The sequence below is a fragment of the Bacteroidetes bacterium GWF2_43_63 genome (assembly GCA_001769275.1).
Lineage (GTDB): Bacteria > Bacteroidota > Bacteroidia > Bacteroidales > DTU049 > GWF2-43-63.
This window is the reverse complement of sequence record MEOQ01000039.1, coordinates 1-57,671: the sequence shown is the minus strand read 5'-3', so window position 1 is coordinate 57,671 and position 57,671 is coordinate 1. Positions and strand designations below refer to the sequence as shown.

Annotated in this window: 42 protein-coding genes and 1 tRNA gene (1 of these 43 running past the window's edge); 24 read left to right on the top strand and 19 right to left on the bottom strand. The window is 43.1% G+C overall.

Features of this window, described 5'->3' with window-relative positions; genetic code table 11:
- Positions 1-6,947: the 5' portion of a hypothetical protein gene (locus tag A2W93_07145; protein ID OFY53785.1), read on the bottom strand. 1,138 nt of this gene lie to the left of the window's left edge; only the first 6,947 of its 8,085 coding nucleotides appear in the window; its start codon is at positions 6,945-6,947; its stop codon lies off the left edge, out of view.
- A gap of 295 nt (positions 6,948-7,242) precedes the next feature.
- Between A2W93_07145 and A2W93_07140 the strand changes: the two genes are divergently transcribed.
- The 9 genes from A2W93_07140 to A2W93_07100 all read left to right on the top strand — a co-directional run bounded on the left by A2W93_07140 (position 7,243) and on the right by A2W93_07100 (position 17,463).
- Positions 7,243-9,492, top strand: a complete 2,250-nt coding sequence (locus A2W93_07140; GenBank protein ID OFY53784.1) for a RelA/SpoT family protein — start codon at positions 7,243-7,245, stop codon at positions 9,490-9,492.
- Positions 9,493-9,578: 86 nt separating this feature from the next.
- Positions 9,579-10,076 carry a transcriptional repressor gene (locus A2W93_07135; GenBank protein ID OFY53783.1) on the top strand — a complete coding sequence of 166 codons (498 nt, stop codon included), beginning with the start codon at positions 9,579-9,581 and terminating at the stop codon, positions 10,074-10,076.
- A gap of 31 nt (positions 10,077-10,107) precedes the next feature.
- The gene (locus tag A2W93_07130) at positions 10,108-11,394 is read left to right on the top strand and encodes an adenylosuccinate synthase (GenBank protein ID OFY53782.1); all 1,287 of its coding nucleotides are present in this window, start codon (positions 10,108-10,110) and stop codon (positions 11,392-11,394) included.
- Positions 11,395-11,399: 5 nt separating this feature from the next.
- Entirely contained in the window at positions 11,400-12,902 is a 1,503-nt protein-coding gene (locus tag A2W93_07125) for a hypothetical protein (GenBank protein ID OFY53781.1), read from the top strand.
- Between the two features lie 50 nt (positions 12,903-12,952).
- Positions 12,953-14,455: a hypothetical protein gene (locus A2W93_07120; GenBank protein ID OFY53780.1), complete on the top strand. Its 1,503-nt coding sequence runs from the start codon at positions 12,953-12,955 to the stop codon at positions 14,453-14,455.
- A 160-nt stretch (positions 14,456-14,615) separates the two neighbouring features.
- Positions 14,616-14,969 (top strand): hypothetical protein, encoded by a 354-nt coding sequence (locus tag A2W93_07115; protein OFY53779.1) that lies wholly within the window; start codon positions 14,616-14,618, stop codon positions 14,967-14,969.
- Between the two features lie 130 nt (positions 14,970-15,099).
- Positions 15,100-15,570, top strand: a complete 471-nt coding sequence (locus A2W93_07110; protein ID OFY53778.1) for a hypothetical protein — start codon at positions 15,100-15,102, stop codon at positions 15,568-15,570.
- A gap of 101 nt (positions 15,571-15,671) precedes the next feature.
- Positions 15,672-16,856, top strand: a complete 1,185-nt coding sequence (locus A2W93_07105; GenBank protein ID OFY53791.1) for a hypothetical protein — start codon at positions 15,672-15,674, stop codon at positions 16,854-16,856.
- Positions 16,843-17,463 carry a ribonuclease H gene (locus tag A2W93_07100; GenBank protein OFY53777.1) on the top strand — a complete coding sequence of 207 codons (621 nt, stop codon included), beginning with the start codon at positions 16,843-16,845 and terminating at the stop codon, positions 17,461-17,463. The genes A2W93_07105 and A2W93_07100 overlap by 14 nt, the downstream gene beginning before the upstream one ends.
- A 1-nt stretch (position 17,464) precedes the next feature.
- Here A2W93_07100 and A2W93_07095 read toward each other — a convergent pair whose 3' ends face one another.
- The 10 genes from A2W93_07095 to A2W93_07050 all read right to left on the bottom strand — a co-directional run bounded on the left by A2W93_07095 (position 17,465) and on the right by A2W93_07050 (position 28,475).
- The gene (locus tag A2W93_07095; protein OFY53776.1) at positions 17,465-17,686 is read right to left on the bottom strand and encodes a hypothetical protein; all 222 of its coding nucleotides are present in this window, start codon (positions 17,684-17,686) and stop codon (positions 17,465-17,467) included.
- Between the two features lie 54 nt (positions 17,687-17,740).
- Positions 17,741-18,385 carry a hypothetical protein gene (locus A2W93_07090; GenBank protein ID OFY53775.1) on the bottom strand — a complete coding sequence of 215 codons (645 nt, stop codon included), beginning with the start codon at positions 18,383-18,385 and terminating at the stop codon, positions 17,741-17,743.
- A 2-nt stretch (positions 18,386-18,387) separates the two neighbouring features.
- A complete protein-coding gene (locus A2W93_07085; protein OFY53774.1) occupies positions 18,388-19,920 on the bottom strand; it encodes a GH3 auxin-responsive promoter in 1,533 nt (510 codons plus the stop codon).
- An 89-nt stretch (positions 19,921-20,009) separates the two neighbouring features.
- Positions 20,010-21,539, bottom strand: a complete 1,530-nt coding sequence (locus tag A2W93_07080) for a glutamate--tRNA ligase (GenBank protein OFY53773.1) — start codon at positions 21,537-21,539, stop codon at positions 20,010-20,012.
- Between the two features lie 86 nt (positions 21,540-21,625).
- Entirely contained in the window at positions 21,626-22,603 is a 978-nt protein-coding gene (locus tag A2W93_07075; protein ID OFY53772.1) for a hypothetical protein, read from the bottom strand.
- A 7-nt stretch (positions 22,604-22,610) separates the two neighbouring features.
- Positions 22,611-23,558 (bottom strand): epimerase, encoded by a 948-nt coding sequence (locus A2W93_07070; GenBank protein OFY53771.1) that lies wholly within the window; start codon positions 23,556-23,558, stop codon positions 22,611-22,613.
- The gene (locus tag A2W93_07065; protein ID OFY53770.1) at positions 23,558-24,421 is read right to left on the bottom strand and encodes a glucose-1-phosphate thymidylyltransferase; all 864 of its coding nucleotides are present in this window, start codon (positions 24,419-24,421) and stop codon (positions 23,558-23,560) included. Before A2W93_07065 ends, A2W93_07070 begins: the two co-directional genes overlap by 1 nt.
- 13 nt (positions 24,422-24,434) lie before the next feature.
- The gene (locus A2W93_07060) at positions 24,435-26,819 is read right to left on the bottom strand and encodes a hypothetical protein (protein OFY53769.1); all 2,385 of its coding nucleotides are present in this window, start codon (positions 26,817-26,819) and stop codon (positions 24,435-24,437) included.
- Positions 26,820-27,099: 280 nt separating this feature from the next.
- Positions 27,100-28,203: a hypothetical protein gene (locus tag A2W93_07055; GenBank protein OFY53768.1), complete on the bottom strand. Its 1,104-nt coding sequence runs from the start codon at positions 28,201-28,203 to the stop codon at positions 27,100-27,102.
- Positions 28,200-28,475, bottom strand: a complete 276-nt coding sequence (locus A2W93_07050) for a hypothetical protein (protein ID OFY53767.1) — start codon at positions 28,473-28,475, stop codon at positions 28,200-28,202. The genes A2W93_07055 and A2W93_07050 overlap by 4 nt, the downstream gene beginning before the upstream one ends.
- 46 nt (positions 28,476-28,521) lie before the next feature.
- Between A2W93_07050 and A2W93_07045 the strand changes: the two genes are divergently transcribed.
- Positions 28,522-29,331 carry a hypothetical protein gene (locus A2W93_07045; protein OFY53766.1) on the top strand — a complete coding sequence of 270 codons (810 nt, stop codon included), beginning with the start codon at positions 28,522-28,524 and terminating at the stop codon, positions 29,329-29,331.
- 67 nt (positions 29,332-29,398) lie between these two features.
- Here the strand turns inward: A2W93_07045 and A2W93_07040 are convergent.
- Positions 29,399-29,475, bottom strand: a tRNA-His gene (locus A2W93_07040).
- Between the two features lie 99 nt (positions 29,476-29,574).
- Complete coding sequence (locus tag A2W93_07035; GenBank protein ID OFY53790.1) at positions 29,575-30,033, bottom strand: hypothetical protein; 459 nt, start codon at positions 30,031-30,033, stop codon at positions 29,575-29,577.
- A 50-nt stretch (positions 30,034-30,083) separates the two neighbouring features.
- On the opposite strand from A2W93_07035, the gene A2W93_07030 reads away from it, so the two are divergent.
- Positions 30,084-30,629 (top strand): hypothetical protein, encoded by a 546-nt coding sequence (locus tag A2W93_07030; protein OFY53765.1) that lies wholly within the window; start codon positions 30,084-30,086, stop codon positions 30,627-30,629.
- Here the strand turns inward: A2W93_07030 and A2W93_07025 are convergent.
- Positions 30,602-32,524, bottom strand: coding sequence for a hypothetical protein (locus A2W93_07025; protein ID OFY53764.1), 1,923 nt, complete (start codon positions 32,522-32,524; stop codon positions 30,602-30,604). The two genes, A2W93_07030 and A2W93_07025, sit on opposite strands and share 28 nt — an antisense overlap.
- Before the next feature lie 513 nt (positions 32,525-33,037).
- On the opposite strand from A2W93_07025, the gene A2W93_07020 reads away from it, so the two are divergent.
- From A2W93_07020 to A2W93_07000, 5 genes are all read left to right on the top strand, one after another.
- Positions 33,038-35,125, top strand: coding sequence for a serine protein kinase (locus A2W93_07020; protein ID OFY53763.1), 2,088 nt, complete (start codon positions 33,038-33,040; stop codon positions 35,123-35,125).
- Between the two features lie 376 nt (positions 35,126-35,501).
- Positions 35,502-36,653, top strand: a complete 1,152-nt coding sequence (locus tag A2W93_07015; GenBank protein OFY53789.1) for a hypothetical protein — start codon at positions 35,502-35,504, stop codon at positions 36,651-36,653.
- 1 nt (position 36,654) lies between these two features.
- Positions 36,655-38,256 (top strand): SpoVR family protein, encoded by a 1,602-nt coding sequence (locus A2W93_07010; GenBank protein ID OFY53762.1) that lies wholly within the window; start codon positions 36,655-36,657, stop codon positions 38,254-38,256.
- A 53-nt stretch (positions 38,257-38,309) separates the two neighbouring features.
- Complete coding sequence (locus tag A2W93_07005; GenBank protein ID OFY53788.1) at positions 38,310-40,553, top strand: hypothetical protein; 2,244 nt, start codon at positions 38,310-38,312, stop codon at positions 40,551-40,553.
- A 292-nt stretch (positions 40,554-40,845) separates the two neighbouring features.
- Positions 40,846-42,162, top strand: a complete 1,317-nt coding sequence (locus A2W93_07000) for a hypothetical protein (GenBank protein OFY53761.1) — start codon at positions 40,846-40,848, stop codon at positions 42,160-42,162.
- A gap of 112 nt (positions 42,163-42,274) precedes the next feature.
- Here the strand turns inward: A2W93_07000 and A2W93_06995 are convergent, their stop codons facing one another.
- A complete protein-coding gene (locus A2W93_06995; GenBank protein ID OFY53760.1) occupies positions 42,275-43,456 on the bottom strand; it encodes a hypothetical protein in 1,182 nt (393 codons plus the stop codon).
- Between the two features lie 428 nt (positions 43,457-43,884).
- Here A2W93_06995 and A2W93_06990 point away from each other — a divergent pair, with 428 nt between their 5' ends.
- Both A2W93_06990 and A2W93_06985 read left to right on the top strand, forming a co-directional pair.
- Positions 43,885-45,411, top strand: a complete 1,527-nt coding sequence (locus A2W93_06990) for a hypothetical protein (protein ID OFY53759.1) — start codon at positions 43,885-43,887, stop codon at positions 45,409-45,411.
- Entirely contained in the window at positions 45,404-46,708 is a 1,305-nt protein-coding gene (locus A2W93_06985) for a hypothetical protein (protein OFY53758.1), read from the top strand. Before A2W93_06990 ends, A2W93_06985 begins: the two co-directional genes overlap by 8 nt.
- A gap of 120 nt (positions 46,709-46,828) precedes the next feature.
- Here A2W93_06985 and A2W93_06980 read toward each other — a convergent pair whose 3' ends face one another.
- Positions 46,829-47,860, bottom strand: coding sequence for a hypothetical protein (locus A2W93_06980; protein ID OFY53757.1), 1,032 nt, complete (start codon positions 47,858-47,860; stop codon positions 46,829-46,831).
- Between the two features lie 327 nt (positions 47,861-48,187).
- On the opposite strand from A2W93_06980, the gene A2W93_06975 reads away from it, so the two are divergent.
- The 4 genes from A2W93_06975 to A2W93_06960 all read left to right on the top strand — a co-directional run bounded on the left by A2W93_06975 (position 48,188) and on the right by A2W93_06960 (position 50,920).
- Positions 48,188-48,901 (top strand): hypothetical protein, encoded by a 714-nt coding sequence (locus tag A2W93_06975; protein ID OFY53787.1) that lies wholly within the window; start codon positions 48,188-48,190, stop codon positions 48,899-48,901.
- Between the two features lie 10 nt (positions 48,902-48,911).
- Positions 48,912-49,409 carry a hypothetical protein gene (locus A2W93_06970; GenBank protein ID OFY53756.1) on the top strand — a complete coding sequence of 166 codons (498 nt, stop codon included), beginning with the start codon at positions 48,912-48,914 and terminating at the stop codon, positions 49,407-49,409.
- The gene (locus A2W93_06965) at positions 49,369-50,046 is read left to right on the top strand and encodes a hypothetical protein (protein OFY53755.1); all 678 of its coding nucleotides are present in this window, start codon (positions 49,369-49,371) and stop codon (positions 50,044-50,046) included. Before A2W93_06970 ends, A2W93_06965 begins: the two co-directional genes overlap by 41 nt.
- Positions 50,047-50,596: 550 nt before the next feature.
- Positions 50,597-50,920 carry a hypothetical protein gene (locus A2W93_06960; GenBank protein OFY53754.1) on the top strand — a complete coding sequence of 108 codons (324 nt, stop codon included), beginning with the start codon at positions 50,597-50,599 and terminating at the stop codon, positions 50,918-50,920.
- A gap of 141 nt (positions 50,921-51,061) precedes the next feature.
- On the opposite strand, the gene A2W93_06955 is transcribed toward A2W93_06960, so the two are convergent.
- Together A2W93_06955 and A2W93_06950 are read right to left on the bottom strand one after the other, a co-directional pair.
- Complete coding sequence (locus tag A2W93_06955) at positions 51,062-51,388, bottom strand: hypothetical protein (protein ID OFY53753.1); 327 nt, start codon at positions 51,386-51,388, stop codon at positions 51,062-51,064.
- A 418-nt stretch (positions 51,389-51,806) separates the two neighbouring features.
- Complete coding sequence (locus tag A2W93_06950; protein ID OFY53752.1) at positions 51,807-54,755, bottom strand: hypothetical protein; 2,949 nt, start codon at positions 54,753-54,755, stop codon at positions 51,807-51,809.
- 172 nt (positions 54,756-54,927) lie between these two features.
- On the opposite strand from A2W93_06950, the gene A2W93_06945 reads away from it, so the two are divergent.
- Positions 54,928-56,517 carry a hypothetical protein gene (locus A2W93_06945; protein OFY53751.1) on the top strand — a complete coding sequence of 530 codons (1,590 nt, stop codon included), beginning with the start codon at positions 54,928-54,930 and terminating at the stop codon, positions 56,515-56,517.
- A 505-nt stretch (positions 56,518-57,022) separates the two neighbouring features.
- Here the strand turns inward: A2W93_06945 and A2W93_06940 are convergent.
- The gene (locus A2W93_06940) at positions 57,023-57,214 is read right to left on the bottom strand and encodes a hypothetical protein (GenBank protein ID OFY53750.1); all 192 of its coding nucleotides are present in this window, start codon (positions 57,212-57,214) and stop codon (positions 57,023-57,025) included.
- Between A2W93_06940 and A2W93_06935 the strand changes: the two genes are divergently transcribed.
- Entirely contained in the window at positions 57,213-57,587 is a 375-nt protein-coding gene (locus A2W93_06935; GenBank protein OFY53749.1) for a hypothetical protein, read from the top strand. The genes A2W93_06940 and A2W93_06935 overlap by 2 nt on opposite strands.
- The last annotated feature ends 84 nt before the right edge of the window (positions 57,588-57,671 follow it).

Below are 57,671 nucleotides of genomic sequence, written 5' to 3'. Positions count from 1 at the left end.
GGAGGCAGGCCAAAGAAATACGCACACGACTGATCATTGAATGTATTCGAATCATTCAGCACCATGGTATAAGCGCAAATGAGGTTGCTGTCTGCGATTACAGTGACATTTGGAAGGGTAATCTGAATAGTATCATCTGGAGCAAGCGAGCCATTCCAGGTGTAAGTGACTGGTGTTCCACTGTTTGCTTCATAAGTAACAGGAATGGATGTCAGTGTGTTGGTCCCGAAGTTCTTGACAGACACTACTACAGGCACAGAGGAAGCTTCTGATTGAATATAGCCTGGTTCATCAATGGAGATTACACCTGCATCAAACGGAATCTGCGGAGCAAGTATCACGAAATAATCTTCGGTTTCGCCATAGCTGTAAGTGCCGCAAGGGACTACAGTTACAGCTGTTCCGCCTTCACGGCAAACAACCCGCATTCCAACTTTTCCGGTAAAGGCAGTTAACGGAATGGTTACATTTCGGGTGATGGTTGTATCCATTGCATCAACATAAGAAGTAGAAAACACAATTTCCTCAGGATCAGAAAAGATAGCGTCGTGATTGAAATCGATATATGCTTCTACGAATCCGTCGTAATAGGATGATGCATCGTCACCAATGGTCACTGACATTGGATATGTGACACCATGAGCCAGAAATGGAGCAGCAACGGTTGTTGTGTAATCGGTGTACATCATGGTGTGCGGTGCAGGCGAAGTATTATTCAACGAACCGATAGTGACGTTGAAAATATCTTCATCGATTGTGCTTGTGGCTGTTGAAGTGCAATAAATCAGCTCACCATTGGTCACTGTTTTGTAAGCTGTGTCATTTGTTGGATAAATGTCTCCGGTAATCGTTGGGTATGCCTTGAATACATAACTTGCAAAAGCAAAAAGATTTGCATCAGTAGTAAAGGTGTACAGCCCTGTGTCGCCAGGGAGAATAGTCCCGGTAAACTGCTCCGTAACCGGAGTCAATGAGTTAATCTGATAGCTTATGTCAAAGTTTACGGCAGGTGCTGTGCCATAGTTCCGAATCTGAACCTGAACAGGTTCATTGGTTGTGAGTTCGATACCTGAAGTGGGTTCAATGATAGAAATAACTCCCAGGTCATTGGCTGGCACGCCGGTAAGAAACACTGTGTCTGGGCTGATCGGTCCCGGACATCCGGATTTGTGTAGCGAAACTTCGTCTATAAACCAGCCGGTATAACCTAAGCTATAATCAGAGGAAAAGACGAATGCAATTTCCAGTTGTAAGCCACCGTTAAGGTTTATTGGCGCACTACTAACAAAATATGTGTTATTGGATCCGCCAAATGTCCCAACTGTTGGACCAGCTACGCATGCACCCAGGATTGGATCTTTATACAGATTATCTAACCCACTATACAAGCCAGTAGTCATTGTTAGGTGTGTCCAAGCCCCGCCATCAATGCGATATGCGACATATCCGCGATCGCAGCAGTTTTCAGTGTCGTATCGGTGTCGGAATGAAAGCTGCACAGTATCTCCTGAAACATTGATGACCGGTGATTTCAGATATGCGCTGGAAGTGTCACTGGGGTTCGGCATATATGCTGCACCTGCTCCGCCATCGCTGCTCCACGACCAGTTATACGAATAAGAACATGGAGAAATTGCTGTCCAGCCCTGCAGATCACTGTCAAAAGTGTAATTAATATCCATTGCACTGGTCGAAGCAACATAATAAATTGTGGTGTCATACAAAACAGGAGTTGTGTACGAAGATCCGGTTGCAAGAAGTGTTGTAAGGGCAGGATCTGCAAACCACTGAATGGTATCGACGCTGGTTGCAGTCAATGTTGCAGCGGTGCCATAAGGGATTGTGTCGCTTGTAAGTGTCACAACAGCAGGTGAGTGCAATGAATTTGCCGAAAAACTGATGCTGTCATTCTGGTGAATGGTATCGCCGAGAAGGGTTACCCATGCATCAAAATTAAATAAGCTGTCGTTACCAAATCCTACATACATGTCAACGGTTGCTGCAAAAGTGAAATCATAGGTTTCCATCGGCAGAAGCGTAGCGGTGATTGCCTCCGTAACAGGTGTTCCGTTATTCACCACATAGGTGGCTGTAAAATTACCATTGATGGTATCACTGCCGTTGTTCTTTACACGGATGATAACGTCTTCAACACCCAATCCGCAACCGCCTAAAGGCGAAATAACCGACAACAGCTGAGCTTCGAATGGTGGAGGTAAAAATTCGTCAGCGCCCATATCCGGTGTTGTCAGACTGCGGAGTTCGTCATCGATGTCTTCAGTAATTCCCAGCGGAGTCGCCAGTCCATTGGTACTGAAGGCCAGGGTATGAAGATCACTGGCACTTATATAACCTGGGGCAACACTTACAGAGTTTGAATCCTTTTGCGTCAATGTTTTCCATGCGGCCAGATCGGCTGCCGCACTACCGTGATAACCAAGTGTTGATCCGGCTGTATAGAGGTTGTTATAATCACTGCTAAATACGGTACCAGCACTACTGTTATAAATTGCGTAGCCCAATCCGGTATTTGTGAGGAAGTTGTTCTTCACATTCAGATTACCGCCATAATAAATGTAAAGTGCACGGCCGGTTGTGGATGTCGAACTGGTATTAAGCGTGTTGTGGTAAATATCAACATAAGTACTGGTGTTGCTGTACAGCGCATATGCCGTCGATGTTCCGCCTACCTGAATCATATTATTCACGATTCGGGAATGCGTTGTTGCATCGGCATCGCAATAATAAAAATAAATACCATAATAGGTTGGGACAACAATATTGTTCTTTTCAATTACAGAATAGTCGTTATAGTTCAAATACATTCCCACTACTGAACCATAGGCCGAATTGGTATTGAGTTCATTGCCTTTGATTACGATACCTTTCTGATAGTAAGTGTACAGTCCGTAATAGTAGAAATTGTTCAGGGTGTTTCCTTCAATTACATTGTTTTTCTCAAGGTTAGTTGATGAAATTCCATACCAGTAGATTCCATAGGAACCGTTGTTTAGAACGTTGTTCCGGATAATATTATTGGTGTCATTGACCGTAATTGAATTATAAATCAAGGCCATGTCGGATGAGGTCAACGTAGTTGCCGGACCTTCGATAATGTTTCCTTCGAACAGGTTATAATGCGAACCACCACCAAGGTTGATCGCTGTTCCATAAGAGGTGCCCTGTGTGAGGAAGGACATATTCTTAAACTGCACACGGCTGGTGCCGTTAAGTTTGACAATAAAATTAGATCCGGATGCAGTCGCATTTTTTCGTAAGGTCACATCAGTATTAACACCGGTGGCCGACTGGAAAATAACACAGGCCGATGGTCCGGCTCCAGGAATGGCGCCGTTGAAGGTAAGCGTTGTGTCATATGTTCCGGGCTCAATATTGAAAACAGTGGTGTCGCTTATCCCGCAGTTTTGAAGTATTGTCAGAACTTCTGCAAAGTACTGAAAGTTAGTTCCACCGGTTGGTGTTACGGGGTCGATGGAATATGTTCCTGAAAGCACTACATCACAAACAGTATATGCTTTGATTGTGGTATCATTCAGGTTGTTTGGATCTGCAACAGCGTTGGGCATCGAAGTCCATGCTTTTATGCTGTGACTGCCTGCAGTTGGGAAAGTCACTGTTCCAATGGTGATGTTGCTTTCTGTAGCTCCGGGTAAAACATTCCCAATCCAGGCAAAAGGAGTTTGAACTGTTCCGTCAACCGACCAGCCTATGCTGGCGGTCTCCAGGGTATCGGTACCAAAGTTCTTTATTTCGACAATAACATTGTACAAATTTCCTGTCACAGGAACCGGAGATGTTGTGGGTTCAAGAATGGCAATTACGCCAGCGTCCTCCGGAGCAGGTGAAAACTCATCAGCGCCCATATCCGGTGTAATAAGACTTCGAGTTTGTCCATCAATATCAGTGGTTATTCCTACTGGGGTACCCAGATCATTCATATTCAAATTGAACGTGTGAAGGTTGGTAGAACTAACAAATCCGGGATTTATACTCACGGAATTTGAATCCTTCAGGGTGGCAGTTGTCCAGGCAGCAAGGTCGGCACGCGCAATGCTGTAATAACCGAGCGAAGTGCCGGTGCTGTAAAGGTTGTTGTAATCTGATGCAAATACAGTTGCGGTTGATGCCACATAATAAGCATATCCACCTCCAGTTGCCGCAAATACATTGTCTTTGACATTCATCGGACCACCATAATATAAATAGAAAGCCCGGGCGGAGGTACCTGATCCGTAGTTATTCACAGTGTTGTGGTAAATATCCACATAGTTGGAATAGTACGGATATAAGCCATAAGAGGTAGATGAACCACCGATCGAAATAAAGTTGTTGGCAATCAAACTTGATTTATTGGCGTCGCCATCACTGTAATAAAAGTAGAGACCATAATAAGCTGGGACACTGATTTTATTTGAGGTAACGGTAGAATAGTCACTATAAGCCAGTTGCATACCGGCCGGCGACGAGTAAACGGTGTTTGATGTTAGAGTGTTGTTGTGAACAAGCAGGTTTTTCTGGTAGTAAGTGTAAATTCCCCGGTAATAGAAGTTGTTGAAAGTGTTTCCTTCTATAATATTCCCACCTTCCAGGCTGCTGCTGACACCATAAAAATAAATACCATAAGATCCGTTGTTGAACACATTATTCCGGATTGTTATGGCCGTATCGTTTAATGCACTGGTGTTGTTGATCAACGCCATATCTGTTAAGGTAGAGGAGTTGGCCGGATTCTCAAAAATATTTCCTTCAAACAAAAGATGATTTGAACCGCCGGAAATGTCAACGCATTTTCCATAAGTAGTTCCAAGCGCTTTGATGGTCATGTTTTTAACTTCAATGTATTTTGCAGCATTGAATTTAAAAACAAAGTTGTCGACTGCTGTAGCTGCATTATAGCGCAAGGTTACATCTGTATTTATTCCACTGGCAGATTGGAAAACAACACTGGCCGTGGGACCATTTCCAGGAATTGTTCCCAATGTCAGCAACGTGTCATAAGTCCCGGCGACAATATTAAAAATGGTAGTGTCCGTAATTCCGCAGTTTTGCAGGGTTGATAATACGTCTGAGAAATACTGAAAATTGGTTCCACCGGTTGGAACAATAGGATTAATTGTATACGTCCCAGCCAGAACCGCCGAACAAGCGAAGTACGTTTTTGAAATGGTATCATTTTGAGGTGCTTCATCTGCGAAACCATCCGGATTGCTCGTCCAGGCCTTGATCACATTGTTTCCAACTAATGAAAATGTAACCGAACCGAGCGTGATGTCCGTCGAAATTTCATCCTGAAGCAACGTGCCGTTCCAGGAATATGGAGTCTGAAGTGTTCCATTCACCGACCAGTTGATGGTTAAGGTGTTTAGTGTATCTGACCCTAAATTTTTGACTTTAATTTTTACATCATAGGGCGTGCCTGTAACGGGCGTTGGTACAGTTAATGGCGATGTCATCTGAACCGGTGCAACATTATGTACAGTGTTGATCACAGTGAATGCCAGTTTTAGATTTGGTCTGCTGTAGGTGGTTGTTCCGGTCGTTGTTGGGAAATTGTCATCAGCATATTTGTACTGAGTCCTGTATACCGGGCTAGTCGAAGTGCAGTTGTATGATGGCCCCCCTGAGACCCAGGCGCCGTCTCGGTTTACCCATATTATATGCAGATTCCCAATCCCGTCGTAGTTAAATGGGGTTGAAAGGACAACCTTATTCCAGCCAACTGAAGTGAATGTATAATTTCCACTATAAACGAGCGTCATTGAGTTTGTGTCAGGCATGGTGCCTGCCGGAATTTCAGAAATTGCCGATGTTGAAATGTAGATTTTCTGATTATAAAAAGTGTATGGAGCAGTCAATGATGCAACATTAAAGAAAATAGAGTCAATTGAACCTGACATTCCTATTTCCGCTGGAGTATAGATCATTTCTGACCAACCAAAATCCCACGTCCCATACGCTGGGGTGTAGCTGCTGGTTGTTGTACCTGTCCCAATAATTACAACCGGTGCCGGTTTTTTTGTATACAGCCAATAATTGGTCGAACTGCCATCGTTCGAAGCCAGAGAAGCATCTGTAGCAATAACATAGTAATCAACGCGCGTGTTGTAGGCCTGAGCCGGGATGCTCACTGAAAATGTATCAACACTCAAAACCGACATATCCAGCGTGTCGGTGGGCCCTGCATTAACGCTGTAAACAAGCTTTACAGAAGCAATGCCAGAGGCGTCCGTTGCTTTTGCCTTAACCTCAAAAGGTCCTGGCGTAAAAACTGTATCCTGATGAATTACAGGTACCAGTGTTATTGTTGGTGGAATAAGCTCTGAAGCAGCAACGGTCACTTTCACATCATCCAGATACCAGCCTGTGCGTTGGCTGGCTCCGTTATTGCTGGCATCATTCAGTTTAAAACGAATTTTCACATTGGCCTGATTGGCACACAGCCCGCTCAGATCAAACTGCTCTGATTTCCACCAGGTGTTTTGTGGAACTGCTGTAGCATTCCCAGCCATCCAGGTAGTAGGGTAGCTGAATTCCGAGAATTTACTCGACGCGAATGATCCGGCACCTAGGTAATAACTTTGGCTTACCAAAGTCCAGGTAGTACCTCCATCGATGGAGTATTCAATTTGTGCGGCATCACTGCTTTCGATTTTACAGATTTGCTTGAATTCCAGAATTACACTCATATTTCCTACTGTCGAAAATGAATTCGATGTCAGATAACTTGTGCTGGATAGACCAATGGTGCAGGAGTCTGAAAAGGCCCCCGCCGCCTGTAACCTTGAATTGATTCCCCAGGCGATCGATCCGCTTGACGTTAAATCATACGGGGCAGATTCGAAATCCTCGTTCACGATTACGGTCTGACTGATTACTGGCATAGCCAAAACCAGCAGAATAGCGCTTAAAAGTGCTAGTGTCTTCATATTAATAATTTGATTGTGTTCAGATAACAGGGCAAATATAATAAAAAATCATAGTGTAATACGGTTTAGTGATGAAATATTTGGCTAAAATATACAACTCCTGAAATTTAACTTTTAATGGTTTAATGTATACTAACATTGTGGTTTAGTCAGGACTTCCTGTTAAATTAATTGAAATGCATACCATCATTCATCCTTTGATTTGCATTCCGGACATATTTGCCGAAAATATTGCGACGATTCTGAATTAATCAAAAGTAAATTCTCATGAAAGCTCCAATTTGCTATTTTTGCAATAAAAAAGATGGAGTTTGGCCTTACCGAGATAGAAAAGAAAGAGTTATTGAAGCGTTACCGCGCTTTGTTGAAGGTGTGCAAGCCCATCACAGATTCAAAAGACAAAAGGCTGATCCGCAAAGCATTTAACCTGGCAGCCGAAGCCCACAAAGGTATGCGCCGCCGCAGTGGCGAACCCTATATTTTTCACCCTATGGAAGTGGCCATCATCTCTGCCGGAGAAATTGGCCTTGGCACAACTTCTATAATCTGTTCTCTGTTGCATGATGTTGTTGAAGACACAGATTATACGCTCGAAGATATCAGTGGTCTCTTTGGACCAAAAGTGGCCTCTATTATTGATGGCTTGACAAAAATTTCCGGAATCGTTGACAACTCAGATTTTGGTCCGTCGATTCAGGCCGAAAATTTTAGAAAAATATTGCTCACTATGGCCGAGGATGTCAGAGTTATTCTGATCAAATTGGCCGACCGGCTGCATAATATGAGAACCCTGGAGCACATGCCTCCGGAAAAACGACTAAAAATTGCCTCGGAAACAGCATTCCTTTTCGCACCGTTGGCTCACAGACTTGGCCTATACATCATCAAAAGCGAAATGGAAGATCTGGTGCTGAAATACACTGAGCCCCAAATTTACGAAACCCTTACCCAAAAGCTTATTGAAACCGAAGAGGACCGGCGTAAATTTATTCATCAGTTCATTAAGCCTGTTGAATCCTTGTTGAAGAAAGAAGACCTGAACTTTAATATCATCGGCAGAACAAAAAGCATCAATTCCATTTGGAAAAAAATGCAGAACAAGAGTATTCCTTTCGAGGAAGTCTACGACATTTTTGCGATCCGTATTATTATTGATGCTGACGATCCTCAGAAAGAAAAGATAGATTGCTGGAAAGCATATTCACTGGTGACGCAGGTGTACACTCCCAACCCGGAAAGACTGCGCGACTGGATATCGGTACCAAAGGCCAATGGTTACGAAGCATTGCACACCACCGTAATGAGCGATGCCGGTAAATGGGTCGAAATCCAGATCCGCTCCTTTCGCATGAATGAGATTGCCGAAAAGGGATATGCCGCTCACTGGAAATATAAGGAAAACAAGGATGGGATGGAGAACTCGCTGGATGACTGGTTAAAGAAAATTCGCGAGCTTCTTCAGCGACCCGAGGCAAATGCACTCGATTTTCTGGACGACTTTAAACTAACACTCTTCGCAGACGAAATATACTTGTTTACCCGGACCGGCGAACTCCGCAATCTGCCTAAGAATTCCACCATTCTCGACTTTGCTTATTCCATCCATACTGATCTGGGAAATAAATGCATCGGCGCAAAAGTCAATCACAAACTTGTTCCCATCAGTCATGTGCTGAATAGCGGCGACCAGGTTGAAGTTCTCACCAGCGACAAGCAATCGCCCAAAGAAGAATGGCTGCAGAGTGCAGTCACCGCAAAAGCGAAGTCACAGATAAAAATGGCGGTTAAGGAAGAGCGTCGTAAATCGATTGATCGCGGTCGCGATATGGTTACCCGCATGTTCGGACAGGTGAAACTGGTTTCTGATGAAGTCGTACTTCTTGAATTTGCCAAATACATTGGAGTCCAGAGTGTCAGCGAAATGTTTTATGAAGCCGCCCGTGGCAAAATAGACATTAAAGTAGTGAAATCGTTTGCTACCGTTCACGATCGTTCGGGTTGGCTGCAGTATCTCAGAATGCCTTTCATGCGAGGTAAAGCCGGGGCTAAGCCAGGGACTGAAAAAACCCGTGGTATTCGCAGAACAAAAGGAGTAGACCTGAATGTTGAGTCCAAAATATCATACACCATTGCCGATTGCTGTAATCCAATTCCCGGCGACGAAGTAGTGGGATTTGTAGTTTCTGAAAATACACTCGAAATTCACCGGGCAAACTGTGCAAATGCTGTGCGGATAAGTGCCAGATATGGCGACCGCATTAAGAAAGTGCAGTGGAATGATTCCAAACTCATCACATTCAAAACAGCCATTCAGGTTTCCGGGATGGATAAAATCGGCATTCTTCGCGATATCAGCAGGCTTTTGTCAGAAGAGAATAACCTCAACATCAGTTCTATTTTCCTGGAAAGCAAAGGAGAAACATTTGAAGGAAGAATCATCCTTTTCGTAAATGATACCGAGCATCTCAAAAACATGATTTCACAACTTAAAAAGGTTGATGGGGTTCAGCGGGTTTTCCGCCTGCGTCTTTCCGAAAATCAATAGCAATCCTTGTTAATTTATCATTGTCAGGTGAAAATCTTATTTATTCTAAATAAAAACAATTTTTATCTTTACTGAAATTTTTCGTGATGGATAAGAATGCCGATCATCAGCATAAGGTGGACAGTTATGACAATGTGAAGCAGATTTTCACTGAGTATCTGAGCCGTACAAAGCATCGGAAGACCCCTGAAAGGTTTACGATTCTGAAAGAAATATACAGTCAAGCCGGACATTTCGATATAGAGTCTCTGTATATCCGAATGAAGAACAACCGGTATCGGGTGAGCCGTGCCACGTTGTACAACACAATGGAGTTGCTGCTCGAAAGCGGATTGGTTGTGAAGCACCAGTTTGGACAAAACAGCGCTCAGTATGAAAAATGTTTTTGCTTTCAACAGCATGATCATGCGATTTGTATGAAATGCAATAAGGTTATTGAATTCTGTGAGCCCCGCGTGGGTGAAATAGAAAAAACGTTGCAAAACTCATTTGGGTTTCACGCTTCAAGCCATTCACTCGTCTTTCATGGAGTTTGTGAAGAATGTGCCAAAGACAGCAAGAAGCGCTTTGAAAAGAAGGATTAATTTGTTAATTTTGTAAATTGAATAAACCTGTATGAAAGTTGACGTGATTTTAGGCCTGCAATGGGGCGATGAGGGTAAAGGAAAAATTGTTGACGCTTTAGCGCCGCAATATGATATTATTGCCAGATTTCAGGGTGGACCCAATGCCGGTCATACCATCATTTTCAATGACCGGAAGTTTGTTTTGCATACTGTCCCCAGTGGAATATTCAGAAGCAATATTCTCAATATCATTGGGAATGGGGTAGTGATTGATCCTTTTATTTTCTTTGATGAAATCGATACTATTCGCGATGCCGGATTTGATCCGGTTTCGAATCTGGTAATCAGCCGCAGCGCTCATCTCATCATGCCTACACACAGGCTACTGGATGCAGTGAACGAAGCAGCTATGGGTGAGAAAAAAATCGGCAGCACGCTGAAAGGAATTGGCCCTACCTATACCGACAAGTATAAGCGCGTTGGACTGCGCGTTGGTGAAATTCTGCACGCTGGGTTCAGAAGTGAATACCAATCACGAAAGGATGCTCACATGCACCTTATCGCCAAATCAGGGGTCGATTATAAAAACATAACGCTTGACGGCCGTTCATTCGATGACTATGAACAGGAATGGCTGAAAGCCGCTGACAAGCTAAAACAGTTCCGTATTGCTGCCACTGAAATTGAAGTGAATAAAGCCATCGCAGCAGGCAAAAGAGTTCTTGCCGAAGGCGCTCAGGGCACTTTGCTTGATGTTGATTTTGGATCTTATCCTTTCGTGACATCTTCAAACACAATGACAGGGGGCGTCTGCACCGGTCTCGGAGTAGCACCTGGCCATATAGGCAAGGTTTTTGGTATCTTCAAAGCTTATTGCACCAGGGTTGGCAACGGGCCTTTCCCAACAGAACTTTTTGATGATATGGGCGAAATGATACGCAAAAACGGCAACGAATTCGGCGCTACTACCGGCAGACCGCGAAGAACGGGCTGGCTTGATTTACCGGCACTTCGTTACTCGGTGATGCTGAACGGGGTTACTGATTTGATTATGACAAAAGCCGATGTGCTTACAGGAATCGAAACCATTAAAGTATGTGACTCGTACAAATGCGAGGGTGTAACCTATGATATGCCTGACATTCCAGCCGGTTTTGAACCTGAAATAATCACTAGAAATCTCAAAGGATGGTCAGCAGATTTAGCAAAAACAGCCGATCCTTCACATTTCCCTGAAGAACTTGCAAGTTATATCAGTTTTGTGGAAAATGCTGCTGGTGTACATCTTTCCCACATCTCTACCGGACCAGGAAGAGATCAAATAATTAAACTTTAGTCACTATGAAAAAAGTACTTCTCGGTTTCATCATGCTATTGTCAATACAATGCATTGCATGGGCGCAGATTCCGGTTAAGGAAAGCGACGTTCCTGAAATAGTGAAAAGCAAACTGCCTAATCTGTTTCCGGGTGCTACCGGTGTGCAGTGGACCAAGCACAACACCGACTTTCATGCAGCATTTAATTATGACGATATTAATGTTGTTGTGAAATTCTCCGAATCCGGCCGGTGGATAAATTCCGAATCCGAGTACAAACTGGTGGATTGCCCAAGATCAATGCAGAAACATGTAACGACTGGCTTTGCAAACACGAAAATTGTAAAAATTATTCTTTCCGAAAACAAGGACGTTTCAGAGTATAGTGTTCAATTAAAGGACACAATTACCAACCAGCTTTTGTTTGCTATATACGACATTTCGGGTGCGTTTGTCCGAAAGAGTGATTCGAAAGGCAGCGAGATCGACTTGCAGCTTCAGGGAGCAAATGAGCGCGGAAAGCTAGCTGTTCATCCAAAAGAGTTGCCATCATCGATAAACTCCTATGTAATCATTAACTACACAGAGTATTCCATTCGGGAAAGCTATATTGTAAACAACGAGAAGTATCAGAATGCTTATTATGTTGTTCTAGGCAAACCCGATGATAAAGCTGCAGTTGAGTTGTGGTTCGATTATCAGGGTACTCCGATTTCCGGCGCCAATAAGCCAATAAATTCCGATGCGGGCCAGAATGACAAAGATTCGAAAAAAGATCAAAAGAAACTGGGCAGAAATCCTTTCCCTCAAAGTAAAGTTCCAGCTGTGGCAGTACAGGCATTTACCAAAAAGGAACCTAAAGCTGAAGAGGTGCGCTGGGACACAATTGCAGGGCAGTATGTCGCTACATATTACAATCCGGTCCGAAGCACCGAAAACCGGATGCATTTTGATTCAAAAGGAGTTTATGTAATGTCAGCAACAGTTCTCAACCCAAAAGATCTTTTACCGATGATACAGAATTATCTGGCAAGTAATTATCCGGATCTTGAAATTGAGTCTGCAGAAAACCTGCTTTATGCCGACAAGAGTAAATTCACTTTGGTAAGACTATTTGGTCCGACATGGATGAATGATCCCATGGTTTTTCATGAAATATTTTTCTCAACCAGCGGTCGTCTTGAAAAAGAAGTCCTTGCCAATTATGTTGATGCGGAAGATGAATATTTGCGTGAGAAAAAAGATAACCAGCATGCCGTTTTCAATGAGGAGACCGAGGAAGACGACCTTTCAATGGAAGAAGGAAATATGATGGATGGTCAAAGTGTTTCTTTTAAAGAACTACCCTCGCAGTCATCAAAATATATTTCAGAAAACTATCCGGATTGGTCATTTACAGACGGGATAATGATTAATGATGAAAACCAGCTTAAATACAGTGTTTTCATTAAAAAGACAGGTTACCGTGAGCGCAAAAGGCTATTGTTCGACATGAAAGGGAAATTTCTAAAAGAAGAAGATCTTTGAGAAGTCTTGGGTGTACTGTAATTCTGGCAATTTTATTTTGCGGATTTTCATTGAACCTTTCCGCTCAGGAAAAGAAAAAGATTCTGCTCAAGTCGGCGAATGTTCTTGAATATAACCGACCGGTCGATCCTGATGTTCAATTTCTCAAAGGGAATGTTGTGTTTCAGCACGAAAATTCGATGCTGTATTGCGATAGCGCATTGCTTTACATCAACAAAAACTCGATGGATGCATACGGCAATGTTCATATCAGAGTGTCGGATGCAACTCAGATTTATGGCGAAAAACTTCACTATGACGGCAATGAAAAAAAGGCGGTCATGGAAGAGGACGTTGAGCTCATTGATAACAACATTGTTCTGCATACCGAGAAGCTGTATTACGATATTGGCACCGGAGTTGGCTATTATCTCGACAGTGCTGAAATTCAGGATCCGCACAACAAATTGGTAAGTAAGCACGGCTATTATTATTCCGGCCGAAAAGAGTTTTTTTTCAGGCATGGCGTTGTTGTTACCGGGAATAATTTCCGACTGACATCGGATAGTCTGATGTACAATACAGCGACAGAGCAGATCGATTTTTATGGGAATTCCCACATCAAGAGCGACAGTACGGATATTTACTGCGAATATGGGTGGTATAACACATTGACCGACCAGACTAAACTTTTTAATCGGGCAAAACTCATCAACGGCACATCAGTGCTCGAAGGCGACACATTGTATTACGATAAAAAGCTCGGTATAGGTAAAGCCAGAAGGAATGTGGTTTTCCGCGATACGCTCGAGAATGTGCTGCTGCTTGCTCATAAAGCTGATTTTACTGAAAAGGACAGCTCTGTACTTGCTACCGACAGTGCTGTTTTTGTCACCTGGGAAAAAACCGATTCGCTCTATTTGCATGGTGATACGCTTTACACAACGAAGGACAGTGCATTGGGCCGCACAATTCAGGCCTATTACGGAGTACGTTTTTACCGGTACGATATGCAGGGTGTTTGTGACTCTCTTTATTATTGCGAAAAAGATTCCCTGATGCGGATGTTTGATAAACCATGTCTGTGGTCAGATTCGACGCAAATGACAGCCGAATATATTCAGTTTGCCATTGACCGCAATGCAATCAAAGAGCTGTTGATGAAAGATAATGCCTTTATAGTCTCGTTTTATGAAGAGCTGGATTTTCAACAGGTAAAAGGATCGCGTATGAACGGCTATTTTATCAACAACGATCTGGACCATATGCTGGTTACAGGAAATGCGGAAGCCGTTTATTTTATCGAGGACGACAATGGAGCCAAAACAGGGATCAACAAATCCGCGTCTTCATCCATGGATTTGTTTTTCGAAAACAGCACTGTAATTGCCATAAACATGGCAGGATCTCCACAGGGAACCATATATCCGAACAAGGAATTATCCGCCGATCAGCGCAAACTGGCCGGATTTGAATGGCGGGCTTCGTTGCGGCCAATGAACAAAAACGACATTTTCCGAAAAGCCGCTCCTGTCAACAGTGGTGGTGTTATTCGGGGAGGCGATAATCCGTGATCTGAAGCCGGATCCCAGAGATCTAATCAAATGCTTTTTTCGACAACAAATGCTTACAAATATTTATAAGCATTTATATCCGTTTATAAACGACAATAAGTAATTAATAACCGGATAATCGGGAGAACCGGTTGCACCTTTGTGACATGAAACTTAAAAAATAAATGTCATGAACAAAGTTGAATTAATCGGGCGCGTTGGCAAGGATCCGGACGTCCGTGAAACAAAAACCGGAAAAAAAATGTTGTTTTTTTCACTTGCAACAAACGAAAGCTACATGAATGCCATGGGAGACACGGTGCAGAATACCATCTGGCATCGGATTGTATTATGGAGCGAAGTAGTTTTGACATGCGAAGACATTGTGAAGAAGGGCCATTGCCTGTATATTGCGGGAAAACTGAATAACCGCAACTGGGTGGACAAAGATGGTCAGAAGCGCATTATTACAGAGATTGTGGGTCAGGTTGTCGAACAGCGGGTGCCCGGTCAGGACATGGGCGTTCTGGGGTAAAACTGTCGCCATTTTGCAGACATTGGGGCGGGCCTGATTAGTGTTTCAGAGCTGCAGGGAGTGCCCGCCCCCTTTTTTTTGAATCCCCTTGTTTCGCAAAAAACCACTACCTTTGCAAAAACTTTTTAGCATGAAAAAGATATTTGCAATAATGGCTTTGGTTGGTCTAGTCATGACGTCTTGTTCTGAAGACGGTGACGGAACACCTGTGATAATCAATCCGAATGCAAAAATGATGTGCAAAATTGATGGTGTCCAGTGGACAGCTTTGACTCGGGTTACAACCAATACCGCCGGCGGTTTTTCCATCAATGGAAGTGCATTGCAGAGCGATGCTCTTGATATTACTATTGTTGGTGAAACAACCGGTACCTACACACTGGGCACAATGCAGTTTAATTTCAGTGCTTCATATAGCCCCGTGGCATCCAATACCGATAGTCTTTATACTGCTATTAATGGCACTGTAGTTCTTTCTGAAGTGGATCAGACAAACAGACGGATTTCAGGAACATTTAATTTCAATGCGATAAATGTCAAAAACGCCGCTTTGAACAAATCGATTACAGAGGGCCTGTTCACCTCACTTTCTTATAATTGATAAAAAACAAAGTGCAAAACTGGTCTGCAATTGGGAATGAATAGTTGCAGACTTTTTTTGTGAAGAAATCACGAATAACAATCTCAGACAGCTTTCACAATATGCCGACTACGATACACCATTACACATTTAAAACACTTGCTGGTCTTGAGCCTTTGCTCGAGAAAGAACTTAACGATGCCGGATGCGCAAACATAGAACCCGTCAAGCGGGGATTCATGTTCGAAGCCGACGAAGCAATGATGTACAGACTGAATTACACTTCGCGTTTCGGCATCAGATTGCTGGTCGAAGTGCTTCGATTTTCGTTCACCGACAAAGAAGAATTCCTCAAGAATATTCGCTCGTTTGAGTGGGATACTTACGTTGGGGCCGACAAAACAATAGCCGTCGATTCAGTGGTCACTTCCAGTCCTGTTTTTAATAATTCGCATTTTGTTGAGTTACTGACAAAGGATGGAGTCGTTGATTTTTTCAGGAATCGCTACGGGCTCAGGCCTTCTGTTGACAAGGACAATCCGGACCTGCTAATAAATATTTACGTCAACAATGACGAATGTGTTGTATCGGTGGATAGTTCCGGAAAATCCCTCCATAAGCGCGGATACAGAGTTGCAGCGCACGTTGCTCCGTTGAATGAGGTTTTGGCAGCCGGTATTATCGGGCTGTCGGGCTGGAAAATGGACTGTGACTTTATTGATCCGATGTGCGGGTCAGGCACAATTCTGATCGAAGCGGCCATGATGGCCAATAATATTCCGGCAGGTTATTATCGCAGTGATTTTGGATTCATGCACTGGCAAACGTTTAAACCAGCAATGTTTGAGCGGATTAAGAAAGAGGCAGATGCACAAACCAAAGAATTTGAATTTCAAATAATTGGAGCAGACCGCGCCGATGAATCGTTGAGGGCCGCCAGTGCAAATATCCGAAAAGCACGTCTGGACAGAGACATAGAACTTGATCGCCAGAATTTCTTTGAAATCGCTCCCGAAAACCCTTCACACATTGTCTTCAATCCACCGTACGATGCACGAATGCCAATAGAAAACAGCATTGAGTACTACAAGAAAATCGGCGATACCATCAAGAATAATTTGCAGGGATCGAAGGTCTGGATGATTGTCGGAAATGAAGAATTGTGGAAGAGCATCGGATTAAAAGCTACCATTAAAATACCGTTGCTGAATGGCATGATTGAAAGTCGGCTGTTGTGCTTCGAAGCTTATCAGGGAAGTCGCCGCCCGGTTTCGGGACTAAACGAAAAGCCGGATGTCGAAGAATAAGAATAACTTTTATGTTGTTTGGGTTGGTCATGCACCAGGCATTTATTCGAATTGGGATAAATGCCGTGCGCAGATCTCCGGGTTTGCGGGTGCAAAATACAAAGGTTTTATCACCAGACAAGAAGCTGAAAAGGCTTATGAATGCGGCTATGAGGAAATCATTAAACCTCGGAAACAAAAAATTATCGATCCATCACTTCGGCCGCAGGAATTGTGTATCTGCGTTGACGCAGCGTGTAGTGGCAATCCTGGAGTTATGGAATATCAGGGTGTCTGGGGCCAGAATGGAGATCTGATTTTCAGGGAAGGTCCGTTTAAGGATGCGACCAATAATATTGGAGAGTTTATCGCCCTTGTTCATGGCCTTTCGTGGCTCAAAAAAAACAATCTGAACATTCCATTGTATTCGGACTCGCGAACAGCCATGGCGTGGTTAAGAAACAAAAAAGCCAAAACAAAACTTGAGAGAACGCCGAACAACAGCAAAGTGTTTCAGTTGCTGCATCGTGCAGAGGCATGGTTGATGGAAAATCCCGTTCACAACGAAGTGAGAAAGTGGGAAACCGATTTGTGGGGTGAGATCCCAGCCGATTTCGGCAGAAAATAACCTATTCGTTTTCAGGAACAGGAACGCCGTACTTGGTCTGTATGGGTTCAGGAGTGTCGGTCGGAACGCCGTATTTAGTTACAGGTTGGTCCTGATAGCTGTCGCTTGGCGGCCCATATTTGGTTTGCTGCTGCCTGTTTTTACAAGAGTTTGAAACCAGGAAAAGCGCTGCTGCTGAAAAGATCAGCAGGAAAAATCGAATCACTTTTGAATAGGATTTCATAGTAGCAGTGTTTTGTCAAAGATAATCAATCTGAGAGATTCAATCAATAGGGATTTACAAAAGTAGTCTGATTATTAGTACAATTCCAAAAACAGCCAGCGATATTCCGACAATTCGGTTGATCAGAAGTTGAATTCGAGGACGCAAATATTTTTTGATTTTGTAGCCTACAAAGCTCTTCAGCACATCCATTAAAAACACTGTAATGATAGTGCCGGACAGAAAAACTGTGGCGGTTTCTTCCAACTTGCCATATTCGGCAATCTGACTGATATATCCGATAATTGTCAGCCAGAACAGGATAATAAAAGGATTTGCGATATTAAGGAAGAAACCCTTTGCGAGAAACGTAATAGGTCTGACTACCCGTGCTGGTCCGGGCGACTTTGATGCTCGTCGTTTCAGAACTTCCGGCTTTTTAAAAAAGGTATAGACTCCATACATAACGAGTATAATCCCTCCGACCAAGCCTGCATAGACCTGATTTTTCCCACTTTCGATAACCGCCGACAAACCCAGATAGGAAATGGTAATAATGAACAGATCGCTAAACGCAACACCAATGGCGATAAGGAATGCAGATCTGAATCCACGGTCGATTGAGGTTTGAATAATGGTAAAAAATGCCGGCCCAAGGGTAATGCTCAGCACCAAACCAAGCAATATACCTTCGATGAATATACCGAGCATTTCTAGCATGCTTATTTATTTATAGTTTTTAGAAATTCGAGCCAGTCCGGAAGGTGTTTTTTCATGACGCGTGGAAATTTGACCTGAGCGCCAACTTTGCCTTTCGACTTCATATAATCGTAGAAAACATCCAGTGGAAGAACCTCTGCTTCCACTTTCCGAATTGCGGCAATTCGTTCAACGCGGTAGTCGTCATTAAGATGCTTCAGATTGTTGTCTATTGCTCTGGCTGCTACTTCCGGATCTATGGTGTCGTTGGTGCCAATCCACCATTTGTGTCTGAACATATTGTCATGAGGCAGCCCTGCAACAGTGAATTCGGCAACCGAAATATTGTAATCATGTTCAAGCATTTCAATGGCTCTGTTCATGTTTTCCTGCGACAAATGCTCACCGCAAACACTCAGATAATGCTTGGTACGCCCAACAATGTGAATCTGGGCTTTTGAGAGGTTGGTGAATTTCACGACATCACCAATCAGATAGCGCCAGGCGCCAGCTACAGAGCTTATCAGTAATGCGTATTCCCGACCTTCTTCGACCTGATCAATGGTAAATGCCTCGGCATTGGGATTAATATTTCCCTCGTTGTCGAAGTTATTATCGTTGAAAGGAACAAATTCAAAGAAAAGGCCGTTGTCGAGAACCAATGCCATTGAGTCGCTTTTAGGATCATCCTGGTAGGCGATGTATCCTTCTGATGCCAGATAGGTTTCAATGTAAATCAGTGGCTTCCCAAGCAGCTTCTCGAAGCTTTTAGCATAAGGTGCAAAGCTGACTCCCCCATGGGTGAAAATGGACAGGTTTGGCCACATTTCGTGAATATTATTCAGATTGTAGCGCTCGATTATTTTGGTCATCAGAATTTGAAACCAGGCGGGAACTCCCACTATGGCCCCAATGTCCCATTCAGGTGCTTTACGCACTATTTCTTCAATTTTTGTTTCCCAGTCACGCTCACGGCTGATGCGTTTTCCGGGTTTGTAGAAGTGCTGAAACCAGAAAGGAATGTTGCCGGTTGTGATTCCGGATAAATCGCCTTCGTAATAAGTACCGTTGTAATGAAGATGTGTGCTGCCGCCCAGCATAAGTATTCCGCGTTTGAAAAAATCGGTTGGAATATCATAGCGGGCCGATGCCACCAATGTCCGGATGCTTGTTTTTTTAATGGCACGCAGCATTTCGGGCGTCACTGGAATGTATTTACTGGTTGCCTCGCTTGTGCCAGAACTCAAGGCAAAATATTTCACACGACCAGGCCAGCTAACATAAGCTTCGCCTGTGAGTGTGCGATACCACCAGTCGTTGTGCATTTTATTGTAATCGTGAATCGGAACAGACTTCTGAAACGCCTTAATTAAATCAGAATCCTTGAGTGTTTCAGAGAAATTGTAATGCTCTCCAAAAGCAGTCAATTGCGCCTTGCGAACGAGCTTCTTAAGTACTTTTTTCTGTTGCGCAATGGCTGAAGGCTTCCGCTTTTCGACGGGCATAATATTCTTCAACTCTATCGCACTTTTGATTAACGTACCAATAATTGGCATGGCAGGTAGTTTTGGCAAAATTAGTGATTTTATAAATACTGTTTCAATTCCTGATAATGGTCGGTTGTTTCAAATATCTCCAGAAGAGATTATTTCAGAAAACCAATCATATTCCTGATTCGGGAAAGTGTTTCGATTTTACCCAAATGAAACAGAATATCAGCCAGATGCGGACCCGAACTGGCGCCAACCATGGCTATGCGGAGTATATTGTAAATCTTGCCGGCAGGCAGTGAACCTTCTTTTACAAAGGAAGCAATGGTTGAATCGATCGATTCATTTGTCCAGTCAGCCGTTTCAAACAATTGCGATAATTCGCTCAGCCAACGTCCGGAATCCCGGCTGCTGTGTTTTTTTAAATCTGCTTCGTTGTATGATTTGGGTGCCTCGAAGAAAAAGCGACCTGCCTCGGGCAGATCTTTTATAAAATCAACTCTTTCGCGGAGCAGCCCGACCATAATCTGCAATGTAGCACTATCAGGGACAAGCAGATTTTGTTGTTTCAGCAATGATTCAAACTCTTTGGCAGTATCTTCGACATTGGCTTTCATAAGATACTGATGGTTAAACCATCGCGCTTTGACCGGGTCAAACTTAGCTCCACTTTTGCTAACATGTTCGAGTGAGAAGGCCTGACTCATTTCATCCATACCCATAATTTCGCGCTCATCGCCTGGGTTCCAGCCCAACAAGGCCAGCATATTTATGAATGCTTCGGGAAAATAGCCGCTTTCGCGATAACCGGAGCTTTTTTCATTGGTTTTTGGATCGGTCCATTGCATTGGGAAAACGGGGAACCCCAGACGGTCACCGTCGCGCTTGCTTAGTTTTCCGTTGCCATCGGGTTTCAGCAATAGTGGAAGGTGCGCGAATTGTGGCCGTTCCCAACCGAGAAAGCGATATAATAATACGTGGAGCGGTGCCGATGGCAGCCATTCCTCGCCACGAACAACATGTGTGATTTCCATCAAGTGGTCGTCAACAATATTCGCCAGATGATAGGTAGGCATGCCGTCGCTTTTGAAAAGAACTTTGTCATCAATATTTTCGCTTTTTACTGAAACATGTCCACGAATGAGATCATCAAATTCAATCACGGTATTTTCGGGCACTTTTAGACGAATGGTAAATGCTGCGCCACTGTCAAGAAGGTTTTTCACTTCGCCTTCAGGCATGGTGAGCGAGTTACGCATACTATTTCGTGTCCGGCAATCGTACTGAAAAGTTTCTTTTTTCGATTCGCATTCTTTGCGAATATTGTCAAGATCTTCAGCAGAATCAAAAGCATAATAGGCATTACCGCTGTCAATCAGCTGCATGGCATACTGATGATAAATGGGTTTGCGGTCGCTCTGCCGGTATGGTCCAAATGGGCCGCCTACATGAGGGCCTTCGTCAAAGTGAATGCCGCTCCAGGTAAGGCTTTCAATGATGTATTTTTCAGCGCCTTCTACAAAGCGGGTCTGATCAGTATCTTCGATGCGGAGGATGAGTTTGCCCTCATTTTTTTTAGCAAAAAAGCAGTTGTAAAGAGCTGTCCTGACACCGCCGATGTGAAGCGGACCTGTGGGACTGGGAGCAAAACGTACACGTACCATAAAATCAATTTTGGAGTGCAAAGGTAAAGAATATTGAACAAGGAATTGTGAAGTTGGAATGAATCGGATCAGGACCGAAAAACAATAAATACATTTACATTGAAAAATCAGAAATCGCGGACCAGCATGGATTCAGCAAATTCCTGAAGAACAGCTTTCTGTTCCGGCTTTAGCCCGGTCTTTGCCAGTGCTTCCATGGCCAGATCATGGTGTTTTTGCATGGTTGATTTGCAGTCAGCAATGACATCGTTTTTAATGAAAGCTTCTTTTACTTTAATGATTTTTTCAACCTCATCCATTGTTTTATCATTGTAGAGCAGCTGGAAAGCTATACGTTCGCTGCCTGACAGCTTTTCCATTGCATTTACATAGAGAAAGGTTTTTTTGCAATCAAGAATATCGCCTCCAATACGTTTTCCGAATGTTTTTTCATTCCCGAAAGTGTCCAGCAGATCATCCTGCAACTGGAATACCATGCCGGTGTGTTCGCCGAACTGATAAATGGCTTCGCATTGTTCATTAGTGGCGTTTCCAAGTATGGCTCCTATTTTCAGACAAGCACCCATCAGTACAGCCGTTTTAAGGAAAATCATCTGCATATACTCATCCATGGTGACTTCAGGCATGATTTCGAAATTCATATCCAGTTGCTGCCCTTCGCATACTTCCATGGCCGTTTTGGTAAACACTTTCAAAACAGCTGGTAATTTATCTTCGCGTGTGAGTGTGACAAATTCATAGGCCTTTGTGAACATAGTATCGCCCGAAAGAATTCCGATGTTGGATCCGTACTTGTTGAACACAGTAGGTCTTCCGCGGCGGATGGGCGCATTATCCATTATATCATCGTGCACCAGCGTGAAGTTGTGAAATGTTTCGATAGCGATGGCCGGATTCATAGCCTCCTCCATATTATTTCCGTAGAAATCGCAAACCATGATTGTCAATACGGGGCGCAACCTTTTGCCACCAGCTTTTAATGCATATTCAATTGGTTCATACAGCTCATGCGGAAATTTTACAAAATTGATACTGTTGAATCGTTCTGTAAAGATTTTCTGATAATACTGTATCGTTTTTTTCATATAGGCTTCAGATTATAAAACGAGTATCGTTCAAAATGTTTTTAATTCCCTCTTCGAGCGGAAGCAAAGGTCTGTTGAGCAGTTTGTGCATTTTGCTGATATCTGGCAAACGTCGGCGCATATCACCTTCCTTTAATGGAGGCATATATTTTAATTCAGACGAAGACCCTGCAACGCGGATGATCAGGGTTGCAACATCATCGATGAATGTTTCATTGTCGTTACCGATATTGTAAACATCGCTGTGCATGGCCGGATTCTGAAGAACCTGATTGAAGCAGTTTACGGTAGCATCAACATTGTCGTCAATATAACAAAACGTGCGTGTTTGTTTTCCGTCGCCGTAAATCGTAAGCGGCTTGTTTTTCAATGCAAGATTTATAAACCGGCTGATTACAAAATCCTTACTTTGCTTGGGTCCGTAGGTGTTGAAAAAACGAAAAATGGTGTAGGGGAGCCCGAATTCAGCATGATATGATTTCAGGAATGCCTCTGATGCATTTTTAACAATGGCATAAGGCAACTTGGAGTTCAGCGGAGTAGTGTTTTCGTTTTGTGGAAATTCAACCGGTTCGCCGTAAACTTCGGAGCTTGAGCTGAAAAAGACGCGTTTTACAGTCGAATTTTTACTCAGGTTAAGGATGTTTTCAATGCTCTTCAAATCCTGCAACACACTCACCGGATTTTCAAGGGTTCGCTTTACGCCAACCATGGCAGAGTAGTGAAAAACATAATCGAAGCGAAATGCATGGAAAACTTCTGAAATATCACGATACTCATTTACGTCGGCCTTGATGAATTTGTATCGGTCAATGTGTTTAACCGGTAATTTATCAATGGATCCTGTCGACAGGTCATCAACAATTACCAGAAATACTTCGGGATTTTCAAGTAGTTTTTCAGCAAGACTGCTGCCAATAAAGCCGGCTCCGCCGGTGAGTAAAACTGAAATCATTATTTCTGCAATAAGGATAATAAATATTGACCATAACCACTTTTCAGCAGTGGCTGAGCGACTTTTTCAAGTTGAGCCTTATCGATAAAACCTTCGGTGTAGGCAATTTCTTCGATACAGCCGATTTTCAATCCCTGTCGGCTTTCGATGACCTCTACAAATTGACTGGCCTGCAACAACGAAGAAAATGTTCCGGTATCGAGCCATGCTGTGCCACGACTTAGTACTTCGACACTCAGTTTCCCGTTTTGTAGGTAATGCTTGTTTACGTCAGTAATTTCGTATTCGCCACGAGCGCTGGGGGCCAGATTTCTGGCTACATCCACCACACTGTTATCGTAGAAATACAAGCCAGGTACTGCAAAGTTTGATTTTGGTTTTTCTGGCTTTTCCTCAATGCTTATGGCCTTCATGCTTGAGTCGAATTCCACAACACCGTATCGTTCGGGATCGCTCACGTGATAGGCGAAAACGATTCCCCCATCCGGTTTTTTCATTCGGCGGAGCTTTTCGTGAAGACCCGAAGAATAAAAAATATTATCGCCCAGGATGAGAGAAACATTGTCGGTGCCGATAAATTGCTCTCCGAGAACGAAAGCTTGCGCCAGACCGTTTGGAACCTGTTGCTCGACATAAGTGAAATTACAGCCGAGTCGGGTGCCATCACCAAGCAGATGCTTAAAATGCGGCAGATCGTGCGGCGTTGAAATGATGAGAATATCGCGTATTCCGGCCATCATGAGCACTGACAGCGGATAGTAAATCATCGGTTTATCATAAATGGGCATCAGCTGCTTGCTCATGGCCATGGTGATTGGATAAAGTCGTGTACCGGATCCCCCGGCGAGAATAATGCCTTTCATAAAGTTTTTTTATTTATAAAATTCTGGAGGAATCACCTTCTTCATCATCTTCGTCAACCTCGAAAAGCGGCTTGCTGGCCTCTTTGTTTTTTATGAGTTTGTCCATATACAAAATTAGCGAAGGCAGAATGATCAGATTGCTGAAAAGTGCAACGAGCAAAGTGAAACCGATCAGATATCCAAGGCTTGCTGTGCCACCGAAGCGGGAGAAAACAAAAACACCAAAACCAAGCACAAGCACAATCCCTGAAAATACCATCCCATTGGTTGTTTCGCGCAATGCATGCAGCACACTTTCTTTGATATTCCAATCCGAAATCTTTAGCTGGTGCCTGTATCTGGACAGGAACTGAATGGCGGCATCGACTGCAATTCCAAGCGCAATGCTGTAAATAATGATTGTTGATGGCTTTAAGTCGATATTCAAAAATCCCATAAGGCCGGCGGTAACAAAAAGCGGAATGAGATTGGTCGCCATGGCTATAAACACCATTTTCACATTGCTAAACAGCAGATAAATCAACCCCGCAATGATAACAACAGCCAATGCAAGGCTGCCATAAAGATTAGAGACCAGATAATTACTACCTTTTTCAAACACTACGGCGGAGCCGGTCACAACGGTTTTATACTTCTCAGCCGGGAATATTCTGGACAGCTTGGTTTCAAGGCTATCTTTTATTTGTTTGATTTCAGGCGTATAAACATTTTTCAAGCGCAGGCTGATGCGGGCAACCTGATAGTTGGTGTCGATGAAATTAGTGAGAATGCTGTTGGATTTGCCACCTTTATTGTCGTCAAAATCAGGCAAGTAGCTCAAAATAAACGCCTTTTCATTGTCGTTCGGCAGGCTGTACATATCCGGTTTTCCGTTAAAAAACGACTGTTTTGCAAATTTCACTATTTCAACAACCGACAACGGTTTCGATATGGCCGGAATTTCCTTTAGTTCGTTCTGAAACTGATCTATTTTTCTCAGCGTATTCAGATTCAGAACGCCTTTGTTTTTTCTTGTATCAATGGTCACTTCCAGCGGAAGAACGCCACCCATATTTTCTTCGAAAAACAGCATATCGGTGTACAGTTTATCGCCTTTTGGAATATCATCTACAACGCTGCCTTTGTTTTCAATCTGCGTTACACCATAGGTAGCTGCGCCCAGCAAAATGACCACAACAACAAGTACAACTCTGCGCTGGTACTGAACAGTATTAAGCACAAATCGTGTAATTCCGTTCATCCAGGTAAAGTCCAGGTGTTTTATATGTCTGCCCTTTGGTGGGGGGAACAAACTGTACATGGTTGGGATGAGTATCAATGTGAAAAGAAATTCCAGCAGGATACTCACACAGGCGATGATTCCGAATTCAACCATAATCGGATTGGAGGTGACCATAAACGACCCGAAACCAACAGCTGTTGTAGCATTGGTTAGCAAAGTCGCAAAACCGACGCGTTGAACAACTCTGGAAAGTGATTTTGCCTGATTACCGTGCTGGGCAAATTCGTAGTGATATTTGGTAATCAGATAAATACAATTCTCAATTCCGATAATGATAAGAATTGGAGGTATTACCCCCGAAAGAATTGTTATGTTGAAGCCAAACAAGACCATAGATCCCATGGCCCATATCACACCAATGATGACTACCGTGATTGAAAACACAAGTGCTTTAAACGAACGAAAAAACACAAGCAGAATGATCGATGCCACTATAAGAGCGAGGATAATGAATATTTTGAGTTCCTGCTGTACCAGTTTGGATATCGACGTTCTGATGTATGGCATACCCGAGAAATGCATCTCAATATCATGCTTCAGTCCGAATTCAACAATGGGTGCTTTTATATCTTCAAGCACATTTTCTCTTTCCTTGCTGTTCAGAACTTTCTTGTCGATGTACACCATCATCACGTTAGTACCGTTTTTCTTGCTAAACAGCATCTCGTCGTAGAAGGGCAGGGAATAGGCTTTGGCCAGAATGCTGTCCAGCTCGGCCTGCGATGCAGGATTTTTCTCAAACAGCTTAACTAATTTAAATTTCTTTGCTGCCGTATCTTTTTGAAGATCAAGACAATTGGCAATCGACATCACCTCGCCAACCCCTTTAATGTTCTTCAGATCGTGTGACAGATCGCACCACGCATTGAAAACGTCCAGTTGTTTAAGTTTATCATCTTTTATACCGACAAACAGCACACTTCCATCTTCTTCGAACTGTTTTTTGAAATCCTGATAGATAATGCTGGTGCTGTCCGACAATGGAAGCATCTGAGCATATTCATAGGACATTTCGACTTTTGAAGCCTGATAGGCCATGAATACGGTTAACAGGCCTATAATAGTAAGATTGAGCGCTCTTCTTCTGAGAATGTAACCAACGATTCTGTTCCACATACCTAACTAAATTTCAGACGCCGAAATTACGCACAAAATATGGAATAGACATTATAAATGGGGTGAATTTTCCGTAAAGATTATCAACCTATACCTTGTTGAATTCGACCAGAAGCATTTCCACAACCTGAGTGCCTCGCGGAGCGAGCTCTCTGCGTTGTGAAAATATAAGTAAGTCATTGCACGGAGCTCGCTGTCCGCTACGCATTGAGGTTGGCCTCTATCGCAAAGAAAGAGATTTGGTTTTATTTTGTTGCGAAAATCGATTAATGGGATTACATCAATGCCTGACAAAACGGACTTCCGTGGCACCAATTCCGTACTTCAGAATACTTGCGTCTTCGAATTCCAGATCGGCATAGGTCTTCAAAATATCGGTCAGTTCTTTTTTCAGAAGGCCAACCCCTACACCATGAATGAATACAATCCGAGCTAGTTTTTTTGCGATGGCTGCTTCGAGACACTGGCGGAAAAACGCGATCTGAATTGGCATAATATCGTCTTTTCGCATGGTTTTATGATCGCTGCGCAGCTTTTCAATATGCAAATCAACTTCAGCATTGGATCTGTCAATCATATAGCGGTCTATGACAGAGCTGGTCTTCTTTTCTGAGATTTCAGTATTTGTGGTTGGCGTGCTGTTATACAAAGGTGGATGTGATAAATCATGCACAAAAATCACATGAGCAAGCTCATCGAAAAAAGGATTTTCATCATAGATATCCTCTTTAATGAATTTTGATGTCTTTATTTCGAGGTCAATAAGTTCAGAATCAAATAATTGTCCATTTTTTGAATCGAAGCAATGCAATTGCAAGCGAAGCCGGCTCCAGTTCTTAAGATCGTATTCAGACAAACTTTCGATGATTGTGGCATCTCCTTTTTCCATAAGTCCGGTAGCAATGCTCTCAAATCCTTTGCTGGGATCGGCCTTCAGAATGTGAAAGGCTACCTGCCATTTGCTATAGTTGATAAGGTAAACGTCCATGTTTCCGGAAATCAGAACCTCCTGATTTTCAGGCATGAAAGCAAGATAAACCCCGTTAATTATCGTTTCAGTCCGGCTTTTGCCATGCCTGTTTTTTTTGTCAGCATCCACATCACTACTGACCTGATCTGAGGCTAAATCCTGTTCTTTTGATTTTTGTTCAACAGCGTTTTTTGATTTATTGCTGGCCTGTAATTTAGTGAATTCATCTTTTTTCAAAAAGGGGTTTTTATTGCCTTCCTGAGGTTCAATAACAACCAGATCCGAAGCTTCGACAGGGATTTCAAAACCATCTTCGATGAGAACGGAAACGATGTTGTTTTTTACGGATGTGACTATTCCGCTGCCTTTGGATGAAATAAAGCGAACTTTGTCGCCTGCGTGAAATATTTTCATTGTTGTGGAAAATTGTAATGTTTTCTGACTTTTGTTTTAATGTCCCAGACGCATTCAAGCCCTTTCGGGAAAACCACGAAATCTCCGGGCCCGAAGCTGAATCTCACGTTTCCGGTCTCCACAACGAATTCTCCTTCCAGAATATAGCACTCTTCCATTGAATCGTACGATGCCGGAAACCGGGATGGTTCTTTTTCCCATACTGGCCAGGTGGTTATTTCTCGCTTTTCAGCTTCGTTATAATTGATTTTTTCGCTGTGAATTGTTGACATAACGATTTTGGGACTATTTTTGCGTAAAGTTACGAAATTCAGTTTTATGCTTATTGTTTCTCTGGCATTGGCTCCTGTATTTGCTTTAGGTTTGTTTATCTATCTGAAAGACAAATACTACCGGGAACCTTTAATCTGGCTGCTGATCGCATTTGGTGCCGGTTGTCTGTCAATTGTTCCGGCCATATTCATTGAGCGCATGCTTGAAGAACGAGCCGGTCTTGGAATAAGCCCCAATTTCGGTTCGCTGGCGATAAATGCTTTTCTGGTAGTTGCTTTAACCGAAGAGCTCTGCAAATTTGCCATCCTGAGAATAGTTTTTTACCGGAAGCGTTTCTTTTCAGAGCCCATCAATGGAATTGTTTATGCAGTAATGTTGTCATTGGGATTTGCATTTACTGAATCCTTTATTTACTTGCTGGGTGCCAACAATGTCTATACAACCGCGATTGTGAGATCGCTTACGGCAGTTCCCGCCCATTTTGTTTTTGCAGTGTTCATGGGTTATTTCATGGGGCAGGCAAAATTCACCTACCTTAAGCAGAGAAAATGGCTGGTTCTTCTGGGGCTTGGATTGGCCGTTATTGCACATGGCATCTACGACTTCTTTCTGCTTGCCTGGTGGATGCCGGCGGATTTTATGTATATTTCATTCGGATTCCTTTTTGCTTGTCTGGTATTTGCAGTTTTGTTCATCAACAAGGCTCAGCGCAGATCTCCTTTTGTGAGACGTCATAAATGGCTTCGAAATATCGAAAAAGCAAAAGAGAAAGACTTTCAGGATTATCTGGCCAGTCAGAAGGAATTAATGCGAACCCGGCGCGACAACAAAGACAAACCAATGGATGCAGAATAGCCGGGGCTGCAACAATTGTATAAGGATGGTGGTTTTATAAAAAAAAATCCGCCTTTCGGACGGATTTTAGGGTGAAATATGGGATTCGAACCCACGACCCTCAGAACCACAATCTGATGCTCTAACCGACTGAGCTAATTTCACCATTTTGGGAGTGCAAAGATACGGATTATTTAAAATCAAAAAGCAGCCGGACAAAAAAAATGCAAATCCGGCTGCCTGAAATATGGATTATGTCTCAATTTATTTATGACACTTCTCGTTGGTTATACATTTTTTAAAAAGAACCGCGTCGAGGCTGATTTTTCCAGGGCCCAGAATGAAGGCCACTACCGACATGAAAAGCAAAGTAAGTGTGTATTCCATACCTCCTTCGGCAAGCAGAAACGCATCAGGATGCACGGTGACAATTGCTACAAGCATTGTTGAACCAAGTACAAAAGCACTAAGCCTTGTGAAAAGTCCAAGTAATATGAATACAGCGCCGAAAAACTCGGCGAGGGCAGCAGCATATCCAAGAAAAACAGGGATGTCTAGATTAATATTCATAAATGCAGCGGTGGCTTCAAGACCGCCGCCGCCAAACCATCCGAACATTTTCTGTCCGCCGTGAAACATAAAAACAAGTGCTAGTATAACTCTTGGGAATATTGCGGCGATGTCGTTGCAAAAGAGAGGGGAGGTGCTAAACAGTTTTTTCATAGTCATTTTAATTGAATACCAAAAATACACCCGGGAATTGCTGTTTGCAAATGAACATGCTTAATATCACCTCTGGCATTTTATATTTAGTTGTACTCAATTCAAAAAGAAATAATAATTTTGATACCCTCAATATGAAAGACATGGCAAAAAGAAAAAGATCATTAATACTGGCGGGATTGTGCATTCTGTCTATGGGTGGCGGATTGCTGGGTGTGCTGATTGGAATACTCAGCATCATTGATGTGGAAATGATAAGGATGTTTGCCCGTATTCCGGGATATGCATCCATTTATTCGCTTACTGTTGGTGCTCATTTTCTTTATCCTTATGTAAAGGTCCTTTTGTACGGAGTTTCTTTTGTAGGAGCATTAAAGATATTCCAACTCCGCAAAGCCGGATATTACATGTACACTTCAGCGCAATTAATTTTACTGATAATACCTTATTTGATGTGGAATCAGATTCCAGTGGTAGTATTTTTCACCGATCTACCCGATATGATTTTCACCATTGCATTTATTGGTGCATATTCATTGTATATTTCACAGATGGACTCGGCTGAAAATCAGGAAGCAACCGGCACTGAGAAATAGAAGGTAGTCCCTTCATTGGGAACGCTTTCAAGCCAAATTTCCCCATGGTTCTTCTCAACGAACTCCTTGCAGAGAACAAGTCCAAGTCCACTCCCTTTTTCATTGGCGGTGCCGGTTCTAACGTAAACTTCGCCCAGTGAAAACAGATTTGGAACTTTATCTGGCGCAATTCCAATACCACTGTCTTTTACATGAAAAACGCAGTTTTTGCCGGATTGCTTATATCCCAATTCAATTTTTCCGCCAGCGGGGGTAAACTTAATTGAATTAGATAATAAATTGCGGACGACGGTATTGATCATGTTCTTGTCGGCAAATATTTCGGTTGAATCGTTATCAGCTAAAATACTGATTCTGATTTTTTTAGTTCTGAGTAGCGTTTCGTGAAATTCAGCATTTTCCTCCAGAACGTTGCGGGCGCTGAAGTTCTCAGGAGTGATAATAAGTCGGCCTGTTTGCGATCTTGACCACATCAGAAGGTTTTCAAGCAAATTTCCGGTCCGGTTTACAATTTTTTCAAATTCCTCAATCAAGGCATCGCGCTCATATTGCTCCAGCGTGGCGTAATCGCGTTTCATAATCCGGACAAAACTCACCATACTGGCCAGCGGATTGCGGAGGTCGTGAGAAATGATAGAAAAGAATTTATCTTTGGAACGGTTCGATTCAGCCAGTTCTGACTCACTGCGCTTTAATTGCTTGTTGGTTTTAAGCAGCTGTTTGTTCACCTCGTCAAGCCGTCGGCTGCTTTTTCGGCGTTCTCCCGACTGATATATGAGCAATCCAATAAGTACAATGGCAAAAGAGAGACCTATCAATAAATAATAGCGTATAAATCGGTTGTTTTCAAGTTTAAGCTGGTCTATAATGCTTTGCTGGCGCAGGATCTGATTCTCGCTTTCAAGCTGATTGATCTCGTTTTTACGGTCAACATCTGCCAGATTCTTCAGTTGGTCTGTTCCAAAAATTGAATCATTGAGTGCAATTCTATGGTTGAGTGCCGCATAAGCGCTGGCAAAATTGCCTTTCTTTTCATACAATTGTGCCTGAATGTTATATGCATCAATTAGTTCGCGCTTGGCATTCAGAGCTAAACCGATTTCGATTGCCTTGTTTACATGTTGTAAGGCATTCTCTAATTGGTTCATTTTTAAATAGGTGTTGCCAATATTTATTTCAGAGATCATGATGCTGTGCCTGTCCTGAAGCTGCGTTTTCAGTTCGAGCGACATCGTGTAGAACTCAAGTGCTTTTTTATAATCACCTGCGTTATCGTGCATCAGTCCGATATTACCATAGGCAACCGCAAGCAGGCGGATGTCATTGGCTTCCTTGCCAATATCAATAGCTTTGTTTAGCAGACTTTCAGCTTCATCAGGTCGGTTTGTTTTATTATAAACAATTGAAAGGTTAATATATACGCGCGCCAAACCTTGCTTATTGTTGGCTGAGCTGTGAATTTCAAGGGTTTTATGATAATACTTGAGCGATTGTTCATAATTGCCCATATTATCATAGATGTTCCCAAGATTGTTGTATGCTTGCGCCATTCCATCCAGTGAATTGGCTTTGCGGAAAAGAATCAGCGAATTCGAAGCTTGTTCCAGTGCAACCGGATAATTGGCAATGCGGTTGTTGATAAACGATAAACTAAGGTAACACGACGCCACGCCTTCCATACTTCCCAGGCTCTTATAAGCTTCCATTGCCTGATTTATATATGTGTAGCCCAGCTTATAATCACTGGTTGCGATTTTTAAGTCGGCCAAATGCTTAAGTGATTGCGCTTTGCCTTCGGAATAGTTCAAACTATCGCTTAATTCCAGCGATTTAAGAAAGAATACTTCCGCCGTTTTCATGTCTCTCTGCTGATATTGCTTACCGATCAGCAACATTATGTTTACACGTGCGGTATCTGTTTTTGATTCCAACAGACGCTCAAGACTATCTATCTCAGGTAATTTTGATTGCGAAATACCTGAAATACAAAGCCCTATAGTTATGAAAATGAGTAGTAACTTTTTCACTAAATGAAATTCTGATTCGTGCCGACAAATATAACATTTATATGTCTTTGAAATCCTATTTATGTGTGAAAATTGATTTTTATATTTTTTAAAATTATTTGAGGCGATTGCTTTTTTTAAATCATTGATATTCAGTAAGATGAAAACAGTAATAAAAGTCAGTGGTTAACCGAATGATAACCGTCAGAATTACACAAGAGTAAATTTATTTTCTACTGATTGACAAATTGCCAGGATGTGTCATGTGAAAACTGCCACTAGTTATTATTATTTAATTGATGCTAAAAGATTCAACTTGTTATTAAAATTAGGGTGAGAATGTCGATAATACTGAAAATTGCCATATATTGTGGTCGATTTTAAACGATAAAAACTAGCATTATGGCAAAAAAGACCAGCGCAGAGCAGTTGGATGTGAATCCGGCCTCACTCGATGCTCATATACTGAAAGTTATCTCCGGCGAAAGAGCATTTGAAAATGTTTTTCAATCTGTTTCCAGAATGATTCTGGACGGTCCGGACAAAGTGGAAAAGGTGACCATAAACGGCAAACCAACCTATGATTTCAAACTTTTCCGCGACGGGAAAAAGCATATTGTTGGCATGTATGACGAAATCAACAGCTTTGTTTCATTCGTAAAAGATGCGGCCGAGGGTGGTTCTTCTGCCGAAATGGCTTTTGTACTCATTGGCGAACCTGGTAACGGTAAAACATTTTTCGTCGATTTTCTCAGCACAAAATACCGGGAGTTTATTTCAAATCCGGCCAACCTGCGCTATACCTTTAGATTTAATAATGTCGACCTGACCGGACGATATGGGAAAATCGACCGGATTGAAAGTCAGACCTACGAGGATCCAATGGTGCTGGCAATGAACTTATTTGAGTCGCGCGACGACAATAAAAAGTATCTGTCAAAACTTGGATATTCCGATAGTCAGCTCGAAAAGCTGTTCAGAGCCTATCGTCCGCTTGGAGCTTGTACCTACTTTGTTTACAATCAGTTGAAAGATTATTTTGGCGGCGACATGGCCGAAATCTTGAAACATATTGAAATTGTACCGGTTCCGGTGAGCGAATCGAGAGGAACGCTGACAGGAAAATATGCGGCCAAGGATAAAATCACTTCCAGTTCAGTTGACCTTCTCGGCGATGAAAGCATCAGCCGGTTGCTGCATCTGGCCGATGCCGACAACCCTTATCGCTTCGATTTGCGACGTGGCGCTCTTGCTCGTGTTGCAGGCGGTGGTATTCACTTTGCCGATGAAATTTTTAAAAATAAACGCGACCTTGTTCAGGTTTATCTGGGCGTGATTCAGAACCGCTCCATCGAAATCGAAGGATTCAAATGGCCGCTCGACACCTTGATTGTGGCTACTTCGAACAATGCCGAATTTGCCCGCTTTCAGGAAGAAAAGGAACAGGCACCCATCATCGACCGCTGCAGACTTACGTATATGTCGCACAACACCAATCTGCACCTGCAAAAGTTGCTGACATCTTACTCGTTGGGCGGTGTTGAAAAAACAAACTTTGTAGGAAAAAAACTTCACATCGATCCGAACCTCAATCAGGCCATCTCGACGGCATTTATTCTCACTCGCATGCCTGGTAACGAAAAGCTGAATCCGGTCGAAATGATGAAACTGGCTGCCGGCGAAGTGGCAGGTGAGAAAAGCATGCGCACTTTGGCCGAAGTTGTCAATGAACTCAACTCCGATCCCGACATCACACGCCGCTTTGGACAGAAAGGTCTCGGACATCGTAATCTCGGACGCGCCATTCAGATTCTGCTCGAACAAAGCGACACGCAGGAAGGCGAATGCATGTATGCCTACGACGTTTTCTCGGCCATTGACAAGGTTATTATTGATTATGTGCAGGATCAGAACGACCGCATTAAGTTTATGAATGACGTGAAAATCGCCCGTAAGCTGTATCGCGAAAATGTGATGACAGCCATTTTCAATGCGTATATGAATGAGGCAAATGCCATTGAAAAAGATGTAATGAATTATGTGAACATGATCATCGGCATTGATGCGAAAAATCTCGGTCCCAATAAAATATGGACCTATCAGGATCCGCAGTCGAAAAAACTGATCAGTATTAAGATTGACGAATCGTACATCAACAGTGTCGAAGATCGTCTGGGACTGAAAAGCGAAGAGCAGAAACAGAGCTTCAGAACTACGATTGCAAAAATCTACGGTCAGAAAATGAACACCGATCCGAATTACAATTTCATGGACAACAACGATCTGGTGAAAGCGGTTACCGATGTGCGCCTGAAGAGCGATATTGCCGGCGCCGGAAGCCTTGTTGGCGCGCTGTCGAACCGCAACAACGATGAAAACAATCGCCTGTACAATCGCATGATCGACACCATGATTAATGTGCTGGGCTATTGCCACACATGTGCTGAGAAAACGATTGAATATTTCTGCACGCAGGATGATACAAATTAGAAATACGAATCGATGTGGAAATATGGAGATGTGAAAATGTGCGGCTCACGTAAAACGTTACTCGTTCACCGATGTGAAAATGGGTGAAGAGAGATTTTACTGAGAATCCGTAACGATTGTAACGCGTAACGTGTAACGAACAAAAACGGAAAGCTGATATTTGATTTTTGAGCTGAACTAAATGACAAAAAGAGAAAAACATATTCCGTCGCTGACGCAGGAAGAATACATCCGCCGCGAGCAGGAGATCAATGAATTGCTGCGTGAAAATCCGACCATGTTCGATCCGGATGCGCGAAGTCATTCACTATATTTCATGCACGACTGGATGGTGCTTCCCGGATATCACACTCCGGCGCCCGATGCCCGATTGATGCTGCGTTCGCTCGAAGACTTGCTCGATAAAGATAAAAAGCGCGAAGAAGATGGCTTTACAAGGCGTATCAGGCTTGGGAAAATTGTAAAACCCGGCAAAGGCAAGAAAAGCAAAGTGGTGATTGTGCCTTCAACCACAGAGCCAAAATTTTATCACGACGACAGTATTACCGATGAAGATTCGACCGGTGGCTCTGGCGAAGGTGAAGAAGGCGAAGTGATCGGCAAACAAAAAGCACAGCCGCAACAGGGCGAAGGCGAAGGACAGGGAGCTGGACAAGGCGGTGGCGAGAGCCACGAAGAAGGAAGCGATGTGTATGATCTTGGAAAAATTCTGACTGAGAAATTTCAGTTGCCGAACATAAAACCCAAGGGCAGCAAACGTAGTCTGACGAAAATCACTTACGACCTGACCGACCGCAACCGTGGATTTGGTCAGCTTCTTGAGAAAAAAGCCACCATTAAGCGCATTGTAGAAACAAATATTCAGCTGGGCAATATTCTGCCTGGCGAGCCGGTTGATACCAGCAAACTCATCATTAGTCCTGACGATCTCGTTTACCGCATCATGTCGGCCGAAATGGATTTCGAGAATCAGGCGATTGTGTTTTTTGTGCGCGACTACAGCGGATCGATGCAGGGTAAACCTACTGAAGCCATTGCAACGCAGCATTTATTCATCTACAGCTGGCTGATGTATCAGTTTAGCAACAATGTGGTCAGCCGTTTTATTGTTCACGACACCGAAGCAAAGGAAGTCGATAATTTTCAGCAATACTATCAACTGCAGGTAGCTGGTGGAACCCGCGTGGCACCTGCGTTTGCGATGGTCAATAAAATTATCCAGACCGAAAACTTAGCGCGTGATTACAATATCTATGTTTTCTACGGCACCGACGGCGATGACTGGGACAGCGATGGCAAGGAACTGAATGAAGAACTGAATAAACTACTTCCAGTTGTAAGTCGCATCGGAATTACTGTTTCGAAGAATTCCTGGACTGGTGAAAACGAAACGACGGTTGAGAAAAACATTGCTCAATCGGGTATAGCTCAAAAAAGACGGAAGGAATTCCGCATCGATGGTTTCAACGCCGAAACCGCCGATGAAACCCGCATCATTGAATCAATCAAGAAACTGGTAAGCGAATAAGATGTATCTGTTAGATCAACATACCAAGGCCGTAATGGAGCAATGCAAGATCAGGGCGCAGGCGCAGGGTCTTGAATTCGGCAATGAAACACTCGAATACATTGTGACCAACAAAGACCTGCTCGAACTATCGCCAAAGGTCATGATTCCTACGTTGTACGATTTCTGGGTAAACGATGTGGAGGTGCTCAAGGAATATGGCAAATACAAACTCTATCCGTCCAATCCCTATGAAACCGTGATCAACAGCCGTCCGGCGATTTCGTTTTACAACGACAACAATCCGGACTGGATGAACATCATGATTTTTTATCATGTGTTGGCACATATTGATTTTTTCAGGCACAATCGGCTTTTCGAGCATACATGGAATGATGATTTTGTTGGAGTGGCGCTCAGCGACAAACGCCTGATCGAGTCTTACCGAAGTAAATATGGCCGCTGGACAGATTACATTATTGAGTTTACACGCAGCATTGATAATATAACCGGGTACTTCAAAACCTTGTCGCGGATGGATTATCCCTCGGAAATGGATCCGCAACCGATGGTTTCGTTTTATTTCAATCATTTTTTGCCTGATGTTCTGAAGGTGCAGGATCTGGCCATTTTTAAAGAACAAGAGCGATATAACGATCTCACTGAATCGCAGGGCGAGCTGGGAATCACAGCATTCTTTTCAGATATCAAGTCAAGACATACTGAATTTGAAAGCGCTTTCAAAAACTGGCATCCGACAGAGCCACCAACCGATCTGCTTGAATTCATCCGCGATCACAGCCCTTTCCTGAAGCGTGATGGCAACAATTGGATGAAAGCAATTCTGACGATTGTGCGTAATACAGCTCAGTATTTTGCGCCGCAAATCAGAACAAAAATATTGAACGAAGGCTGGGCCAGTTACTGGCACGACAAGCTGTTCAGAGGCGACGATCGCATTGTCGGGCACGAAGTAGGGTATGGGGTTTTGAACGCTGGCGTAACTTCGTTGAGCCGTGTTGGGCTGAATCCATACGCCATCGGTCTGCGATTAATTGAATATGTAGAAGACCTGGCCGAAAAAGGCAAGATGACGTTGGAGTATCAGCGGCTGCTGCTCACCGACGATAAAAATAAATTTGATCTGAAAACCGGAAACGGGCAGAAAGCCATATTTTCATTACGTGAAAACTTCAACGATTTCATGCTGATCAACACTTTTGTAACGCAGGAATTTGTTGATATGCATGATTTATTTGTTGTCGGGAAACGCCCCAATCCGGAAGAAGGCACCATTGAATATTACGTGAAAAGCAGAAAGGCCGCGGATTACAAGAAAATGCTTGTTGACAGTTTGTATCATCCGCCGGTTGTGCAGCCCGACACAAACAAGACTACAGATGAGTGCCTGTATCTTACGCATCAGTTCGAAGGGAAACAGCTGGTGCAGGAGTTTATTCCGGAAGTATTGAATGGGCTATGTTTTTTGTGGGGCGGCGAAGTGAAGCTTGAAACAACCGACATTGTAGTAAACCGCGAAGCTGAAAACGAAGATGAAATGTTTGAGTTCCGGAGAGTGCTCTATTCTTGTTCTGACAAGAAAATAAATAAAACTAATCTGTAGGGCTGGTCATGGTAAAGAAATCTAAAACATCGCAGAAACTGGGCGCCATCGACATTGTTGAACATGGCAAAAAACTCGAGTCCATCCTGAAACTCTCTCAGGGCTTGCGCGAAAAAGATCGTCGCATTCCGATGTCGTATAATGATTTTTTATTCATTGCCAACCTGAAGCCGGAACTTGTTTTCCGAAACATTTTTCAGCTTTTCTACGACATGGTGCATTATTACATTCCTGAAACCGAAGACGATTTTCCAGTGAGCGATGATTCGGTTGGTTTTTTAGGATACAATACCACCGACTTGCTTGAAAATGGGGTTGACGAGCCGTTTTTCGCTGATCGTGTTTTTGCAAACCGATTTATGAATCTTGCTAAAAGTTTCCGTCAGGGCATACAAAACAATCATATTTATTTTTTCGAAGGCCCTCCGGGCAGTGGCAAATCTACGTTTCTGAATAATCTACTGATTAAACTTGAAGAATATACCAGAATTCCTGAAGGCCGCCTTTTTAGTGTTTACTGGAAGATTGATCTGACGCGGCTGCGCAAAGGATTTGTAGAAATTCCAAATGAAGCTTTGGAGGATTTGTCCGACGAAGACAAAGAGAGTAGTAACTCTCTCATGTTCTCATGCCCAAACAATGATCATCCTATACTGATGATTCCGCGAGAGCTTAGGAAAGATCTTCTGAAGGAACTTTTGCTCGACAAGTCGGTATATAAGAAGTTTACCACATCGAAAGAGTATGAGTGGATTCTGAAAGATACGCCCTGTTCCATCTGCAGTTCGATTTACAATCAGCTGATCGATCAGCTGGATGATCCGGCCGAGGTTTTTAATATGATTTATGTGCGCCGCGTTGAGTTTAACCGTCAGTTCGGAAAAGGCATCAGCGTCTGGAATCCCGGTGATGAAGGGATGCGCGGGCTCATTGTGAATGAAAACCTGCAGCGATTTCTGAACAACTTTTTTCGCAGCGACGATATTCGTTTTGTTCATTCTGACCTGGCCTACACCAACAATGGAGTGTATGCGCTCATGGATATCAAAGACAATAATGTAAAACGCCTTGTCAATCTGCATGGTGTTATCAGCGATGGCGTTCACAAGGTTGAACATATTGAAGAAAAAGTGACGAGTCTGTTCATGGGGTTGCTGAATGCGGAAGACCGCAAGCATTTCGAAAACATCAGGTCTTTTCAGGATCGTATTATTTCTGTGACGATACCTTATGTTTTGGATTATGATACTGAGCTGAAAATTTATAAAAACAAATTTGGAAAAAATGTCGGCAGGATGTTTCTACCGCACGTTTTTGAAAATTTCGCCAAAATAATTATCAGCACCCGTCTCGATCTTGGCAACGATGTTTTGCAAAGCTGGATTTCCAATAAGCAATTGTACATCCGTTACACTGACGATGATTTGCTCTTGCTCAGAATGGACCTCTACAGGGGTTTTGTACCAGAATGGCTCACCGAAGAAGATGTAAAACGTTTTACCAAGCCTATAAGAAAGCGTTTGCTTGAATTGAGCGAAATTGAGGGCCAGAGCGGTGTTTCAGGCCGTCAATCGCTTTCGCTGTTCAATGAATTTGTTGCAAAATTCCGTGACAAAGGAGAACTGATAACAATGGGAAATGTGGCGGAGTACTTCCGGAATCTACAGGAAAAAACAGCTTCGATGGTTCCGAAAGGGTTTATTGATGCGCTTTTCAGATTATATGAAATTTCTATCCTCGAAGAAGTGAAAGAGGCGATTTTCAATGTAAATGAGAAACAGATCAAAGATGCCATCAGTAATTATCTCTATGCGCTCAACTTCGAAGTAGGTGAGACCGTTCGTTCGAAATATACGGATGATGAATTCACCATTACTGAAGCATGGTTGTACACCATTGAACAATATTTGTTTGGAGAAGGACTTACTGCAACTGAGATTTCAAGCCGGCGACGAGCCATTCATAAAGAATATATTGCACGTACGCTTTCGCAGGATATAAGAATTAAAAAAATGGATATCACCGAAACCGAACAGTTTGCACAGCTCTTTAAAAAATATGGCGACACGTTGAAAAAGCATGCCCTGGAGCCCTATATGGCCAACAGCAATTTCCGCCGCGCACTTACTGAATATCACACAGAGAATTTCAACTCGTATGATTCACGACTGAAAAGCGATATAAAATTTATGCTCAAAAGCATGCAGAAAAAATTCTGCTACTCTGCCGAAGGCGCTCTGGTAGCCGTTATGCACGTTGTCGAAAACAATCTGGCGGAAGTGTATAAAGACATTTAATCAAAGGTTGGGCGTAGTCTTTTTTAATGTTTTTGTTGGGATTAGTCTCCAGACTAATCCCAGCAGATTATCATTATTAGACTACGCCCAACCTTGAATACTTCACTGCCCTGTCTCATCCGTATGTAGCATGCAGCACGGTGCATTACAAAGCTTCGCCCTCGCCGTAAAGTCATTCTGTCACCCTTGTCACGCGTAACGCTTGTAACGACTGTAACGCTCCCCGCTTCCAGCGGGATAAATTCCACGTGTAACGAATTCATAATTTACATACATTTGTAAAATTTCATCCATGAGAATCTTCATCACCGCGATACTTGCTTTCATCAGCTTGCTGGCCTGCGCGCAGATTGCTGTTCCTGATTTTCCGACCCAAAGCGATCTTGAAAAATGGGATCAGTATAGCGGCTCGAAAAAGTCGGTGTATAATGGCGACAGTATTGTCGCAACCTGGCAGAATGGATTGCTGAATGGTCCTTATAAATCGTATTTTTCAAATGGACAGTTGAAAGCAAAAGGCGAGTTTAAAAATAATTTCCGCACCGGAAAATGGATCTTGTTTTCAAAAAATGGCAAAGGAAAAGTGGTGATTGATTTTACTGAGCAAGGCAATGTATTCCTGCATCGGGCGCGCATTCCGGGAAAAGGCGGCGTGCGTTTCGGCAGAGGAATAATCGTCAGCGCTATTCCTGAGTTCGATGCGTATTCGGACGATACAGCGCAAAAATATTTGATCAGCGCAGTCCCATTTCGTCGCGGATTAAAACATGGAATGGAAATCGAAAAATATTCCAGTGGAGCCATTCGGTCCGAAACTCAGTTCAGAAACGGGCTCTACGACGGGCTTAGAAAGATTTATCATACGAATGGCAAAGTGCAGTTTCAGTGCGAATACAGGGATGGTGTCCCGACGGGTCAACGCAAAGAATTTACGCCCGACGGAGCCTTGGTTTCTGCGCGGGTAATGGATATGTCTGGCTCATCGCAGTCATCTTTTTATCTGGATCCTTTCGACATTTTTATGGCTTCTAAGAAGTTCTACTATTCCGATACAATCTTCGATGCCACGTCTTTGTTTTTTCGTCCTGATTCTGCAGCGCCATTGTTCGATGTCCTGAACGACGCATTCATAAAAGGGAATCTGTCAGTTTATGCCGATGATGAATTGAGAGAAATTTATTTTCCCATGCACGACAAGCCCGATCTGAGCGGTCTGAGTGTCGAAGATGGTAGTTATAAAAACCTGCGCGGATTCATTTATAAAGTTGATGAAATTTTTAATTCGCAAACATGGCTGATGTATAAACTGCCTCTGGCAATCCAGCCTTTGTCTTCGTTTGAGAGAAATGATTCACTTATTTTTCATGGCGGTCCCTGGCTTTATTTTCCGCAACTTAGGACTGAAATTCCTGCATCGAATTATCATTTTAGTTTTTTCAAAAGCTTCAGTTACCCGTATATTACCGCGATGCAATTGGGTTTGATGCCGCATCAGACCGATTATTCCGATCCCGAAAAAATTGCTGCGGAACAACTTCGCTCAGTCCAGTTCGAACACGAATTGTGGCGTCTATTCTATGGTTTGGATAAACAATGGCAAGGGTGGTGATAGCAGCAGTCAGTTGTGAGTAAATTTTCCAACTTTCACTTTCACTTTCACTTTCACTTACCACTTACTCCTTACTCCTTACTCCTTACTCCTTACCACTGGCTCCTGACCACTATTCCACAAACAGCACCAGCCCTTTTAAATAAAACCCTTCAGGGTGAAACAAAGAATGTCCGTGACATGCTGCCTGTGAGGTTTGAGCAATCACGCGTACCTTGCGGCCAGCCGAAATAGCAGCGGCAGTTATAGCGCCATTGAAATGATTGCGGTCGACCACTTGCGAGCAACTGTAGGTAAATAAGTATCCGCCACTTTTTATTTTTGATAATGCTTCGGCATTGAGTCGTTTGTAGCCCTGAATGGCATTGTGTCTTGCGTCTACGCGCTTTGCATAAGCGGGAGGATCCAAAATAATCAAATCAAATTCTCCGGCCGGCATTTCTTTCAGATAGTCCAGCGCATCTTTTGCTACGCATGGATTTTTTTCAGGATCAAAATTATTCAATGACAGATTTTGTCTGCACAATTCCATTGCTTTTTCAGAACTGTCAACTGTTACAACCTGCTGAGCACCGCCGGCAAGCGCATACACCGAGAATCCACCGGTGTAGCCAAACATATTCAGCACTTTGCGATCTTTGGAATATTCCTTCACCATCTGCCTGTTTTCGCGCTGATCGATGAAGAATCCGGTCTTCTGTCCTTCACTCCAGTTGACAAGAAACTTGTTCCCGTTTTCAATAATTTCATGCGGAAGTACAGGTTCAGAGCCGAGAAGCAGCTTTGCCCCATTCTCTTTAGTACTTTTGCTTTTTGAGACAATGGTTTTTATATCATCTTTGCAAGCCTCTGACAGAGCGGCTGACAGGACGTGGGCTATGTTTTCCATTCCGGCTGTATGAAATTCCATGACGGCTACGCCGTTGTAGAAATCAACAATCAGCCCTGGAAGTCCGTCGGCTTCTCCGTGAATCAGGCGAAACACATTATTGTCCTTGCGCAGCAGATCAAGGCTCTGGCGATATGCCCAGGCCGTTGCAAATTTCTTCGTAAAAAACTCGTGATTGATTTCTTCTTTTTGAAATGTCAGAATGCGCGCAATAATACTGCTTTCGCCATATTGGCCTATGGCAAGAAAATGATCGTGATTGTCGTACAAATCAACCAGATCGCCTTCTTTCGGTTCACCTTCAATGCGTTTGATAGCACCCGAAAACACCCAGGGATGAAAGCGGTTGAGTGATTCAATTTTCCCTGTTTTGAGAATGAGACGGGCGGTGGGTTTGATATTCATGAGATTTAATTTTTATAAACAAAAACTACAGGGCAACTTTGCATCTTTTTCCTGCATAATCAACTTCAATGCTTTTGGATGCAATGCTTTCCAGTTAAGAGAACAACACTTTTTCAGGCAGCTCCCGCGAGATTTTTATAACATCGGGCTGCAGACAAAAATATTTTAGAATCGGTGCTTTCGCGACACAAAGGTAATTGATGTTGGGGAAAAAGTTGCCTTTGCTTAATAATAAATTTCTGTTTATATGTAAAAGACAATGAGTTATTCATGTTGACTTCATATGATGCATCATGCATATGATTTGATGGATGTTAACCATTTGTCACCTGCTAAAATATGGCCAGGGTATAATGTCATTGTATATTTGCTCACTCTTGAACATTGGAAGAATGATAACCATGTTGTAAACTTTGGAGGGAATTAGAATGAATCGTAATCTATTGGTTTTATTTGTTTTTGTGGCAGTGGTATCTGCTTCATCGTTTGCCCAGAATGTCGGCATTTCAAGTACAGCTATTGTGCCTGATGCGTCATCGATGCTTGAAATCCGAAGTACCAATAAAGGTTTGCTAATACCAAGAGTAGCTTTAAGTGCCACCAGCTCAGCATCTCCGGTAACTGCTCCGGCATTAAGTCTGCTGGTTTTCAATACCGCTTCGGCAGGCGATGTTACCCCAGGTTACTACTACTGGGACGGCTCGAAATGGGTGCGGATGCTTAGTGGGTCAATGTGCTTGACTTTGCAACAAGCATATGATGGTTGTAGTGGTTCTGGTTCAGGAAGAAATATAATTATCAGCGGAACAAACAGTGTGAATCTTTCTGATGCAAATGCAAGCTCTATTGGTTTTAAATCTACACATAGCAACAACGGCGTCGCAGTTTCAGCAGATAACACGAGTACTTCGGTACAATATGCTACTATACAAGCTACAACCAACTCTAACTATGGAACTGTTGGGAGCGTCACTCCTCCTACGTCAGCAGTCATGGGCAATTCGAGTGGTTTGGCTTACGGTGTGAGTGGCCAGATTGCTGCCACTGGATCTGCACAATCAGCTATATATGGAAACAACCTGCGCACTACGGGCGGGCATGGAGTGTATGGTATAGGTTTTAATGGAACAGTTGGTGAGTCAAATTATCAGGCTGGCTATGGAGTATTCGGCAGGAATTATGGGACGGCAACTACCAGTAATGCTGTTGGAACTTATGGTAGAGGATACATGGGTGTTTGGGGCGAAACAGTTGATGGACAAGGTGCTGGTGTTTTTGGACAGAATGCTAGTTCTGGGACAACCTATAAAAATGTTGGGGTTTGGGGATTGGGTTGGGTCGGAGTTTATGGAGTGTCAAATAATCTTGGCTCAGCTGGATATGGGTTGTACAGTGTTGGCATGTTTGCAGCTACAGGAGCAAAATCTTTCGAAATTGATTACCCATTTGATCCTGGAAATAAAATCCTGCGACACTTTTCAATGGAGTCTCCTGAAGTACTGAATTTGTACAGAGGAAATGTCGAGCTGGATAGTCATGGTGAAATTGAAGTCCAATTGCCCGACTACTTTGAAGCAATCAACATTAACTTTTCATATCAGCTGACACCAATTGGCGCGCCGGCTAGTGGATTGTATATAAAGCAAGAAATAATAGACGGATCTTTTATTATTGCTGGGGGCAACGCCGGGCAAAAAGTTTCCTGGGTTGTTTATGCCGAGCGAAATGACAAGTATATTCAAACATATCCTGAGGTGAAAAATGTGATTGTCCAGAAAAAGGTGCCTGATACCTACCTGATGCCTGAACTGTGGGGACAACCAAAATCTAAGAGCGTTTTCACTGGCCCTAAAACTGAACCAGGTCAGATGCTTACACCTGATTCGAAGCTCATTCAATCAGAATTGCCAATTCTTAAATCTGGTGAAAACGACTCAATAGAAAACAATGAGTGAATCCCGAACCCAAAAAAGTATGAATTTTCGCATTCAATTATTTGCGGTTATTAGTTTGTTCACAGTATCAGCTGCAGCACAAAACAACGCCCTAATTCTCAACAACGCAGTGGTCATCAATCTCAATGCGGGCGGCGTTCTTTCTATCAATCAGAGCAACGCAGCAGGTATTTCGCTGATCGGTACTGGCACAGGATTTATACAAAGTGAGAATGAAACAAATCGTGTTGCATGGCTCATAAACAGTGGCACTGGCTCCTTTGTTATTCCGTTCGGAGTTGCTGCAACCGGTTCGAAAATCGACATGTCCTATAATATTACAACGGCCGGATCATCAAGCGGGACGCTCATTGCAAGTACATATGCTACGGCAAACAACAATACTGTTTATCCTGCGGTTTATTCGCCGGTTGTTGCAAACATGAATCTACTTGGCTCTGGTGGCGATCAGAGCCTCAGTGCAGTTGATCGTTTCTGGATTTTGAGAAAAGAAAACTGGACTTCAAATCCTGCAAGTTCACTCACGTTTAGTTACCGGGATGTTGAATTTGCACCTTCAAATACAATCAGCGAATCGGGGTTACTTGCACAATATTGGAATGGTACTCAATGGACTCCTTCGTGGAATTCTGGCACAGCGCTGTTTGGCGTTAATAATGCGGCGGCTAATCAGGTGAATTCAATCGATGCCGGAAGCGGAAATTTTTATACCTGGATGCTCGCAGAAAAGCCAGCTTCGTTGCCTGTCGAAATTGCAAGCATTGATGCTGATTGCAATTATAAAGGGAACCCGGTTATACGATGGGCCACTCTTTCCGAAACAAACAATCACTATTTCACAATTGAGCGTTCATCGGATGCGCTTAGCTGGGACAACGTAGCTGAGATTCCCGGAGCAGGTAATTCCAATACTCCGCTTTTCTACAACTATACCGATTCAGGTACCATAAATCAAAGCTTTTATTATAAGTTAAGTCAGACAGATTTTGATGGTACCGAAAGTGAGGGCTGGGTGATAGAAGCGAAATGCAGCAATAACATTAACACCACTGGCTATAACATATTTGCATATTCCGATGATGCTCATGTGATTCACATGCAGTTTTTCAATCCGGATGAAAGTCCTGCTTTGATAAGGATTTTCGATATGCGCGGACGACTCGTTTTTCTGCAGCAAATTGCGGCTGTTGCAGGTCAAAATGAAATCACAGTCAGCAATCTTTTTCAGGATGCTGTTTATATGATCAGCATTAATGGTAATCGCCTTAGTGAAAGCAAAAAAGTGTTTCTGCAATAATGCTTTTTGGTGATTGAGTTTTTAAATATTCTCATTATAAGAATGGAAAATTAAATCAAAGAAACGGCCGCCCCGGGTCATTGGGCAGCCGCTCTGTTTTAAGTCATGATTTTATATGGGTTAAAGGGTTATCAGTTTTCGTGTCTCACTGTTACCGTTTGAATCTTTGATAACTAAGAGCAGCATTGCGCCCTTATTTCCGTAGTATTCAACGGAAGACTCAATCTCTTCCGGATTTATGAGCGATTCATGGATTATGCTGCCTGAAACATCGTGCAATGAAACAAAAACGGGCTGGTCCAACTTTGAATTCAGGGTGAAGTAAATTAAATCTCCGTTCATCCAGACATTCTCAATCATTGAGTTGGAGCTTGTTTCGGAAAATTGTTCAATAAATAATGGACTGAATATTTCGTACTGGCCGTCATAATCGATTTGTGTGAGCCGGTAATAATAGTCTTTTTCGATCCCGAAATCTTCATATTCGTAGGTTAGCAGTATGTTGGAATTTCCGGCACCAGGAAGCGTCTGTAGTATTTCATAGGTCGTTCCATCTTCAGATCGTTCCACAACGAATTTTGCATTATTGGTTTCACTGGCTGTGGACCAGGAAAGCAGGTTGCTTTGACGGGTCTCATTGTGAATTCCGCTGAAATCCAGCAGTTCTACCGGGAGTGGAAAATAAACCGGCGTTACTCCGCTGATTGAAATGTCGCCGGTTTTTACGGCCCAGAATCCAGATGTGCTGCGGGTGTAGGCAACAACTTTGAAATGCAGGGTGTCGCCTTTGCTCAATATAAAGCTGCCGGCAATATCGCGCACATTGTTGTTGAGTTGACCCGTAATGGTTGTGTCAGTTTGCCAGGTGCCGTTAATTCCCATTTTGTACATAAGAGAAAGATTATCCCATTTATAGAGGTTCCCACTCTGGTTGATGCGGAAAAGATAATTGACCGTGATGACCGAATCGGTGGTGGCTTTGAGTGGTGGCAGCAATAATTCGCAGGTCTGACCGGAAACGGACCACTGTGACGGCTGCACGGAGCCGCAGGTTGTCTGATAGGTCATCGGATTTGAAAAATCAACGACATAGTTGGCGCTGAGGGTCATCGGTGTGATGAAAAGGGCAAGGATGAGTATAGTGGTTTTCATTGTTATTTAGATTAAGTCTAAATACAAATATACACTCTCAAAAGGCGAAACCTACAACGGAGTTGTTAATGAAACATGGCTTTGTTGTTAATCTTCAGGACGTATGATAATTGTCATGTGCCGTCTGCAGCGCTGTTTGAACATTACATGCGCTGCTTTATTCGACAAAATGGGACCTGTAGATTCACAATTTATGGTTAATGGTTTGAAAAGTATTTTATGGCACGAGTCCAAATTATCATGATTGAGTATGTTTTTAAAAAGAAATCTTAACGATTTTGCAACCCTTCATTTTTTCAAAAGACATTGGAGTAAATGAAGTTCAAAATGAAAACAAAAATTATTTTAGCTGCAATGGTTGTGATCACATTGGCCTTGCAGTCATGCTTTCATCCATATCGAATTGAAGGCAATTGCAATGTGATAACTGTTCATCGCAATACCGGCCAGTTTACGGCAGTCGAAAGCAGTGGTTCGCTCGATGTGAAAATTATTCGTGACACCGCATGCTTTGTCGAGATTGAGGGAGAAGAAAATCTGATTCCTTATATTGATACAGAGGTGCACGATGGGACATTGATTATTGACGTTGCACATCGGCGCAATCTTGACCCCAATTATCCAATCGTCGTTTATGTGCATGTGCCAGATCTTGAAAGTATAGAGCTGTCGGGCAGTGGAAGCATTGAGTCTGACTCGCTTTCAGCGCAGCACATGGATGTTCGCCTGTCGGGCTCTGGCGATATAAGTCTGCAGCTTGTTGCAAACACCGTGGATGCTACGATTTCCGGCTCGGGCGACATTAACCTCTCGGGGTCAGCCACCAGCGCCGATTTCAAAATATCAGGCTCCGGTGACATTCACGCTTACACTTTTCCTGTCAGCGAATGCATGGCCGATATTTCGGGTTCGGGAAGTATGTACCTCACTGTTTCGGACCTGCTTGATGTTGTGATTAGCGGAAGCGGCAATGTCCATTATTATGGCACCGCTGCAGTTAGTGTCAATGTATTAGGAAGTGGTCAGGTTATTCATCATTGAAAAACTCAGTATGAAAAAATTTGTAGTTTTATTTACCTGGCTGAGTATTTCGCTGTATGGTTTTTCTCAAAGCTATGATATGGAAGCTGGCATCAGGTCGGGACTGAGCTCGGGTGTTTCGTTGCGTGTTCTTACAGGTAGTGATGACTGGGTCGAAGGCATGTTGTTCAGCCGAAACCATGGAATTCAACTCTATGTACTCAAAGGGAAAAATACACCGCTTTTGCTTTGCCGCAATTGGCCATTAACAATGCAAACCGCATTTGGAGCGCATATCGGAAATACCCGTTCAGCTTATTCGCCGGAAGAATTCTATTCTGCATACCGGCAGGTACCGGTGATCGGGGCCGATTTTTTTCTGGCAGCCACTTATAATTTCAACAGACTTCCGCTAAGCTTTTCGTTAGATTATAAGCCATTCGCGGAATTTGTCCCTGATCGTTTTCTGCGCGTAAATCTTTGGGATTTTGGTTTCAGTATTCGTTATCACTTCACATCAAAAAAATAAGAAAATGAAAAAAATAATTCTTTCGCTTGCCGCTTTTCTGATGCTTACAATGGGTTCAATAGCTCAGAATGACAGTATTCAGACCGATGAAATCAAGACCTTGTTTGGTAGCCACGACCACAGCAACGGATGGTATGTCGGCCTTGGTGGCGGTTATTCGCAAATCGATGACAAGAATGCTTTTACCACTTCGTTCAGGTCGGCCTGGATAATCAATCACAGCTTTGCCATCGGACTTGCAGCCACGGGTTTTTCAAACGATCTGTATGTCGGACATGAGTCCGGATCCGATTATTCGAGCGTGCAGGGTGGCTATGCAGGACTTTTGTTGCAGCCGGTTATTTTTCCGAAATTTCCGGTGCATGTGTCTTTCCCTGTTTTGCTGGGTGTTGGAGGCGCCATGTCGTTATCGACTTATTATAACGAGCCATGGGAGCCGTATTGGGATATCAGGGACGAATCTTATTATTTTATAATTGAGCCTGCAGCAGAAATTGAGCTGAACCTGATTAAGTGGATTCGCTTGTCGGCCGGCCTGTCCTATCGATTCACAACCCCATTGAATTTATACGGATATAGTGACGATGTACTGCGCGGATTTGGTGGAAATGTGACCTTGTCGTTTGGGAAATTCTGAAAACCAGAAGTAAAGTATTTGAGTTCCCGGTCGCTACCCACTCTAGACTTTTGTTCGCTTCGAAAAACTTGCTGTGATAGCTGATAAAACCTGCTGTCACACTGAGACATCCAGCGATGCGCGCCTCGCAACCTAAATAAAAAATGACACAAAAGCTGCTGTCACGCTGAGCCCCGCCGCTGTCACATTGAGCGGAGTCGAAATGTCGGCAGCGGGATAAACTCCGTCGAAGCGTCGGCAGAGAAAATCAAGAAGTGTGTCATTAGCAGTGATGCCACATTGAGCATTATTTAACTACGGACATCATCGTATCGAAGTGAGGCAGCAAAGCCAGTCTTCAACGCTTCGACGGAGTTTATCCTGCGGAAGGCATGACTCAATGTGACAGCAGCGAATCAGGATGATAGCAGGATCAGCGTGACCTTTATACATGTCGATATATTTGTTAAAACGGGTTATTAGTATGCTTTTTCGTAATTAAATAACAATTCCGATGTAATTAGTGTAGCTAAAACAATTAAATTTGTATGTGATACAATTCTATTTGTCTATGAAAAGCGTTTTTATTATAATAGTAATATTTGCCGGCATTTATCAGTCAGCCGTGGCGCAGGGTACAACAACAGCGGTATCGGCGGTTTCAGCGGTTTCAGCGGATTCTGTACAGATGGTTCCCGACATGTCAAAAGCGGACGAGTTGTTCCTGTTCAAAAACAATGACGGAATTTCAGCAGAAAGCAATTTGGTAATTTGTAAAATAGCGGTGAAAAATTGTAACACGTATTTTCCTTTTAGTTCAATGCCAGATTGCTGTCCAATGTCTGTCGTATGTCAGAAGCTCAAAAAATCCGTCATGCTGGCTCAGATAAGATGACCGGTAATGGTTCAATGTGAAGGCTGCTTCTGAAAAGAGGCAGCCTTTTTTGGTGCAAATAAACTCAATGAATGCAGCTACAATTACTGTAAATAAAAAAAGCTGCCCAAAGGCAGCTTTTTTTATTTTGAGCGAAAGGCACTATTCCTCGCCGCCTTCCTGGGCTGCTTCCCATTTTTCCATGGCAGCATCCATTTCTTCTTCAAGTTTTTCGGAGCAAGCTTCGCCGGCTTCGTTGAATTCTTTCAGCTTTTCTTCGTCGTCTTTGTACTTGTCTTCGAGCTGATCGAAAAGTTCGTCACATTCTTTCCATTTAGCTTCAACGTCATTTTCGCTTGCATTGTCATTCAGCATAGTAATAATACCGTTGCCGCAATCGCATACTTTTTCAGCATCGTCTTTCGGGCCACCACCGCATGATGCGAAAACACCGATACCCAGAAACAAAACCAGTAATTTCCAATTCATAGTTATAAGGATTAATAAGGGCCTACTCTGTTAAAAATCGTTTTTCGGCTTCCACGATGTAATGCAAATATAAATAAATATTTTAACCGGAGCTTTGCAGCTTTTATTGTATTCCCGGGACTTCGCCCCGGGCGATGATCCGATGCGCTATCAGCTTTTCTCACGGCTAAACGTAAAACGTGATATGGTCGCCTCATAACCTCAAAATGGGCGCGCGTCTCCTGACGCGTGACACATTTTCAATCTTGACCTTGACATCTTTAACGGGTGCTGCGCACGTTTTACCCGAGGCCTTGCCATCGGCTAATGTATTTTGCGCTGGAATTTACTCCGCCGAAGGCGGAGGCGCATCTGATGGAGCTCCGCAGCTCTTTTTTAGTAGCTTCGCCACTGACGACTGGCCACTCACCACTGACCACTATTCAAGCAGTCCCACCAGATCTTCGCTGCTGATGTTGCTGCTGAAGCGCCGGTTGATGAAATTATTGAACAGATCCATCTTCTTTTCCTGAAGGGCAATAATTTTTTCTTCTATGCTGCCTTCGGTAATAAACTTATAAGAAATCACTTTTTTATTTTGGCCGATGCGGTGCGTGCGATTAATGGCCTGCTGCTCCACAGCCGGGTTCCACCACGGATCGAGCAGAAAAACAAAATCGGCCGCAGTGAGATTCAGGCCGACTCCACCAGCTTTAAGCGAAATCAAAAAGATCGGATAATCATATCCTTTCTGAAATTGCTTAATCATGTTTTCGCGTTGCATGGTGTTGGTCTGACCAGTCAGCATCAGAAATGGAATGCCTTCTTCTTCGAGCCAGGACGCATATAAGGTGAGGTGTTTTACAAACTGTGAGAAGATGAGCAATTTGTGTCCGCCGCTTAAAACTTTTTTTATGCTTTCAGTAACCTGATCAAATTTTCCGGAACTGCCATCGTATTCTTTTTCCGTAATGCCCGGATGATTTGCAAGCAATCGCATGCGCATCAGTCCTGACAAAATGATCATGTAGGCTTTGTCTGCGCCATATTTCTTTGTGCTTTCAATAATGTAATTTCTGACTTCCGATTTGCGCTTCTCATACACTTCCTGTTGCTCCGGCGTCATCGGACAAAAATGAATTTTTTCTGTCAGTGTCGGCAATTCTTTGGCAACTTCATTTTTCGTGCGTCGCAGAATAAATGGGTTGATGATTTGCCTGAATTTTTTCTCCGAAGATTTGGAACCTCGTTTTTCGATGGGCTGGTAGAAGTGGTCGCGGAAAAATTTCAGGTCACCCAGCAAACCTGGATTGACAAACTGAAGTTGTGACCATAAATCGATCAGACTATTTTCAACAGGAGTGCCGGTAAGCACAAAACGCTGTTCAGCATTGAGTTTCGAAACTGCTGCAAATATTTTGCTTTCCGGGTTTTTTATATATTGACTTTCATCGAGAAACACAAAACGGAAATTGTATTTACTCAGTTTTTCAAAGTCGTTGCGGACAGTTCCGTAGGTTGTTAGCACCAGATCGTATTTTTCAATCTGTTTGGGATTAAAGCGTCGGCCAAGACCCGTGTAATTTAAGGACTTCAACTCCGGAGCTGTTGTTCTGATCTCATTTTCCCAGTTGTGCACCAGCGATAACGGCATGATGATGAGCGAAGTTTTTGTGTGGTGAACAACGGTTTCGGTGCTGAAAACATCAAGTTGTGTTTTTGGCACCATCACGGGTGAACTCTTTTTCATTTTCAGCAGAAAAGCCAGCACCTGAATGGTTTTACCTAATCCCATGTCGTCGCTCAGACATCCTCCGAAATTGTTTTTATGCAAAAACATGAACCAGCTCATACCTCGCAGCTGATATGGGCGCAGCTCTTTTTTCAGACCTTCAGGCGCGTCTTCAATTGCGAAGTCTCCAATTCCAGCTGTTTCAAGAAATTTTTCAACGCGGTTGTTTCCCTCCAGAATATTGCTGATGAAACCATATTGACTTTTTTTCACACGCACGTTTTCGCCAACAGGTTTGCTGATAAGTGCCAGATCATGAAACTTCGAGAACCATTCTTCAGGCAATATCGCTATGGAACCATCGGGCAGCACCAGCTCACGATTGTTTTCCAGAATGTTTTTCCGCAATGCACTGAAAGGAATTCTGAAGTCGCCGAACAAAACATATATCTGAAGATCGAACCAGTCGCGATCTTCTGTAAACTGCTGCTGGAGCTCAATTCGACCAGTAAAGAATTTGCGGTTTAGCAACTGAGCTATATCAAATCCTTTCTCCTGCAACAATTCGGAATTATCATTAACGAAGTTGACAATGTTGTATAATTTCTCCGAAGAACTTTTATTCTCATCATCCAGCTGCACCTGAAATGGAGCGAAATACGAACCATGCACAGGCAACAGTCCATTATCCTTTAACCAGTCAACAATTGCGTTCTCGAAATTCCTGTCACGCCGTATCACATCAAATGAAAAACGGTCGCGGTGTTTTTGCAATGATACATGAGATAGAATATTGGAATCAAGCTCAAATTCCACATCATCGTAGCGAAACCGAAGCATTAGCATAATTTCGTTTTGCAGCGTTGTTTCGATGCGTAAGACAGGAACAGGATTCTTATTATATTCTTTATGTTCAATCCCTTCCAGTTCGAACGGGTACAATGCGATGATCTGTTTTACAAACTTTTTCAGATAATTTTCTACCTGAGATTGCTCAACCACAACTTCGTCTTTGGTCAGGAATGGCTGAATTTTTTTTCCGTCAACATTATCCGAAACCTGAATGAACTTATTATCCATAATGAGCCAGCACGGATCATAATTGAGGATTAAAGTATTTTTATCGGTAAGTTTTACCTTTTTTCCTGAAAGCTCTGTCGTGATTGAATAATGCATTTCTCCGCCAATAAATGCAAACTTGAATTTTACGTGCATTTTATCAATCAGAGGAATGATGGGCTTTTCGTTGATGATATCCTGAATATCGCCTTTGAAATAGATCGGAATTTGATTGTCGGCCAGAATGCTGATGGCCATGTCCGTTTTATTCCGAAGATGTTTGACAACCCGGCGCATCAGATTGTTGTCGCGATTTACTTCTTTTTCAAAATCAATCGGTCTGAATCGGTTGTGTCCGATGATGCGTGCCAGCGATTCATTTCTGCATTCGTCAAGAATCGTAAGCACCATGTACTCGGCGTTGTTGTATTCTTTGGTATAGTGATTTACAGTGCTGGCCGCAACACGAATGTGGTTGTAGGCAAACATCCCGTTGTTCATAATCTGCACTGCATACGCTTCCAGACGCCAGCTATAGGTGGCGGAGTGTACAATTGCAAAGACTAATTTATAATTGGTTTCGGGCTTTTGAATCACGGTTCCGGTAAATTAGAGCAAAGGTAATATTAATGTTAAAGCAATCGGGTAATTTCGACAAAACTCCTTTTTTGTTCTATGTTCAGACTGTAGGTTCATGAATCCTTATACAAATTCGATCTGGATTTAGTGTTTTTGAAATCATTTGTACATTTGAATTGATAATCCCCCCATGAAAAAAGCAATAATAGTTTTTATTTTTTCGGCAATATTTCTTGCTCATCTGAACGCTCAGATGCAAAACTTTCCGGACGCTCAAAAAGCAAACACAATAGTTTCTTTTCATCAGTGCGAGCTCCCAACTGGAATTGGCGATTCCAATCAGCGCATTCTTGGCATCAAGGTGTATTCATCCGAAAATACTGCAACCCTTTCGCAGGTGGCCATGAAGATGACAGGCACTACCAATATCAGCGATGTAATGGCTGTTAAGCTTTATTTTACGGCCGATTCCAACCGTTTTTATTCGGGTACCGGAAGTGTACTTCTTGATTCAGAAAGACCAATATCCGGTGCAATTTCCTTAAGTTGTAATCAGGCTTTGAGCGCTGATACCAATTATTTTTGGATTGTTTACGATGTGAGCTCATCTGCCACAGAAGGCAATCTGTTAGATGCCGTAATTGATTCCGTTGTTGTGAGTGGAAAAGCATATACAGCTGCCAATCAGAGCGGGGCGAGAACAATATTGCTCGCCAACACACTTCTTTTTAGCTGCAACGATGCGGGGTCTAAACATTACCGAATTCCAGCCATAGTAACAGCACCCGACGGATCCCTCATTGCAGCTACGGATAAGCGATGGAATAATTCTGCCGATTTACCAAACGACATTGATATTCTCATCAGTCGCAGTACTGATATGGGCGAAACATGGTCTGCTCCTTTGACCATTGCAGGCGCCGATACCACTATGGGGTTTGGCGATGCTGCTTTATGTGTCGATAAAACGACCGGAAATATTATTTGTCTGATGGCCTCGGGTCCCGGTTTGTGGACTTCGACAGCGGCATATCCGATTAAAATTATGCAAAGCATTAGCACCGACAATGGCACCACATGGTCATCGCCTGCGGATATCACCCAAATGATTTATGGTGCTGGTTGCAACAACGGCATCACAACAACCTGGCTGGGTGCTTTTGTCGCTTCGGGTAGTTTTGTGCAATTCAGCAATGGTCGCCTTGCCGCAGTGATAGCGGCGCGCAGAACTTCTACGACCTCGCTTGATAATTATATGATTTATTCCGACGATCACGGAATCACCTGGAATGTAAGCATCGATCGGGCTAAAGCTGGAGGAGACGAAGCAAAAATGGTGGAGCTTGCCGATAGCACAATTCTTATGAGTATCCGGAATGCGGGTTACCGTTGCTTCAATAAATCGTCTGATTATGGCTTGAACTGGGGCGTTGCATATGTTGAAAATGAAATTACTGATCCATTTTGCAACGGTGATATTCTTAGATACACTTGTGTAAATAATCAATTTTCGAAAAACCGAATTCTTCATTCAATTCCATTTGCAGCCAACCGGACAAATGTATCGGTTCTGATGAGCTACGATGAAGGAAATTCGTGGCCGGTGAAAAAGACTATTTATTCAGGACCATCTGCTTATTCATCGCTCTGCGTGCTGCCGGACGGTACTATCGGAATTTATTACGAGGTTGGAGAATATGAAATTTACCAAATGTATTTTACAAGATTTTCGCTCGATTGGCTAACCGATGGTGCCGATCATTTTTCCCCTCTGGATTAACGTCTGATGATTCGGAGCTGGGAATACTGCGGCTCCGGAAGTATTGGGTGCAAAGAGATTCAACACTTGCCGCCAGCTGGCGGACACTGCTAATGACTCAATTGTTTAAAATTCCGAAAATCAATAAAAAAAGTCTAATGAAGTTCCCAGTCTCCGCGTGTCCACAAGCTTTGCAGGTGGAAGCCGGTATCTCATCTTATGCTATAGGCTTTTTATTATTGATTTTCGCTATGGCAAACATCGGTATTTGAGTCCCACTTTAGGTGGTGCATGTATTGTGTAATATTATCTTGTCCTTATATTTAGGTTTTTAAATGTAAAATCAGGTGAGTTCGGCGAATTTGCCTTGATTTCAGCTTAATGAGTCCTTATATTTGAAAGTTAATCAGAATAATTCTGGTTAAAACTGGTGTTAGGGTAAAAAGATTATTTCTTTTCTTCTCCGACAGAAGGGTTTGCAGACTTGGGGCGTCGGCAAATTGTCCGCAATACCAGAGATGGTTTCTTAATCTGTTATATCTGGGCTTTCAGTCCCGGTGCTTTTCGTAAGAAATTCACTGGTTTTAATCTGTATTACCCAAATTGCCTCAAGAATGAAGAAACTGTTTACCCTGCCACTTAAAACTGCATCCGGAAAGAAACTTTTTACAGCCATAACAGCGTTGCTGCTTTTGACTTTTGCGCTTTCAGAAAACATGAACGCGCAAACAGTTGTTTTTTCAGATGACTTCAACTCTGTTACCAGCGATACCTATACAACCAGCGGAGCGATAGGGACCAGTGCATGGTCGGTGATCCGTGGCGGCGGAGATTTCGGCGCACGCCGCAGAGCCACAGCCCCCAATTGCATCGAGTTGAGCAACGATGTCAGCGGAACGGCCAATGCTGCCAATTGGGTATTTGCCTACACAAGTACTGCATCGTATGGGAGTCCTTACAACACGGTGTTGTCATCAAATCCCGGAATAGTCACGTGGACTTTCAATATGAAGTCAAACCGGACAACCGCATTGGCCAATCCAATCGGCGATCTGACAAAATACTCCTGCGCCTATGTGTTGGGCTCCTGACTTGTCCGCCCCTGTTGCCATGTTGAAAAATCGCTATTGAAAATCAGTTAGTTGTGACAAAAAATGATGAAATTTGTCGCACTA

Excerpts from the sequence above, each read along its gene's own strand:
- A2W93_07135 (OFY53783.1), top strand. The coding sequence starts at position 9,579 with ATGGATAAGAATGCCGATCATCAGCATAAGGTGGACAGTTATGACAAT.
- A2W93_07130 (OFY53782.1), top strand. The coding sequence starts at position 10,108 with ATGAAAGTTGACGTGATTTTAGGCCTGCAATGGGGCGATGAGGGTAAA.
- A2W93_07125 (OFY53781.1), top strand. The coding sequence starts at position 11,400 with ATGAAAAAAGTACTTCTCGGTTTCATCATGCTATTGTCAATACAATGC.
- A2W93_07110 (OFY53778.1), top strand. The coding sequence starts at position 15,100 with ATGAAAAAGATATTTGCAATAATGGCTTTGGTTGGTCTAGTCATGACG.
- A2W93_07105 (OFY53791.1), top strand. The coding sequence starts at position 15,672 with ATGCCGACTACGATACACCATTACACATTTAAAACACTTGCTGGTCTT.
- A2W93_07100 (OFY53777.1), top strand. The coding sequence starts at position 16,843 with ATGTCGAAGAATAAGAATAACTTTTATGTTGTTTGGGTTGGTCATGCA.
- A2W93_07095 (OFY53776.1), bottom strand. The coding sequence starts at position 17,686 with ATGAAATCCTATTCAAAAGTGATTCGATTTTTCCTGCTGATCTTTTCA.
- A2W93_07090 (OFY53775.1), bottom strand. The coding sequence starts at position 18,385 with ATGCTAGAAATGCTCGGTATATTCATCGAAGGTATATTGCTTGGTTTG.
- A2W93_07085 (OFY53774.1), bottom strand. The coding sequence starts at position 19,920 with ATGCCAATTATTGGTACGTTAATCAAAAGTGCGATAGAGTTGAAGAAT.
- A2W93_07075 (OFY53772.1), bottom strand. The coding sequence starts at position 22,603 with ATGAAAAAAACGATACAGTATTATCAGAAAATCTTTACAGAACGATTC.
- A2W93_07070 (OFY53771.1), bottom strand. The coding sequence starts at position 23,558 with ATGATTTCAGTTTTACTCACCGGCGGAGCCGGCTTTATTGGCAGCAGT.
- A2W93_07065 (OFY53770.1), bottom strand. The coding sequence starts at position 24,421 with ATGAAAGGCATTATTCTCGCCGGGGGATCCGGTACACGACTTTATCCA.
- A2W93_07060 (OFY53769.1), bottom strand. The coding sequence starts at position 26,819 with ATGTGGAACAGAATCGTTGGTTACATTCTCAGAAGAAGAGCGCTCAAT.
- A2W93_07055 (OFY53768.1), bottom strand. The coding sequence starts at position 28,203 with ATGAAAATATTTCACGCAGGCGACAAAGTTCGCTTTATTTCATCCAAA.
- A2W93_07050 (OFY53767.1), bottom strand. The coding sequence starts at position 28,475 with ATGTCAACAATTCACAGCGAAAAAATCAATTATAACGAAGCTGAAAAG.
- A2W93_07045 (OFY53766.1), top strand. The coding sequence starts at position 28,522 with ATGCTTATTGTTTCTCTGGCATTGGCTCCTGTATTTGCTTTAGGTTTG.
- A2W93_07035 (OFY53790.1), bottom strand. The coding sequence starts at position 30,033 with ATGAAAAAACTGTTTAGCACCTCCCCTCTCTTTTGCAACGACATCGCC.
- A2W93_07030 (OFY53765.1), top strand. The coding sequence starts at position 30,084 with ATGAACATGCTTAATATCACCTCTGGCATTTTATATTTAGTTGTACTC.
- A2W93_07025 (OFY53764.1), bottom strand. The coding sequence starts at position 32,524 with ATGTTGCTGATCGGTAAGCAATATCAGCAGAGAGACATGAAAACGGCG.
- A2W93_07020 (OFY53763.1), top strand. The coding sequence starts at position 33,038 with ATGGCAAAAAAGACCAGCGCAGAGCAGTTGGATGTGAATCCGGCCTCA.
- A2W93_07010 (OFY53762.1), top strand. The coding sequence starts at position 36,655 with ATGTATCTGTTAGATCAACATACCAAGGCCGTAATGGAGCAATGCAAG.
- A2W93_07000 (OFY53761.1), top strand. The coding sequence starts at position 40,846 with ATGAGAATCTTCATCACCGCGATACTTGCTTTCATCAGCTTGCTGGCC.
- A2W93_06995 (OFY53760.1), bottom strand. The coding sequence starts at position 43,456 with ATGAATATCAAACCCACCGCCCGTCTCATTCTCAAAACAGGGAAAATT.
- A2W93_06990 (OFY53759.1), top strand. The coding sequence starts at position 43,885 with ATGAATCGTAATCTATTGGTTTTATTTGTTTTTGTGGCAGTGGTATCT.
- A2W93_06985 (OFY53758.1), top strand. The coding sequence starts at position 45,404 with ATGAGTGAATCCCGAACCCAAAAAAGTATGAATTTTCGCATTCAATTA.
- A2W93_06980 (OFY53757.1), bottom strand. The coding sequence starts at position 47,860 with ATGAAAACCACTATACTCATCCTTGCCCTTTTCATCACACCGATGACC.
- A2W93_06975 (OFY53787.1), top strand. The coding sequence starts at position 48,188 with ATGAAAACAAAAATTATTTTAGCTGCAATGGTTGTGATCACATTGGCC.
- A2W93_06970 (OFY53756.1), top strand. The coding sequence starts at position 48,912 with ATGAAAAAATTTGTAGTTTTATTTACCTGGCTGAGTATTTCGCTGTAT.
- A2W93_06960 (OFY53754.1), top strand. The coding sequence starts at position 50,597 with ATGAAAAGCGTTTTTATTATAATAGTAATATTTGCCGGCATTTATCAG.
- A2W93_06955 (OFY53753.1), bottom strand. The coding sequence starts at position 51,388 with ATGAATTGGAAATTACTGGTTTTGTTTCTGGGTATCGGTGTTTTCGCA.
- A2W93_06945 (OFY53751.1), top strand. The coding sequence starts at position 54,928 with ATGAAAAAAGCAATAATAGTTTTTATTTTTTCGGCAATATTTCTTGCT.
- A2W93_06935 (OFY53749.1), top strand. The coding sequence starts at position 57,213 with ATGAACGCGCAAACAGTTGTTTTTTCAGATGACTTCAACTCTGTTACC.
- A2W93_06940 (OFY53750.1), bottom strand. The coding sequence starts at position 57,214 with ATGTTTTCTGAAAGCGCAAAAGTCAAAAGCAGCAACGCTGTTATGGCT.